At 63.2% G+C, this 55688-nt stretch carries 55 protein-coding genes, 1 tRNA gene and 1 pseudogene (2 of these 57 only partly in view); 35 read left to right on the forward strand and 22 right to left on the reverse strand.

Features of this window, described 5'->3' with window-relative positions; all coding sequences use genetic code 11:
- From AB4037_RS11675 to AB4037_RS11690, 4 genes are all read left to right on the forward strand, one after another.
- Positions 1-77, forward strand: partial view of a sugar ABC transporter substrate-binding protein gene (locus tag AB4037_RS11675; protein WP_434960003.1) — the end only. It extends 952 nt beyond the left edge of the window; the window shows 77 of its 1029 coding nt (coding positions 953-1029); its start codon lies off the left edge, out of view; the stop codon is at positions 75-77.
- A gap of 169 nt (positions 78-246) precedes the next feature.
- A complete protein-coding gene (locus tag AB4037_RS11680; RefSeq protein ID WP_441771700.1) occupies positions 247-1776 on the forward strand; it encodes a sugar ABC transporter ATP-binding protein in 1530 nt (509 codons plus the stop codon).
- Positions 1766-2824, forward strand: coding sequence for an ABC transporter permease (locus AB4037_RS11685; RefSeq protein ID WP_441771624.1), 1059 nt, complete (start codon positions 1766-1768; stop codon positions 2822-2824). Before AB4037_RS11680 ends, AB4037_RS11685 begins: the two co-directional genes overlap by 11 nt.
- Entirely contained in the window at positions 2821-3801 is a 981-nt protein-coding gene (locus tag AB4037_RS11690; protein ID WP_441771625.1) for an ABC transporter permease, read from the forward strand. The genes AB4037_RS11685 and AB4037_RS11690 overlap by 4 nt, the downstream gene beginning before the upstream one ends.
- Before the next feature lie 18 nt (positions 3802-3819).
- On the opposite strand, the gene AB4037_RS11695 is transcribed toward AB4037_RS11690, so the two are convergent.
- Positions 3820-4233 carry an NUDIX hydrolase gene (locus tag AB4037_RS11695; RefSeq protein ID WP_441771626.1) on the reverse strand — a complete coding sequence of 138 codons (414 nt, stop codon included), beginning with the start codon at positions 4231-4233 and terminating at the stop codon, positions 3820-3822.
- Between the two features lie 96 nt (positions 4234-4329).
- On the opposite strand from AB4037_RS11695, the gene AB4037_RS11700 reads away from it, so the two are divergent.
- The 6 genes from AB4037_RS11700 (at position 4330) to AB4037_RS11725 (ending at position 9741) form a co-directional block, all read left to right on the forward strand.
- Positions 4330-5241: a LysR substrate-binding domain-containing protein gene (locus AB4037_RS11700; RefSeq protein WP_322433168.1), complete on the forward strand. Its 912-nt coding sequence runs from the start codon at positions 4330-4332 to the stop codon at positions 5239-5241.
- Positions 5242-5487: 246 nt separating this feature from the next.
- Complete coding sequence (locus AB4037_RS11705; protein ID WP_441771627.1) at positions 5488-6258, forward strand: ABC transporter ATP-binding protein; 771 nt, start codon at positions 5488-5490, stop codon at positions 6256-6258.
- 102 nt (positions 6259-6360) lie between these two features.
- Positions 6361-7140 carry a transporter substrate-binding domain-containing protein gene (locus AB4037_RS11710; protein ID WP_441771628.1) on the forward strand — a complete coding sequence of 260 codons (780 nt, stop codon included), beginning with the start codon at positions 6361-6363 and terminating at the stop codon, positions 7138-7140.
- 6 nt (positions 7141-7146) lie between these two features.
- Positions 7147-7836, forward strand: coding sequence for an ABC transporter permease (locus tag AB4037_RS11715; protein ID WP_441771629.1), 690 nt, complete (start codon positions 7147-7149; stop codon positions 7834-7836).
- Complete coding sequence (locus AB4037_RS11720; protein ID WP_441771630.1) at positions 7833-8525, forward strand: ABC transporter permease; 693 nt, start codon at positions 7833-7835, stop codon at positions 8523-8525. The genes AB4037_RS11715 and AB4037_RS11720 overlap by 4 nt, the downstream gene beginning before the upstream one ends.
- A 256-nt stretch (positions 8526-8781) precedes the next feature.
- A complete protein-coding gene (locus AB4037_RS11725) occupies positions 8782-9741 on the forward strand; it encodes an arginase family protein (RefSeq protein WP_441771631.1) in 960 nt (319 codons plus the stop codon).
- Positions 9742-9760: 19 nt separating this feature from the next.
- Here the strand turns inward: AB4037_RS11725 and AB4037_RS11730 are convergent, their stop codons facing one another.
- Genes AB4037_RS11730 through AB4037_RS11740 form a run of 3 tightly spaced genes read right to left on the reverse strand, consistent with a single transcriptional unit; the run spans position 9761 to position 14942 of the window.
- On the reverse strand, positions 9761-10981 hold the full coding sequence (locus tag AB4037_RS11730; RefSeq protein ID WP_441771632.1) for a phosphorylase family protein: 1221 nt from the start codon (positions 10979-10981) through the stop codon (positions 9761-9763).
- Positions 10982-10992: 11 nt separating this feature from the next.
- Positions 10993-11430 (reverse strand): response regulator, encoded by a 438-nt coding sequence (locus AB4037_RS11735; RefSeq protein ID WP_441771633.1) that lies wholly within the window; start codon positions 11428-11430, stop codon positions 10993-10995.
- An 11-nt stretch (positions 11431-11441) separates the two neighbouring features.
- Positions 11442-14942 (reverse strand): hypothetical protein, encoded by a 3501-nt coding sequence (locus AB4037_RS11740; protein ID WP_441771634.1) that lies wholly within the window; start codon positions 14940-14942, stop codon positions 11442-11444.
- Positions 14943-15298: 356 nt separating this feature from the next.
- On the opposite strand from AB4037_RS11740, the gene AB4037_RS11745 reads away from it, so the two are divergent.
- Positions 15299-15387: transfer RNA gene (locus AB4037_RS11745), tRNA-Ile, on the forward strand.
- Between the two features lie 311 nt (positions 15388-15698).
- Here AB4037_RS11745 and ctlX read toward each other — a convergent pair.
- Positions 15699-16631, reverse strand: coding sequence for a citrulline utilization hydrolase CtlX (gene ctlX / locus AB4037_RS11750; RefSeq protein ID WP_441771635.1), 933 nt, complete (start codon positions 16629-16631; stop codon positions 15699-15701).
- A gap of 202 nt (positions 16632-16833) precedes the next feature.
- Positions 16834-17883, reverse strand: coding sequence for an ornithine cyclodeaminase (locus AB4037_RS11755; protein WP_441771636.1), 1050 nt, complete (start codon positions 17881-17883; stop codon positions 16834-16836).
- Between the two features lie 123 nt (positions 17884-18006).
- On the opposite strand from AB4037_RS11755, the gene AB4037_RS11760 reads away from it, so the two are divergent.
- The 3 genes from AB4037_RS11760 to AB4037_RS11770 all read left to right on the forward strand — a co-directional run bounded on the left by AB4037_RS11760 (position 18007) and on the right by AB4037_RS11770 (position 21475).
- Positions 18007-18465, forward strand: coding sequence for an Lrp/AsnC family transcriptional regulator (locus AB4037_RS11760; protein WP_068289037.1), 459 nt, complete (start codon positions 18007-18009; stop codon positions 18463-18465).
- A gap of 365 nt (positions 18466-18830) precedes the next feature.
- On the forward strand, positions 18831-19283 hold the full coding sequence (locus AB4037_RS11765) for a (2Fe-2S)-binding protein (RefSeq protein ID WP_441771637.1): 453 nt from the start codon (positions 18831-18833) through the stop codon (positions 19281-19283).
- A 14-nt stretch (positions 19284-19297) separates the two neighbouring features.
- Entirely contained in the window at positions 19298-21475 is a 2178-nt protein-coding gene (locus AB4037_RS11770) for a molybdopterin cofactor-binding domain-containing protein (RefSeq protein WP_441771638.1), read from the forward strand.
- A 129-nt stretch (positions 21476-21604) separates the two neighbouring features.
- Here the strand turns inward: AB4037_RS11770 and AB4037_RS11775 are convergent, their stop codons facing one another.
- Positions 21605-22801, reverse strand: a complete 1197-nt coding sequence (locus tag AB4037_RS11775) for an NAD(P)-binding domain-containing protein (RefSeq protein ID WP_434960020.1) — start codon at positions 22799-22801, stop codon at positions 21605-21607.
- A 134-nt stretch (positions 22802-22935) separates the two neighbouring features.
- On the opposite strand from AB4037_RS11775, the gene AB4037_RS11780 reads away from it, so the two are divergent.
- On the forward strand, positions 22936-23601 hold the full coding sequence (locus AB4037_RS11780) for a helix-turn-helix transcriptional regulator (RefSeq protein WP_441771639.1): 666 nt from the start codon (positions 22936-22938) through the stop codon (positions 23599-23601).
- A gap of 135 nt (positions 23602-23736) precedes the next feature.
- Positions 23737-25047 carry an MFS transporter gene (locus AB4037_RS11785; RefSeq protein ID WP_434960022.1) on the forward strand — a complete coding sequence of 437 codons (1311 nt, stop codon included), beginning with the start codon at positions 23737-23739 and terminating at the stop codon, positions 25045-25047.
- An 87-nt stretch (positions 25048-25134) separates the two neighbouring features.
- Here the strand turns inward: AB4037_RS11785 and AB4037_RS11790 are convergent, their stop codons facing one another.
- Complete coding sequence (locus AB4037_RS11790; RefSeq protein ID WP_434960023.1) at positions 25135-25521, reverse strand: c-type cytochrome; 387 nt, start codon at positions 25519-25521, stop codon at positions 25135-25137.
- 301 nt (positions 25522-25822) lie between these two features.
- Here AB4037_RS11790 and AB4037_RS11795 point away from each other — a divergent pair, with 301 nt between their 5' ends.
- The 10 genes from AB4037_RS11795 (at position 25823) to AB4037_RS11840 (ending at position 35279) form a co-directional block, all read left to right on the forward strand.
- The gene (locus tag AB4037_RS11795) at positions 25823-26809 is read left to right on the forward strand and encodes an ABC transporter substrate-binding protein (RefSeq protein WP_434960024.1); all 987 of its coding nucleotides are present in this window, start codon (positions 25823-25825) and stop codon (positions 26807-26809) included.
- Positions 26810-26898: 89 nt separating this feature from the next.
- Positions 26899-27579, forward strand: coding sequence for an ABC transporter permease (locus AB4037_RS11800; protein ID WP_434961312.1), 681 nt, complete (start codon positions 26899-26901; stop codon positions 27577-27579).
- Positions 27548-28279 carry an ABC transporter ATP-binding protein gene (locus AB4037_RS11805; protein WP_441771640.1) on the forward strand — a complete coding sequence of 244 codons (732 nt, stop codon included), beginning with the start codon at positions 27548-27550 and terminating at the stop codon, positions 28277-28279. Before AB4037_RS11800 ends, AB4037_RS11805 begins: the two co-directional genes overlap by 32 nt.
- A gap of 173 nt (positions 28280-28452) precedes the next feature.
- Positions 28453-29388, forward strand: coding sequence for a quinoprotein relay system zinc metallohydrolase 2 (locus AB4037_RS11810; RefSeq protein ID WP_441771641.1), 936 nt, complete (start codon positions 28453-28455; stop codon positions 29386-29388).
- Between the two features lie 353 nt (positions 29389-29741).
- Entirely contained in the window at positions 29742-31544 is a 1803-nt protein-coding gene (gene xoxF5 / locus AB4037_RS11815) for a lanthanide-dependent methanol dehydrogenase XoxF5 (RefSeq protein ID WP_441771642.1), read from the forward strand.
- Positions 31545-31880: 336 nt separating this feature from the next.
- Positions 31881-32369, forward strand: a complete 489-nt coding sequence (locus AB4037_RS11820) for a c-type cytochrome, methanol metabolism-related (RefSeq protein ID WP_434961313.1) — start codon at positions 31881-31883, stop codon at positions 32367-32369.
- 52 nt (positions 32370-32421) lie between these two features.
- The gene (locus tag AB4037_RS11825) at positions 32422-33228 is read left to right on the forward strand and encodes a substrate-binding domain-containing protein (RefSeq protein WP_441771643.1); all 807 of its coding nucleotides are present in this window, start codon (positions 32422-32424) and stop codon (positions 33226-33228) included.
- 4 nt (positions 33229-33232) lie between these two features.
- Positions 33233-33781 (forward strand): PQQ-dependent catabolism-associated CXXCW motif protein, encoded by a 549-nt coding sequence (locus AB4037_RS11830; RefSeq protein WP_441771644.1) that lies wholly within the window; start codon positions 33233-33235, stop codon positions 33779-33781.
- Positions 33782-33853: 72 nt separating this feature from the next.
- On the forward strand, positions 33854-34693 hold the full coding sequence (locus tag AB4037_RS11835; protein WP_441771645.1) for a quinoprotein dehydrogenase-associated SoxYZ-like carrier: 840 nt from the start codon (positions 33854-33856) through the stop codon (positions 34691-34693).
- 301 nt (positions 34694-34994) lie between these two features.
- Complete coding sequence (locus AB4037_RS11840; RefSeq protein WP_434960031.1) at positions 34995-35279, forward strand: hypothetical protein; 285 nt, start codon at positions 34995-34997, stop codon at positions 35277-35279.
- Between the two features lie 14 nt (positions 35280-35293).
- On the opposite strand, the gene AB4037_RS11845 is transcribed toward AB4037_RS11840, so the two are convergent.
- The 6 genes and pseudogenes from AB4037_RS11845 to pqqA all read right to left on the reverse strand — a co-directional run bounded on the left by AB4037_RS11845 (position 35294) and on the right by pqqA (position 39498).
- Positions 35294-35653, reverse strand: a complete 360-nt coding sequence (locus AB4037_RS11845; protein ID WP_434960032.1) for a hypothetical protein — start codon at positions 35651-35653, stop codon at positions 35294-35296.
- Positions 35634-36323 carry a hypothetical protein gene (locus tag AB4037_RS11850; protein WP_434960033.1) on the reverse strand — a complete coding sequence of 230 codons (690 nt, stop codon included), beginning with the start codon at positions 36321-36323 and terminating at the stop codon, positions 35634-35636. Before AB4037_RS11850 ends, AB4037_RS11845 begins: the two co-directional genes overlap by 20 nt.
- A complete protein-coding gene (pqqE, locus tag AB4037_RS11855) occupies positions 36320-37450 on the reverse strand; it encodes a pyrroloquinoline quinone biosynthesis protein PqqE (RefSeq protein ID WP_434960034.1) in 1131 nt (376 codons plus the stop codon). Before pqqE ends, AB4037_RS11850 begins: the two co-directional genes overlap by 4 nt.
- Positions 37447-38465, reverse strand: a pseudogene (pqqC, locus tag AB4037_RS11860) (pyrroloquinoline-quinone synthase PqqC). The gene pqqE and the pseudogene pqqC overlap by 4 nt, the downstream one beginning before the upstream one ends.
- Complete coding sequence (gene pqqB, locus AB4037_RS11865) at positions 38462-39361, reverse strand: pyrroloquinoline quinone biosynthesis protein PqqB (protein WP_441771701.1); 900 nt, start codon at positions 39359-39361, stop codon at positions 38462-38464. The pseudogene pqqC and the gene pqqB overlap by 4 nt, the downstream one beginning before the upstream one ends.
- A 44-nt stretch (positions 39362-39405) precedes the next feature.
- On the reverse strand, positions 39406-39498 hold the full coding sequence (pqqA, locus tag AB4037_RS11870; RefSeq protein WP_068288997.1) for a pyrroloquinoline quinone precursor peptide PqqA: 93 nt from the start codon (positions 39496-39498) through the stop codon (positions 39406-39408).
- A gap of 348 nt (positions 39499-39846) precedes the next feature.
- Between pqqA and AB4037_RS11875 the strand changes: the two genes are divergently transcribed.
- Positions 39847-40398, forward strand: coding sequence for a hypothetical protein (locus tag AB4037_RS11875; protein WP_441771646.1), 552 nt, complete (start codon positions 39847-39849; stop codon positions 40396-40398).
- Positions 40399-40493: 95 nt separating this feature from the next.
- Here the strand turns inward: AB4037_RS11875 and AB4037_RS11880 are convergent, their stop codons facing one another.
- From AB4037_RS11880 to AB4037_RS11910, 7 genes are all read right to left on the reverse strand, one after another.
- Positions 40494-41195, reverse strand: coding sequence for a response regulator transcription factor (locus AB4037_RS11880; RefSeq protein WP_434960036.1), 702 nt, complete (start codon positions 41193-41195; stop codon positions 40494-40496).
- Complete coding sequence (locus AB4037_RS11885) at positions 41192-42772, reverse strand: ATP-binding protein (protein ID WP_441771647.1); 1581 nt, start codon at positions 42770-42772, stop codon at positions 41192-41194. Before AB4037_RS11885 ends, AB4037_RS11880 begins: the two co-directional genes overlap by 4 nt.
- Positions 42773-42898: 126 nt before the next feature.
- On the reverse strand, positions 42899-43105 hold the full coding sequence (locus AB4037_RS11890; RefSeq protein ID WP_434960038.1) for a hypothetical protein: 207 nt from the start codon (positions 43103-43105) through the stop codon (positions 42899-42901).
- A gap of 133 nt (positions 43106-43238) precedes the next feature.
- On the reverse strand, positions 43239-44045 hold the full coding sequence (locus AB4037_RS11895) for a formylmethanofuran dehydrogenase subunit C (protein WP_441771648.1): 807 nt from the start codon (positions 44043-44045) through the stop codon (positions 43239-43241).
- A complete protein-coding gene (fhcD, locus tag AB4037_RS11900; RefSeq protein WP_441771649.1) occupies positions 44042-44986 on the reverse strand; it encodes a formylmethanofuran--tetrahydromethanopterin N-formyltransferase in 945 nt (314 codons plus the stop codon). The genes AB4037_RS11895 and fhcD overlap by 4 nt, the downstream gene beginning before the upstream one ends.
- The gene (locus AB4037_RS11905) at positions 44974-46608 is read right to left on the reverse strand and encodes a formylmethanofuran dehydrogenase subunit A (RefSeq protein WP_441771650.1); all 1635 of its coding nucleotides are present in this window, start codon (positions 46606-46608) and stop codon (positions 44974-44976) included. Before AB4037_RS11905 ends, fhcD begins: the two co-directional genes overlap by 13 nt.
- Positions 46602-47630 carry a formyltransferase gene (locus tag AB4037_RS11910; RefSeq protein ID WP_441771651.1) on the reverse strand — a complete coding sequence of 343 codons (1029 nt, stop codon included), beginning with the start codon at positions 47628-47630 and terminating at the stop codon, positions 46602-46604. Before AB4037_RS11910 ends, AB4037_RS11905 begins: the two co-directional genes overlap by 7 nt.
- A gap of 180 nt (positions 47631-47810) precedes the next feature.
- On the opposite strand from AB4037_RS11910, the gene AB4037_RS11915 reads away from it, so the two are divergent.
- From AB4037_RS11915 to fae, 7 genes are all read left to right on the forward strand, one after another.
- Positions 47811-48863, forward strand: a complete 1053-nt coding sequence (locus tag AB4037_RS11915; protein WP_434960043.1) for a beta-ribofuranosylaminobenzene 5'-phosphate synthase family protein — start codon at positions 47811-47813, stop codon at positions 48861-48863.
- On the forward strand, positions 48863-49756 hold the full coding sequence (locus AB4037_RS11920) for an NAD(P)-dependent methylenetetrahydromethanopterin dehydrogenase (RefSeq protein ID WP_441771652.1): 894 nt from the start codon (positions 48863-48865) through the stop codon (positions 49754-49756). Before AB4037_RS11915 ends, AB4037_RS11920 begins: the two co-directional genes overlap by 1 nt.
- Entirely contained in the window at positions 49722-50876 is a 1155-nt protein-coding gene (locus tag AB4037_RS11925) for an ATP-grasp domain-containing protein (protein ID WP_441771653.1), read from the forward strand. Before AB4037_RS11920 ends, AB4037_RS11925 begins: the two co-directional genes overlap by 35 nt.
- Complete coding sequence (mch, locus tag AB4037_RS11930; protein WP_434960046.1) at positions 50873-51847, forward strand: methenyltetrahydromethanopterin cyclohydrolase; 975 nt, start codon at positions 50873-50875, stop codon at positions 51845-51847. The genes AB4037_RS11925 and mch overlap by 4 nt, the downstream gene beginning before the upstream one ends.
- A gap of 93 nt (positions 51848-51940) precedes the next feature.
- Positions 51941-52852 (forward strand): ATP-grasp domain-containing protein, encoded by a 912-nt coding sequence (locus AB4037_RS11935; protein WP_434961315.1) that lies wholly within the window; start codon positions 51941-51943, stop codon positions 52850-52852.
- Complete coding sequence (locus AB4037_RS11940) at positions 52849-53697, forward strand: triphosphoribosyl-dephospho-CoA synthase (RefSeq protein ID WP_441771654.1); 849 nt, start codon at positions 52849-52851, stop codon at positions 53695-53697. The genes AB4037_RS11935 and AB4037_RS11940 overlap by 4 nt, the downstream gene beginning before the upstream one ends.
- A 156-nt stretch (positions 53698-53853) precedes the next feature.
- Entirely contained in the window at positions 53854-54360 is a 507-nt protein-coding gene (gene fae, locus AB4037_RS11945) for a formaldehyde-activating enzyme (protein WP_441771655.1), read from the forward strand.
- Positions 54361-54497: 137 nt separating this feature from the next.
- Here the strand turns inward: fae and AB4037_RS11950 are convergent, their stop codons facing one another.
- On the reverse strand, positions 54498-55220 hold the full coding sequence (locus AB4037_RS11950) for a HisA/HisF-related TIM barrel protein (protein WP_441771656.1): 723 nt from the start codon (positions 55218-55220) through the stop codon (positions 54498-54500).
- A 67-nt stretch (positions 55221-55287) separates the two neighbouring features.
- Between AB4037_RS11950 and AB4037_RS11955 the strand changes: the two genes are divergently transcribed.
- A protein-coding gene (locus AB4037_RS11955) for a hydantoinase/oxoprolinase family protein (protein WP_441771657.1) crosses the window boundary here: on the forward strand, positions 55288-55688 show its 5' portion. 712 nt of this gene lie beyond the right edge of the window; only the first 401 of its 1113 coding nucleotides appear in the window; its start codon is at positions 55288-55290; its stop codon lies beyond the right edge, outside the window.

Below are 55688 nucleotides of genomic sequence, written 5' to 3' on the forward strand. Positions count from 1 at the left end.
CGCAGACTTTCCTGCCGGCCGTCATCGCCAACAAGAAGAACGCCGCCGAGGTGCAAAAGCAGCTCGGCCAGGCTTGATCGCCATTACCTGATCGACCCGCATCCGACCAACCCCGCAGGGTGCCCTCGTTGACACCATCCTGCCCAGCCACCCCATCCGCAAGCCCGGATGGGGTGGCTCTTCCTCGTGGCCGGTCCCGTGCCGCATTCCTCTGAGCAAGGGCTGAGCTGGCCGGTGATCGACGCCATGACATCCATATCTCCCGTTCTGGCCATGCGCGGCCTCGTCAAGACCTTCGGACCGACCCGGGCCCTCGATGACGCTTCACTCGTGGTCGCGCCCGGCACCGTCCACGGCCTGGTCGGGCAGAACGGCGCCGGCAAGTCGACCCTGATCAAGGCTTTGGCCGGTCTCGTCAGCCCGGAAGCCGGCAGCATCGAATTCGAGGGCCGGCCGCTCGATCATCTCTCGCCCCAGAAGGCCGAGCAACTCGGCATCGCCTTCATCCACCAGGACCGGCTGCTGGTGCCGACCGCGACGGTCGGCGAAGCGCTGTTCCTGGGGCGCGAAACCGTGGGGTCGCGCCTCGGCGTTTGGCAGCCGAGCCTGCAGCGCCGCGCGGACGAGGCCCTGCGGCATTTCTTCGGCATCACGTTGCCTCGCGGCGCACTCATCCGCGACCTGTCGACGGCGCAGCAGCAGATCGTTCAGATCACGCGTGCGCTGCTGGCCAAGCCCCGCCTGATCATCTTCGACGAGCCCACGGCGGCGCTGGCCAAGCGCGAGGTCGAGAGCCTGTTCGCCGCCATCGCGCAACTGAAGGCGCGCGGCCTGACCAGCATCTACATCTCGCATTACCTGGCCGAGATCGAACGCATCTGCGATGTCGTGACCATCATGCGCAACGGCCGGGATGTCGCCCATCTCGAGCCCTCGCGCACGACCATCAGTGAGATTACCCGCCTGATGGTCGATCGCGACGTCAAGGACCTGTTCCCCAAGCATCGCGCCGAACGCGGCAAGCCCGTGCTGTCCCTTGCCGGCCTCGGTGCGCCGCCGGCCTTTGCCAATGTGTCCCTGACGGTGCATCGCGGCGAGGTGATCGGGCTGACCGGGCTGCTCGGCTCGGGAGCCAAGGAACTCGTCCAGGCCTTGTTCGGACTGCGGCCGGCGCGGGCGGGCACCATCGAGGTCGATGGACGTGTGCGGCGCCTCTCCAGCCCCGTGGCGGCGGCGCAGGCGGGTCTCGCTCTGGTGCCGGAGGACCGCAGGGCCCAGGGCGTGGCGCTCGGCCTCTCCATCCGCGAGAACGCCACACTTGCCAGCCTCGGCCAGATCACGCGCCTGGGCTGGCTCGACCGCTCCGGCGAGCGTTCGAAAGTGTCGAAGCTGATCGAGGCGCTCAAGATCAAGGCCAGCGGCCAGGACGCAGCCGTGCGCACCCTCAGCGGCGGCAACCAGCAGAAGGTGGTGATCGCCAAATGGCTGGCCCGTCGTTCCGACATCTATGTGCTTGACGAGCCGACGGTCGGGGTCGACGTCGCGGCCAAGGCCGAGATCTATCGCCTTATCGCCGAGCTGGCGGAGGAGGGGGCGGGCATCCTGCTGCTCTCTGCCGATCTCGACGAGCTCCTGGGCGTGTGCGACCGCGTCCTGGTGATGCATCGCGGCGCCGTGGTCGGCACCTACGAGACCGCGGCCACCTCGTCCGACCAGCTGCTGGCCGCGGCCCTGACGGGCGCCGATCCCGGGGAAGGAGCCAGCCATGCCGCATGAAACCCTGGAAGCGGTTGCATCCGCGACATCGGCCTCGATCCACCCCAAGCCTCATGAATCCAGGGCCGGTGCGAGCTGGCGTGATCTGGCGGGAGGCGCCGGCGCGCGCCTGGTCCGGGCCGGCGGGCTGCTGTTCTTCCTGGCTGTGATGGCCTTCTTCGCTGTCAACGTGCCCTCCTTCGTCTCGCCCGCCAATATCGGCCTCATCCTGTCGCAATCGGCGGTGCTGGGCATCTTGGGCTTTGGCCTGACGCTGGTGCTGATCACCGGCGGTTCGGATGTGATCGCCGGCGGCATCGACCTCTCCCTTGCCGGCACGCTCGGGCTTTCGGCCGCCGTCTTTGCCCTGCTCAACCAGGCCGGCTTCTCTGACACGACCTGCGTGGCGGCCGCGCTCGGCGTCGGCCTCCTCGTCGGCCTGGTCAACGCGCTTGCCGTGGTCTGGCTGCGGATCCTGCCTCTGCTGGCGACCCTGGCCGCCATGAATGTCTGCGCCGGGCTCGAACTGGTGGTGACCGAGAACACCACCATTCCCGCCACCTCGCCGCTGATCGACTGGCTCGGCCTGGCCGGCCCGCTCGACATTCCCGTGCTCGGCTGGTTGCTCCTTGCCCTGTGCGCGCTGCTGGCCGTGCTGCTGCATCTCACGCCCTTCGGCCTGCGCGCCTATGCGGTGGGCGGGCATCGCGAGGCGGCCAAGGCCGCCGGCATCGCCATCCATCGCTATGTCGCGCTGTCCTATATCGCCAGCGGGCTGCTGGGCGGGCTGGCCGGCGTGGTTTCGGTCGCCTTCCTCAATGGCGCGACCGGGGGCTCGGGCGACATGCTGCTGCCGGTGGTGGCAACCGCCTTTCTCGGCTTCATGTTTTCGCGCCGGCTGCTGCCGACCGTAGCGGGCACGCTGCTCGCCGCCGTCTTCCTGGGCGCGCTCACCAACGGGTTCCAGCTCCTCCATGTCTCGACCTATTGGGTCAATGGCATCGAGGGCGTGCTGATCCTGGCCGTCGTCGCCGCCACCGCCAATCTCGCACGCAGGAGGGCGTCATGAGCGCCGTTGGAGCCGAAGGGCCGCGCCTCCGGCCGGCATCCGAACTGCTGCGCTTCGGCATTCCGCTGGCGCTCGTGCTGGTCGTAGCCGTCTTCTCCGTGCTGGCGCCGGGCTTCCTGACGCTTGGCAACATCACCGGCGTGCTGGTCAACAATGTCGCCCTGACGGCCATCGTCGCCATCGCCATGACCTTGACGGTGGCCTCGGGCGGCACGGATCTGTCGGTGGGCACGGCGGTTGATCTCGGCAGCCTCGCCTTCGTCTCGGCGGTCTCCTCGGGCCAGCCTGTGGCGCTCGCCTGCCTCTATGGCGTCGGCGCGGGCATCGGCACCGGGCTCTTCAACGCCTTCCTGATCGCGCGGCTGTCGATCACGCCCTTCCTGGCGACGCTGGGCACGCTGTTCATCGGCCACAGCCTCCAGCAGCTCACTACCGACGGCGGCAATCCCGTCTATGTGCCGGCCGGCAGCATACCGCCCGCGCTCGCCTTCATCGGCCATGGCACCCTCCTCGGGGTGCCGGTCTCGCTGCTTCTCGTCGCGGTGCTGGCGCTCGGCGCCTGGCTCCTCCTGGAGAAATCGAGTTTCGGCCGCACTGTCCTGGCCGTAGGCACGCAGGAGGAGGTCGCGCGCTATTCCGGCCTGTCGGTGCGGCGGATCCTGGCGATCGTCTATATCCTCTCCGGCGCCGTCGCCGCCGTGACCGGCATCCTGCTGTCGTCCAACGTCAACGCCTATGTGCCCTATTCGGGCAATGCCTATCTGCTCAACGCCATCGGCGCGGCCTTCATCGGCACTTCGCTCAGCCGCAACCGGCGCGCCAGCATTCCCGGCACGATCCTCGGCGTTCTGCTGTTCGGCTTCGTCTCCAACGGCCTCCTGCTGATCGGCTGGAATTTCTATTGGCAGCAGGTCGGTGCCGGGGTCCTGATCTTCCTTGCCTTGCTGCTGGCCTTTGCCGGCCGGCGTGAGAGCTGAGACGGATTCGGCAGAAGGCTAGCCCGCAACGGGCGCCGTCGCGAGGGCCAGCACATGGTCGCGCGTCAGGGCGGCGAGGGGCAGCGGGCCAGGTGCGCTGGGGTCGACCCAGGCGATTTCCTCGATCTCGGCGGTGGCGGCGACCGGCTCGGCGATGTCGAGGCGGAAGATCTCGGCCTCGACCATCCGGTTGTCCTCATGCGCAGCCGGGGCTTCGAACCGGCCGAGATAGACAGGGCGCGCCGGATCGACCGCAAGGCCGATCTCCTCGGCGAGCTCGCGGCACAGGGCCTGCCGGGGCTGCTCGTCGGGCTCGATCTTGCCGCCCGGCTGCATGAAGGCCGATGTCCCTCGTTTTCTGACCAGGAGTGTCATACCGTCGGGACGGACGATGACGGCGGCTGCAATACGAATCGCATCGGGGGAGGACATGGCGCCATCCTAGGTGATATCCCGGCCGCCATCCATATTTTGGGAGATCCGAGGTGGAGGATGAAGGCCAGGCTGGCGTCATGACGGGGCGCGGCGATGCGTAACCTGCCGCTCGGCGTGCTGCGCACCTTCGAGGCGGCTGCGCGGCATGAAAGCCTGACCAAAGCCGCCGGGGAGCTTGCCCTGACCGACAGCGCCGTCAGCCACCAGCTGCGCCGGCTGGAGGAGGTGCTGGGCTATCCGCTCTTCCACAAGGCCGGGCGCGGGGTGGTGCTCACCGATGCCGGCCGTGTCTTCGCCAAGACGGTCTCGGCCGCGCTGCAGGACATCACCAACACCGCGCTGCGCCTGTCCGAGGCGGACCAGGATGGCGGGCGCATCGGCATCGCCTGCCCGCCGATGTTCGCCAGCGGCTGGCTCGCCAAGAACCTCGCCGATTTTTGCCAGGACCATCTCGCCGTCGAATGCCATATCAAGCTCACCGAGAACCACCGCATCCACGAGCTGGTGGATGCCGATATCGGCATTGTCTTCGGCGCCGGCGGCTGGGACGACAAATGGTCGGCACAGCTTGCCCATGTCAGCATCATGCCCGTCTGCAGCCCGACCTTGTTCCAGCGCATCGGCCGGCGCATCACCAGCCCGGTGGAGCTGCGCAGCGCCATCCTGCTGCACTGGGACGATGGCTCGGAATGGCGGCGCTGGCTCTCCGAGGCCGGCGAGCGCGACTTCGGGCCCTATAGCCGCCATCTCTATTGCAGCGATCTCGGCATGGCGATCGACCTCGCCATCAACGGTACCGGCGTCGCTTTGGCGAGCGACACGCTCTCGGGCGCGGACGTCAGGAACGGCACGCTGCTGCGACCCTTTTCCACCGCCATCGACGCCTTCGGCGGCTGGTATGTGGTCTCCACCCATGCCGGCCTGCAGCGCTCGGGCGTGCGGCTCTTCCTGCGCTGGCTGCTGGCGCGCTTCGGCAAGGATGCCGCCGCCTGGCAGATCGGTTGACTGGATGGTGTACAGTTGAGACTAGTTCAGGAATTGACCGAATACGCCGCCAGGCGATGCCTCCTTCGCAGGCAATATGCATTGGAAATGCACAATAGATGAAATGGCGTCATCTATTTGATGATCAAATATCAATTGCCCCAAACCGGCCTTCTGATTTTATGAGCATCGTCGCGATGGGCGGACAAGCCCGGCGCAGGAGAGGGGTCTTGGCGGCGGACGAACGCGGCCGGATTGGGAAGAAGCATGCACAAGCTGGCCGTGGACGGTATCCGCAAATCCTATGGCAAGGTCGAGGTCCTCAAGGGCGTGTCGCTCCAGGCCGCGGCCGGTGACGTCATCAGCATCATCGGAGCCAGCGGCTCGGGCAAGAGCACCTTCCTGCGCTGCATCAATTTCCTCGAGCGCCCCACCGCCGGCAGCATCGTCATCGACGGCGAGGCGCTGAAGACGGCCAGGGATGGCGACGGCTTCCTCAGGGCGACCGACAAGAGACAGCTTCAGCGCATGCGCAGCCGCCTCGCCATGGTGTTCCAGAATTTCTGCCTGTGGTCGCATATGAGCGTGATCGACAATGTCATCGAGGCGCCGATCAGCGTGCTGGGCGTCTCGAAGGCGGAAGCGACCGAGCGGGCCAGGGCCAATCTCGCCAAGGTCGGCCTCGGCCAGGAGGTGCTGCAGCGCTATCCCGCCCATCTCTCCGGCGGACAGCAGCAGCGCGTGGCGATCGCCCGGGCGCTCAGCATGAATCCCGACGTGATGCTGTTCGACGAGCCGACCTCGGCGCTCGATCCGGAGCTGGTGAGCGAGGTGCTCAAGGTCATGCAGGCCCTCGCCGAGGAGGGCCGCACCATGATCGTGGTGACGCATGAGATGGGCTTTGCCCGCCATGCCTCCAGCCGCGTCGTCTTCCTGCACAACGGCGCCATCGAGGAAGAGGGCCCGCCCGAAGCCGTTTTCACCGATGCCCGCAGCGACAGGCTGCGGCAATTCCTTGCCGGGCGTTTGCAGCACTAGCCATCGCTTCACCCTCCACCTTCAGGGGAGGGTAAATCGACCCCACCAAGGCCGGTGGAAACCGGCTTCTACAACGACAAATCCCATCCCGAGAGACCCATCATGAGCATTCGCTTCAGAAACGCCGTCGCCGCTCTCCTGCTCGGCCTTGCCGCCTCCGGCGCCCAGGCCCTCAGCGCCCAGGCCGCCGACAAGATCAAGATCGCCACCGACGCCACCTTCCCGCCCTTCGAATCGATCGATGCCAACGGCAAGCTGGTCGGCTACGACGTCGAGCTGATGCAGGCGATCTGCGAGGCCGCCAAGCTCGATTGCGACATCTTCAACGCCGCCTGGGACGGCATGATCCCCGGACTGATCGACGGCAAATATGATGCGTTGATCTCCCAGCTCACCGTCACCGAGAAGCGCCGCAAGGTGATCGCCTTCTCCGACATCTACAACCACCCGATCTTCCGCTTCGTGGCCAAGAAGGGCTCGTCCTACGAGTTCACGCCCGAGGGCATGGCGGGCAAGACCATCGCGGTGCAGACGGGCACGCCGATGGACGCCTATGTCACCAGCCATTTCCCCAAGGCCACCATCAAGCGCTACGACACCGGCAGCGCGCCCTATCTGGAGCTGACCGCCGGCCGCGCCGAGCTCCATATCAGCTACCAGGCCCAGATCAGCGCCAGCTTCCTGAAGTCGGATGCCGGCAAGGAGTACGAGCTGGTCGGCCCGCAGCTCACTGGCAAGGATGCCAAGGAGTTCGGCGAGGGCGTCGCCATCGCCATCGGCAAGAAGAACACCGCTTTGGTGGCCGAGATCAACAAGGGCCTCGCCATCCTCAGGGACAACGGCACGCTCAAGGCGCTGGACGCCAAATATTTCGGCGAATGACCGGAGATGATCCTCGATTTCGTCCGCACGATCCTGGCGGCAGGGGCGATCACCCTGCTGCTGGCCTTCGCTTCGCTGGTGGTGGCCGTCCTCCTCGGCCTCGGTGCGGCCCTGTGCAAGGTCTCGCGCCATAGGACGCTGGCGGCCGTTGCGGGGATCTACACCTTCGTGGTGCGCGGCATCCCGGATCTGGTGATGATGCTGCTGGTCTTCTACAGCCTGCCCTCCTTCATCGACCAGATCGGCGAATGGCTCGGCTTCGACATCCATGTCGAGTTCTCCCCGCTGGGCGCCGGCATCGCCACGCTCGGGCTGATCTTCGGCGCCTACATGACCGAGACCTTCAAGAGCGCGCTCCTCAACATCCCGCGTGGCCAGATCGAGGCGGCTGAGGCCTATGGCCTCGGCCGCACCCGCATCTTCACCCGCATCGTGCTGCCGCAGATGATCCGCCTGGCGCTGCCCGGCTTCACCAACAACTGGCTGGTGCTGGTCAAGGCGACGGCGCTGGTCTCGCTCATCGGCCTGCAGGACGTGATGTTCCGCGCCAAGGGGGCAGCGGAGGCCACCGGCAAGCCCTTCACCTTCTACCTGGTCGCCGGCGGCTTCTATCTCGCCATCACCATCCTCTCCATGCTGGTGCTGGCCTGGCTGGCGCGGCGCTACGAGCTCGGCACAAGGAAGCTGGCGCCATGAACTGGGACGTCATTGCCGAAAATCTCGGCCTCTATGCCGAGGGCGCCCAGCTGACGCTGGTCCTCACCGTCGCCTCCCTGGCGATCTCCTTCTGTCTCGCCATCCCGCTTTCCTTCGCGCGCAACAGCGCCAACCGGCTGATCCGCAGCCTCGTCTTCGCCTATACGCTGGTGTTCCGCGGCACGCCGCTTCTGGTGCAGCTCTTCCTGATCTATTTCGGCCTCGCCCAGTTCGAGCTGGTGCGCGCCAGCCTGCTCTGGCCCTGGCTCTCCAGCCCGCTCGTCTGCGTGCTGATCGCCTTCGTGCTCAACACCACAGCCTACACCACCGAGATCTTCGCAGGCGCCCTGCGCCACATCCCGCCCGGCGAGGTGGAGGCCGCCACCGCCTATGGCATGTCCGGCTGGACGCGGGCGCGGCGCATCCTGGTGCCGGCGATGCTGACGCGGGCGCTGCCGCTCTACGGCAACGAGACCATCATGATGCTGCACGCCACCTCGCTCGCCAGCACCGTCACCCTGCTGGAGACCACCGGCGTCGCCCGCATGATCACGCTGAACTACTACATCCAGTTCGAGCCCTATGTCGCGGCCGCGATCGTCTACCTCACTTTGACCTTCGTCCTGGTCGGCGCCTTCCGTCTGGTCGAGCGCCGCTGGGCCGGCTACCTCGACGTCCGCCCGTCCTGAGGCGTTTTCCGGAAGAGCTGATGACCTTTTCGATGAAGAAAGCCTCTCGAAAACAAAGGACTATACCGGCACTCGCGAACTCTGGCCCGCCCAGACAAGCCCCTCTGTCATCCCTTCCCGCCGCCTGCGGCAGCGCCGGGAATGACAGCTCGACCTTCAACGCCGTCAGCATTGGCGCCGCGCGCTGCTCGCCCGCCATCCCCCGCTTTTCCAACCCGATGCCGCCCGAGGGCGGCCCGCATAGAGGATCCCCATCATGAACCAGAAAGCCGATCTCGGCGCGCTGTTCGGCGCGGCGGCTGATACCCTCACCTTCCTTGGCCTGGAGGAATGCCGCGACCTTGCCACGCTCACCGCCCCGATCGCCCTGATCGGCGCGCCCTGCGCCACGCCCTACCGCTCCGTCGGCGCCTATTGCCGCAACGCGCCCGACGCCCTGCGCCGCGCCACCGCCGCCTTCACCGCCAATGTCGACCGCCATGATTTCGACAATGGCGGCAAGGTCTTCCCGGAGCCGCGCCTGCGCGCCGTCGATTGCGGCAACCTGCCCTATGACGAGAATGACGGCGCCGCCAACCGCGCCGCCATCGCCGCCGCCGTCAAGACGATCCGCGCCTGCGGCGCGGTGCCGATCGTGCTGGGGGGCGATGATTCCATCCCCATCCCTATGCTCGAAGCCCTGGGGGCGGAGGCGGGCGCCCGCTACACCATCCTGCAGATCGATGCCCATATCGACTGGCGCGAGGTGCATATGGACGAGCGCCTCGGCCTCTCCTCCACCATGCGCCGGGCATCGGAAATGCCCCATATCGAGCGCATCATCCAGGTGGGCGCCCGCGGCATCGGCTCGGCCGCGACCAGCGACTATGAGGATGCGTTGGCCTGGGGCGTGACATTCGTGCCGGCCTACGACCTGCACCGCCAGGGCGTCGAGGCCGCCCTCGACCTCATCCCCGAAGGCAGCCGCATCGTCATCTGCATCGACGCCGACGCCCTCGACCCGGCCCTGGTGCCCGGCGTCATCGGCCGCGCCCCGGGGGGCCTCACCTACTACCAGCTCGTCGACCTCATCAAGGGCGCCGCCCGCCGCGGCCGCATCGAGGCGATGGACTTCGTGGAATTCATGCCCGAGCGCGACGTGGACGGGATTGGGGCGCTGACGTTTGCGCGGGCGATCACCACGGCGCTGGGGGTGATTGCGCGGCAGAGGGGGTGAGGGGAAGAGTATTAGAAATCTATAAAAGCTTCCTTGCGACTTCCTGGAAAAACAATGCACTTGTATGTGCAGCGTATTCTTGGAAGTCGTCGTCTTTGCCATGATCTGCAAAATCGCAGACCGATTTAATCACAATAGGGATGGGCCTCGGCTTTCCGGATCCTCTGCATGCGACCATGACGCCGTATGCCTCCATTTCTAAGCCGAGCAAGTCGCGCTGTCGGTCAAGCAAACTCGCGAACGTAGCGCTATCAGCAACAACTGCTGCTCCGGATGCAATAGGACCTAAATGAACTCGAAGCTCTGAGGGGGGCTTATTGCCCCTAGCTTGCCGCTTGATGCTCGCCATAAGCGTCACATCCTCGCCAAGTTCTTTAATGGTTGCTCTAACATCTGTATCGAGTTCTAGTTGGTGAGGTGCAGGCAGAAATTTAGGGATATTGTCCACCACAGTAATTTTCCCGCTCCCCCAATCCCAACACGGATCTCCCACTATGATATCACCTAGCCCTACCTTCGTTGACCGGCCTGCGCAGATGCCAACCATAACTACGTATCTAGGTCGGAATAATGCGATCATCTTTGCAGCCAGAACGGCGGTAGCAGGCATACCCATGCGAGACGCCGATGCGGCTACGATAGAAAGACCCCGCGTCGCTCCCTCAATCGTACCTGAAATATAGCGCGTTTCATCGAACTCGAACTTCATGGGTTGCCAAGCACAGCTTAAATTTTTAACAGCCTCAAATTCGGTTCCTTCCAACGCGCAGATGACAGCAACGTCTAAGCCATACGTGATGCCGTCTCTAAAGTTTGACGATCTATTAATCGCTAGTATATACTCAACTTTGGATTTTATCTGCGTTGCCCAATGATCGGAATTCTCTGCATATAAAATTAACGCCCATAAAGACTCAGTAAATTCGGATCCAAATTCGGAAATTACATCTTCGAATGCAGTGATGCCAACAATATATGTGGGTTGCTTAAGCGTGTCATTGACCCGTATTTCCTTCAAGATGTTAACACCGCCTCCGCGTCGTGGGCCTTCACCGAGCCGGAGGGGAACGTTGACATCAAGTAGCAGCAAATCGAATAGCTGTTTGCTCATTATAGATACGGATTCAGCAGCCGTTGAGGCATGCTTAATCTCGTCTTCCTTAACACCAGATACCTTCAGCGCCGAAAATATCCGACCATATTTAATCGGATCATCTTCCACAACCAAAATAGAAATCAACGTATAGCTCCCTACTTAAGGCCGAGATTAGCGACAAAATTCGCCAACATATCCTTCCAGCTTTCGACATTATTACGATAGTGAACGGTACCGATGTAGTTTGGGAACTTTTCGCTCAGCTCTATATTCAATTGCGTAAGTGTCGTGTAGTCAGATTCCTCACCAAATCTATCAAAATGCGTAAAAATAATAGTAGGTGTAGCAATATGTTGCCGCTTCATTTGGCGCAAAATTTCCCGTCCAGCGAAATGGTGAGGACGCCCACCTTCCTCGACAACGGTTCTATCAAAATTTCGCATCGTCATATCCAAAATAATTAAATCGTTTGTCCCATCCAGGGCATACCGACGGCCTGATTGAAGCGATTTTGCCTCGGTAATCACACAGCTGGTGTATTTATCCATTAAAAAAGCTCTCAGATGAAAAAGCTTCTCCTCGTCGTCTTCCACTATTAAGATATTCATAACACTACTCCGGCGGAGTTCATAAGCATATCAACGCAAAAAAACTCGTCATTTTCCAAATAAATGTGAAGAATACACATTCTCCCAAGGTCGTGACGAAGTAATTTTTGAATCTTCGGATACCCCGAACCTCCCTCTTGCCGAACCGCTTCGGACTTGAACTCACCGTCGAACTCCGAATTAATCCTGTCAATTTTCTTTTGAAGTGTCACCCTATCTATATGTGCCGCTAAACGGTTCTTGATTGCGATGCTGAGCATATGATCCTGAACCCCCGCGCTTGCTATCACATCTAGCCGACCTTTGTTTATACCCGAATGAAATGCGGCATTCTCCAGGAGCAATGAAAATAATCTAACAAAATGAGGTAGTGTTCTCCCTGCCATTTGAAGGCTATTTTCGCAATTCAAATTGGATTGCATGTCAAGATTGGAATAATAAGATTCAACTGTCGCCAATGCAGCCGCGTAAGATGTTGTGAATGCATAGTCAGGATATTCTTGGCTATCGGAAAGCTTGAACCAACTAGCTACTCTCTCTACCGCAGATTGCAGCTCAGGTTTGGCGAGATTGAGAGCACTTTGTATATCGACGGCCGTACGATATTGTTGTATTGTTTGAAGCGTGTTTTCCAAATCCAACATATATGAAGATAATTTCGCGAGTGTTACGTCTCTTAACGCATTGCGAACCAGCTCCAACGAAGCGTCGGTACGCTGCCACAAGAAATTCAAAACTACGTCAATGAACTCCTGATAATCCTCAAGATTTGCGCATTGCTTTTGAATTACAACAGCCTCTATGTCGGAAATGATAAAATTAAACAAACCTTCCGGAACTTGATCACTTTGAATACGTAACAAACGGCGATTAAGAAATTCAATTTCTTCATCTACACGGCCTGAAAAATGCCCCAATGCGCCCAATAGGGTATCATGATCGGCGCTTTCCATTTCATCGGAACGGCTGAGCCAATATTCATTTGGGAGATAGCCTCCATATTCGGTAGCCTTATTTGTAACGAGATTCTGCGTAATAAACGGCTTTCGCAATTCTCTCATCACGTAACCGTGACGAATATTTGTGCTTAGATTTGCATCCAGGCCGAACTCTTTGCTGGTCGTAAACAAATCCCTCAGCTCCAAAACCATCCGAGAGAAGAGCTTATTTCGTTCCGTGGCAGGCATGTTCATCGGCAATATGGTAATGCCGCTGAGATTCAAGACTTCCTGAATCGCCTCGAGCTTTTCCTCAAAGGCAGACCTATCTCGTTGAGCGCTAATAAGTCTATAGCGAAGCCAGCTCTCCTTCATGGAGACCGCGATAGATCTCTTAATGCCCTCAACATTGACGTAAATTTTGCTTTGATCAAGCTGCAGCGTGGTATCACGAACAGCCTGCCTAGTCCGAATTTCGCGGAGTTCCTCCATGAGCTGAGGCGGTGGGGAGACGCCTTGTGACTGCATCAACTCAGTAGTTAAGACCAGAATCTTTGCTCGCTCGTCCTCAACGGCTCGCGTGGAGGTAAGGGCAAGTGACTGATCTAGTACCTCCGGCACACAGACAAATTGCCAAAAGTGCATCAGTTGAAGCGGTGGGAAGCGGATATCCACCGCATTAATGTCAGAGGCAAAGCGCAGTCTATTGGCGCGTAAAAAGTCGTTAAAAGAGTCCGCGCGTTCCGGATCACGATTAGGAGAAATTACTCTGGAATAAGCATCTAAAACAATAACAATTGCTAAGTCACCGAGTAATGAATTCGCTGTATCTGACGAGACGGAATCTGTCTCAATAACATCATTTGTTAATTTTTCGATCGGTAGAATCTTACCAAGATAGCTGGCGCCTACGTACATATCCGCACAAACTCTTGCACATTCGAGAAGTTCTCCTTCCCGATGAAGCGCCTCCGCCAGCAAGAGGCCTGCCTCATATTTTACGATTGGAACATCGGAGGAGAGAAACACCTCGGAAAGAATTCGCACAGCCTCACGAAATTTTTTTGTTCGCATGCAAGCCATCGCCTGCATTTTACGGTTCCGGTTTTTCGGAAATTTTGCAAATACACCATCTGCAGTTTCAGATGAATCCAATAATGTATTTACAAAGAGAACAGATAACCTATCATTTTCCCCCGGAAAATATGTTTCCAGGTAACGTCTACCAATAGACAAACGCTCAAAGGAGAATGCCAGAATAGGGTCCTCCTCGTCTACCCTCAAAGCGTTGAACACTTGAAGCGAATTTGCGAGAAAAACTCTTTCATCATGGTATTGTCGTTGTACGATTAGTGCAAGACTCGCTGCCCAAAACGTTCCAAAATGAACAAGAGAAATTTTTGATAAACGAGCCGCAGCCTCGGAGGCATCGTTGGAGAAAGAAGTTAATTTCTTCAGATCTTGCTCGATTCTAGCAAACACACTACCTGGAGAAACTGCAAGTGGAGGCGCGTCATTTTGATTTTGTGCCTGTGATCGTAGATACATATAGAGAGTATCAATCGAGAATGCAGATTGTATCTTTAGTTTTGTGATATTTTCTAATTTTTCGTATTCGCCGCTTGCATAAGCGTCAAGTATAGTAAGTCTATCATTGGTGTTTATCTTGGTTCTCGGGTGGCCACCATACGCAAAAAATAATCTATGTAGCGCCACATCGTCGATACAATTAACCAGTGGTTTTATTGTGTCCCTTATAAAGGCATAAATTTCCTGATCCTTGTCGTTGGATAAGAATGCCTGCAATAGTCGAATCAGATAAAGATATCTATCGATAATCGGAAATATGTCGGTATATGCGATAGCCATTGCTAATTGAGGAATATCGGCGGCAGGACAGTTACCCAGGATCGCATGTATTAGGAAGTCTTGCCCTACCCTTACCGGAATGTATCTATCCAGAAATTTATGAAACTCCACCGCAGAAACATTTTCTTCTGCCCGGAATGCAAACCAAGAAAATATAAAGTTAATTATTGGGTATTTTTCACTTGCCTGTAATAGACTGTTGCTTAGATCGCGCTGCGCTGTATAGCCGTCTTTAATTTGTGATAAATTAATACGAGTTTCTGCCAGCCAGGTAGAAACGCCGAAATCACGCTCTATTTCATTGAGGCTAATTTCGAGGGATTCGTAGCTACCATAGAGTATTTCCTTCTCTGCTCTGGTTTTTAATTTAGAAAATTTATTAATTTCTGAAAAAAACGGTAATAGAACGGAAACAGACCATAACAATTCTCTCTTGAGGTCACCATTTGTCCGCAGACCTTTGGTACCGATAAGGGTATAATCCTTTGGAAATGCGTTCGGGAAAATAATTCGTCTATAAATCGAGTTCTGCGCGAAGAGCGGAGCGGTTACAACGATCTCAGGTAAGGGGGCTGTTAATTTGTATTGCGACAGTCCGATTTGAATATTACCTTGGGAGCCTACTTTGGCTTTTGCCCGGGCGAAAATTGGATTTGTACTAGCTGAACGATTATTCTTGGTGGGTTGCATCTTTTTAAAACGTGCTTCGATTCGATAATTCTTAAACCGAGGATTGCAGATGGGGAGCGTCGATGCAACCAGTTACGTCTAAATGGATGTTGGGGTTGACGGTGTAACCCGGGACGACAAGCGCCACGACGACTTCTTCGGCTTTATGCACCTCACTTCGATCTGCGTTTGGTGTAGAATTATGAGCGAGTCTGCTAGAGCGGCCTGAGCAGGAGGCGATTTTCGGGGCAGGCATATGGTGGTAAACGAGCTTGCTGGGCGCGTGCTTGACTTTGTTTTTGGCTGTACCTATCCTTTAGTAGCAGGCGAGGTATTGCCTGTATTATGCCGCCATAGCTACGGCAACGTGGTGCTTTGGCTGGGTGCGTAAGTGGTTGAAACGAGCCGCCTGATAAGCGGCAGCGCGCATTTTGGCGTACCGAGGGTTCGAATCTCTCCCCAATTCTAGAAGCTCGCTCTGAGCATAAACTCATTGAGCGGGCTTCGTTGTTTTTACTGTAGATTTACGCCGAGTATAATTTTTTGTGTTTACGATCTCAACAGGAGCTCGATTTGGGAAGCATTCTGCTGTGGGCTAAACTGCTTAACTGGGTGCAGATTTATTCCTAGGATATGATTCACGGGTGTTTGGATTAGAACCAATTCCGGGCGAAAGTTAGTGCTTCCGAGTATACAGTCTAAATGGACTGACCGGACTCTTATCAATCCGGTCTAGAGCAATACGAAGCAGGCGCTATCGTGCCCCGGTTCAATCGCTCACCCCCTCGGCGTCAGATGCACCCCCGCCAGCGTACAGCGCACCGATCCCCCCGCGCGTTCGATGGTGGGGATGTCGAGGGCGACGCAAGTCGCGCTTTGCTCGATGAGGGCGCGCTGCTCGGGCGTCAGGGCCGCGAGGGCCGTGGTCGAGAGGGCGAGGAGGCGGCCATCCCTGCCCTGCAATTCGATGGCGTTGCCGGCAAAGTTCTCGATCTGGCGGTTGCTGAGCGCCAGCACGTCGCGGCCGGAGCGTTCGAGGCGGGCGACGATCTCGGCCTTGCGGGCGGCGTCGGTGATCATGTCCAAGCCGATCAGCACGAAATCGGTGGTGATGCACATCAGCACATTGGTGTGGTAGATCGCGGCGCCCTTGTCGTCGCGGGCGTCGAAGGCCATCGGCTCGAAGTTGAAATGGGTGCAGAAGCGTTCGAGGGCGATCGGGTCGGTGCGGTCGGAGCGCACGGCATAGGCGACGCGGTCGATATGGTCGAGCACCATGGCGCCGGTGCCTTCCAGGAACAGGCCGTCGGGCTCCAGGCCGGAATAGTCGATGACCTCCTGCACGCGGTAATCGGTCTTCAGCATCTCGATGACGTCGGCCCGGCGCTCGCGCCGCCGGCTCGGCGCCTTCATCGGATAGAGGGCGACATGGCCGCCGGCATGGGTGGAGAACCAGTTGTTGGGAAACACCGAATCCGGGGTTTCGCGGCTTTCGTCCTCGAAGAGGTGCACGGTGACGCCGTGAACAGCCAGAGTCTCGGCCGCGCGGGTGATCTCGGCATGAGCGAGCGGGGCGAGGTCTTCCCCGCCATTGCCCGCGACCTGGAAATGATTGTCGGCCGCCGTCTCGGTGTTGACGGTGAAGTGGTGCGGGCGAACCATCACCACGGCGGAGGGGGCCTGGACGGAGAAGGCGGGGCGCTTGGACATGGGGGCTCCGGGGCGTCGAGTCTACACCCTCCCCTGGAGGGTGTCGGCCATTCCACTTGGAATGGCCTGAGGTCGGCCTGAAAGGCCGGGGTGGGGTGAAAATGCTCAGGCGGTGGCGACAGCGTCCCTTCATCGCGAAGAAGGCCACCCCACCCCGGACTTCGTCCGACCCTCCCCCTCCAGGGGAGGGTAAAGGCCCCCCTCAGCGGGCGCGCTGCAGCATGCCGAAGAGGTCGCGCGGGTCGTCGGGGTCGGCGATCATGTCGAGCTCCTGGTAGAAATCGGTGCCGACAATCTGGGCGCGCAAATAGCGCAGGGCCGAGAAGTCCTCGATGGCGAAGCCTACGCTGTCGAACAGGGTGATCTGGCGCTCGTCGCGCCGGCCCGGCACCTGGCCGGTGACGACCTGCCAGAGCTCGGTGATCGGGTAGGAGCGGTCCATCTGCTGGATCTCGCCCTCGATCCAGGTCTGCGGCGGATATTCCACGAAGCAGTCGGCGCGCGCGAGGATGTCCTTGTGCAGCTCGGTCTTGCCGGGGCAGTCGCCGCCGATGGCATTGATGTGGATGCCGGGGCCGACCATGTTGTCGGTGAGGATGGTGGCGAACTGCTTGTCGGCGGTGCAGGTGGTGACGATGGCGGCGCCCTCGATCGCCTGCTGCGAGGAGGTGCAGGGGATGACGGTGAGGCCGCTGCCCTGAAGGTTGCGGGCGGTCTTCTGCGTCGCCTTGGGATCGATGTCGTAGAGCCTGACGGTGTCGATGCCGCATACCGCCTTCATGGCGAGGGCCTGGAACTCGGCCTGGGCGCCATTGCCGATCATCGCCATCACCTTGCCGCCTTTGGGGGCGAGGTGGCGGGCGGCCATGGCCGAGGTCGCCGCGGTGCGCAGCGCCGTCAGCAGCGTCATCTCGGTCAGCAGCACGGGATAGCCGGTCGCGACATCGGCGAGCAGGCCGAAGGCCGTGACGGTCTGCAGGCCCTCGGCGGTGTTCTTCGGGTGGCCGTTGACATATTTGAAGCCGTAGATGGTGCCGTCCGAGGTCGGCATCAGCTCGATCACGCCGTCCCGCGAATGGCTGGCGACGCGCGGGGTCTTGTCGAAGCTCTCCCAGCGGCCGAAATCCTCCTCGATCAGGTCGGTCAATTCGGCCAGCACCCGCTCGATACCGAGATGGTGGACGAGGCGCATCATGTTGTCGACGCTGACGAAAGGCACCATCGCCTTCTCGGAGGGCAGGGGAGCGGTCATCGAAGGATCCCGGAACGGTCACTGTTGCTTCCAGTTGTAGGCCGTACGAATGTTCACCGAAATCGCAATCCTGTGTTAAATCCGTCAATGGATTATACAGATTGCTAGGTCGAGTTGAGAAAAATGTCAGTGACGGGCCGGGACGCCGAAACGGTCAAATATATTCCCGATGCGCTCGACCGCGGCATCATCGCGCATCTGCGCACCGATGGCCGGGCCTCGCTCTCCAAGCTCGCCGATGCCCTGGGCGTGGCGCGCGGCACCGTGCAGAACCGGCTCGACCGCCTGATCGAGACTGGCACGCTGCTCGGCTTCACCGCCCGCGTCCGCGAGGATTACGACATGAATGCCGTGCATGCGGTGATGATGATCGAGGTGGTCGGCAAGTCGACCACGCAGGTCATCCGCAAGCTGCGCGGCCTGCCGGAGGTGCACACCTTGCACACCACCAACGGCAATTGGGACCTGGTCGCCAACATCCGCGCCGCGAGCCTGGCCGAATTCGACCGCGTGCTGCGCGAGGTCCGGCTGATCGACGGGGTGTCGAACAGCGAGACGAGCCTGCTGCTGAGCAGCGTGTGAGGGATGGCTGCGGGCTTCGCGCATTCCGCTCAGCAGGAAGAGGCTCGACTATCCCTCCCCGACTTCGGGGAGGGTGGCCCGAAGGGCCGGGTGGGGGGGCGTGGCGCAAATGCCCCTGGAGTTGACAGGTCGGCGCCACTCTCCCCCTTCCGTCGCTGCCATGCAGCGACACCTTCCCCGAAGCCGGGGAAGGATTTCCGCGCTTTATCTGTGACGCGAGAGATCCGTGCATCGGGCAACTTGCAGGCGTTCCAAAGCCCACACCGGCTTGTGATCGATTGAACCCTTGCCCCGACAGGCCTAGGCTGATTGTCTGGAATGGCTCCAAGGAGGGGATATGCCCTTCCGACTCGCGGGAGACTGCCATGGCCTATACCATCAAGATCAACGGAACCGCTCACACCATCGATGCCGATGGCGACACGCCGCTGTTATGGGTGCTGCGTGACATTTTGGGCATGACCGGCACCAAGTTCGGCTGCGGTGCCGCCTTGTGCGGTGCCTGCACCGTGCATGTCGACGGCACGGCGACGCGCTCCTGCGTCACGCCGCTGGAAAGCGTCGGCGAGAGCGCCGTCACCACCATCGAGGCGATCGGGCAGACCGCGCAGGGCAAGGCCTTGCAGAAGGCCTGGCTCGATCTCGAAGTGGTGCAGTGCGGCTATTGCCAGTCCGGCCAGCTGATGTCGGCCGCGGCCCTGCTCGCCGCCACGCCCAAGCCGAGCGACGAGGACATCGATGCCGCCATGTCCGGCAATGTCTGCCGCTGCGGCACCTATCAGCGTATCCGCGCCGCCATCCATCACGCCGCTGCTTGAGGAGGGAAGGGATCATGCCCGACGGTACCGATACACGTTCACACCTCGATCGCCGCGCCTTCCTGAAGGCGGGAGCCGCCATCGGCGGCGGCTTCGTTCTCACGCTCGCTTTGCCGCCGCTGGCCGGATCGCCGGTCGCCGCGGCCGAAGCCAAGGACTTCGCGCCCAATGCCTTCATCCGCATCGACAGGCAGGGCCTGGTCACGCTGGTGATGCCGATGGTCGAGATGGGCCAGGGCGTCTATACCGCCCAGGCCATGCTGCTGGCCGAGGAGCTGGAGGTCGGCCTCCACCAGGTCAAGCTCGAACATTCCCCGCCCGACGACAAGCTCTATGGCAATGCCCTGCTCGGCAGCCAGGCGACGGGTGGCTCCACCACCATACGCGCCTTCTGGCTGCCTTTGCGGCAGGCCGGCGCGGCCGCCCGCACCATGCTGGTCGCCGCCGCCGCCAAGCGCTGGAACGTCGACGCGGCCAAGCTGACGGCCCGCGACGGCGCCGTGCTCAATCCCGCCAGCAATGCGACGCTCGGCTATGGCGAGCTCGCCGACGACGCCGCGACCATGCCGGTGCCCAAGCCCGAGAGCATCACCCTCAAGGACCCCAAGGATTTCAAGCTGCTGGGCACGCCGGCCAAGCGGCTGGATACGCCGGACAAGGTGGTCGGCAAGGCCGAGTTCGGCATCGACGTCAAGCTGCCGGGCATGAAGGTCGCCGCCATCGCCATTTCGCCGGTGTTCGGCGGCAAGCCCAAATCCGTGGACGACAAGGCGGTGCTGGCCGTCAAGGGCGTGCGCCAGGTGGTCAAGACCGACGATGCCGTCGCCGTGGTCGCCGACCATATGGGTGCGGCCAAGAAGGGCCTCGCCGCCGCCAACATCACCTGGGACGACGGGCCGAACGCCAAGGTCAACAGCGCCGGGATCGTCAGCCAGCTCACCGAGGCCTCCAAGCAGCCGGGCGCGGTGGCCCGCAACGAGGGCGACACCGCCAAGGCGCTCGCCGGCGCCGCCAAAAAGCTCGAAGCCATCTACCAGGTGCCCTTCCTCGCCCATGCCGCCATGGAGCCGATGAACTGCACCGTGCATGTCCGCAAGGATGGCTGCGATGTCTGGGTCGGCACGCAGGTGCCCACCATGGCGCAGGCGGTCGCGGCCGAGATCACCGGCCTGCCCAAGGACAAGGTCAAGGTCTACAACCACCTCATCGGCGGCGGCTTCGGGCGCCGGCTGGAGGCCGATGGCGTGGCGCGCGCCGTCAAGGTGGCGCAGCAGGTCGACGGGCCTGTGAAGGTGATCTGGAGCCGCGAGGAAGACATCCAGCACGACATGTACAGGCCCTATTATTTCGACCGGATGTCGGCGGGGCTCGATGCTTCCGGTAAGCCGGTGGCCTGGACCCATCGCATCGCCGGCTCCTCGATCCTGGCGCGCTACTTCCCGCCGGCCTTCAAGGACGGCATCGATTCCGATGCGGTGGAGGCGGCGGCCGAACCGCCCTATGCCCTGCCCAACATCCATGTCGACTATGTCCGGGTCGAGCCGCCGGGCATCCCGACCTCCTGGTGGCGCGGCGTCGGGCCGACGCACAACGTCTTCGTGGTCGAGAGCTTCATGGACGAGCTGGCCGCCGCGGCCAAGGCGGACCCGGTCGCCTATCGCAAGGAATTGCTCGCCAACAACCCGCGGGCGCTCGGCGTGCTCACGCTGGCGGCCGAGAAGGCGGGCTGGGGCAAGCCGCTGCCCAAGGGGCGCGGGCGTGGCGTCTCCGTGCAGTTCGCCTTCGGCAGCTTCATGTCGATGGTGGCCGAAGTCGAGACGGCTGCCGACGGCACGCTCAAGGTGCATCGCCTCACCTGCGCCGTCGATTGCGGCCTGCAGGTCAACCCGGACACCATCGCCGCGCAGGTCGAGGGTGGCGCGATCTTCGGCCTCACGGCGGCGCTGCACGGCGCCATCACCTTGAAGGACGGCCGGGTGGAGCAGGGCAATTTCGACACCTATCTGCCCATGCGCATCGACGAGGTGCCGGTGGTGGAAACCCATCTGGTCAAGAGCGCCGAGGCCCCTGGCGGCATCGGGGAGACGGCGACCGTCGCCGTCGGCCCGGCCGTCGCCAACGCCGTCTTCGCCGCGACCGGCAAGCGCATACGCACCCTGCCGATCGACACGGATGCGCTGAAGACCGGGTGAGACTGCGACCTGCCTTACCCTCCCCTGTAGGGGGAGGGTCGAGGCGAAGCCTSGGGGTGGGGTGACTTCTTCGGAAAAAGACCTGTTTCTATGGTCACGATCCGTGTTTCTGCACCCCACCCCGGCCTTTCAGGCCGACCCTCCCCCTCCAGGGGAGGGTAAGGGATTGGGGCTTATACCGCCGATCCCCAATGTCGCCGTCAGCTCCTGGGCCGCCGCGGCGCCGGCGCGATTGGCGCCGATGGTCGAGGCCGAGGGACCGTAGCCAACGAGATGGATGCGTGGGTCCCGGGCGACCTGCGTCGCCAGGCGGCCGGTCATCACGATGCCGCCATCGTCCTCGCGGATCTGCAGCGGCGCCAGATGGTCGAGCGACGAGCGAAAGCCGGTGCACCACAGGATGACGTCGACCTTTTCCTCGCTGCCATCGGCCCAGCGCACGCCGTCCTGCGTGATCGCGCTGAACATCGGCCGGCGCGCCAGCACGCCCCGCTCGCGCGCGGCCCTCAGGGCCGGGGTGAGAGGCAGGCCGGTGACCGAGACGATGGAGCCGGGGATGAGGCCGCGCCGCACCCGGTCCTCGACGATGGCGACGGCCGCCCGTCCGTCCTCGGGCGTGAAGGGGCGCTCGCGGAATTGCGGCTCGCGTCGGGTCACCCAGATCGTCTCGGTCACGCGCGAGATCTCGTCGAGGATCTGCACGGCCGAGATGCCGCCGCCGACCACCAGGACGCGCTGGCCGGCGAAGGCTTCGGCGGTCTGGTAGTCGCGGGTGTGGAGTTGCCGCCCGCTGAAGCGATCCCGGCCGGGAGTGTCGGGAATATAGGGCGTCTCCCAGGTGCCGGTCGCGTTGATGAGGCCGCGGGCCGAAAAGGTCTCCCGGTCCGTCTCGACCCGGAAGCGGCCGCCGCGCTCGCAGACGACCTTGACCGTCACCGGACGATAGACGGGCAGCTCGAATTTGCGCTCATAGGCTTCGTAATAGCGCGGCACCGCTTGCGCCGCCGGCACCTCGGTGAGGCCGGGATCGATGATTTCGGCAAAGGCCATGCCGGGCAGGTCGTGCACGCGGTTGACGGTGCTCAGCGTCAAGGACGGCCAGCGATATTGCCAGGCCCCGCCCGGTGCGGGCGCCTTGTCGAGCACCAGAAAACCGCGCCCCGCCGGCAGGCCTAGCTCGTGCAGATGATAGGCGCTCGACAGCCCGGCCTGGCCGGCGCCGATCACGACGATGTCCACCTTGTAGGCGAGGTGGACGTCCCGCGCGGTTGCCGGATCGGCGGGGGGCGAAGCGGCATTCGCTCCCTCTTCATCATGCTCAGCCATGCTGCGAGAGTGGAGGCCGGGTTCCCGGAATTCAAGAGGGTGGAAACGGGCCCTGAACCATCGGCGAGATTGCATCCCGTTGCCCGAGTTCATATAAAGCAAGCTGACGCTTTGAATATAACCCGCAGAGGACCATGTCGACGCCTGAGCTGGAAAATTCGAGCCTGCAAGCGCGCTCGGGACCCGATCGCCTGTTGCTTCTCCTGAAGACAAGGGGACAGCAGACGGCGGCCGAGCTCGGCCAGGCGATCGGCACGACCGGCGAGAACGCCCGCCAGCAATTGATGAAGCTCGCCGCCGAAGGCCTGGTCGAGACCGAATCTGTCGCCAGGGGCGTCGGCCGGCCCTCCCAGTTCTGGCGCCTGACGGCGCAGGGACATGGCCGCTTCCCCGACACCCATGCCGAGCTGACGGTGAATTTGCTGCGCAATGTCCGCGACTTGCTCGGACCCGAGGCGCTCGAACGCCTGATCGCTGCGCGCGAGGACGAGATGCGCGCGGCCTACCGGGCCGAGCTTGGCCCGGTCGAGGGCCCCGAGGCCCGTATTGCCGCGCTCGCCGAGATTCGCACGCGCGAGGGCTACATGGCCGAGCAGCGCCCCGCCGAGGATGGCGCGGGCTGGATCCTCATCGAAAACCATTGTCCCATCTGCGCGGCTGCCACGGCCTGCCAGGGCTTCTGCCGCTCGGAACTTGCAATTTTCCGCGAAATGCTGGGGCCGCAATGCTCGGTGGAGCGAACCGAGCACATCGTCCATGGTGCCCGGCGCTGCGCCTATCGTATCCGACAGGAAGGATAGTGAGGCGTTGCGCCCACATTGTCTCGCGATGTCGCGAGACGGGTGGTAGGTCTGCGATGGAAAGAGCGGCACGTCGCCATCCGCTGTTCAGGAGGGCCGAAAAGACCGCTCGGCAGTAATGGGAAGGAAAGGCCGATGAGCGTCATGTCGGAACAAGAGGGGAGTGCGCTGGAAGCGTCGACCGTGCGGGCCGTGTCCTGGCGGCTGCTGCCGTTCCTGATGCTGGCCTATCTCCTGGCCTATCTCGACCGCGTCAATCTCGGCTTTGCCGCCTTGACCATGAATGACGAGCTGAAATTCTCGCCTTTGGTGTTCAGCTGGGGCGCCGGCATCTTCTTCATCGGCTATTTCCTCTTCGAAGTGCCCAGCAACGTCATCCTGCACAAGGTCGGCGCAAGCCGGTGGATCGCCCGCATCATGATCAGCTGGGGCATCATCTCCGCGCTGATGGCGCTGGTCGCGGGACCGGTGAGTTTTTACGTGTTGCGTTTCCTGCTCGGCGTGGCGGAGGCCGGCTTCTTTCCGGGCATCATCCTCTATCTGACCTATTGGTACCCGGCCAAATATCGCGCCCGCATTCTCGCGGCCTTCGCCGTCGCCGTGCCGGTATCGACCATGATCGGCGCACCGATTTCCGGCTATCTGCTCGGCATGGACGGCATCGGCGGCCTGAAAGGCTGGCAATGGCTCTTCATCCTCGAAGGTATTCCGGCGGCCCTTCTGGGCATCGTGACCTGGTTTTATCTCACCGATCGGCCAGCGGCCGCCGGTTGGCTCAGCCCCGAGCAGAAAAGGTGGCTCTCCGACCGCCTGGAACGGGAAGAGGCCGCCAAGCAGGCCGCCCATCATCTGGGCCTGCGCCAGGCCTTGGCCTCGCCCAAGGTTCTCGTGTTGAGCCTGGTCTATTTCGGCTTCGTCGGGGCGCTCTATGGCATGCAGTTCTGGCTGCCGCAGATCGTGAAGGCCTTCGGCCTCAGCAATATCCAGACCGGCTTCGTGACGGCGATCCCCTATGTGTTCGGCTCGGTTGCCATGATCCTGTGGGCGCAGCACTCGGACCGCGTCCGCGAACGGGTCTGGCATGTCGCTCTGCCACTCTTCCTGATCGCCTTGTCCCTGGCCGCGGCCAGCACGCTCACCGATCCCGTCCTGACCATGATCGCGCTGACGGTGGCGGCCATCGGCGTGTTCTGCACCTTCTCCCTGTTCTGGACCTTGCCGACAGCCTTTCTGAGCGGGGCATCGGCCGCGGCCGGCATCGCATTGATCAATTCGATCGGCAATCTCGCCGGCTTTGGCGGACCCTATCTGATCGGCTGGTTCAAGGACCAGACCGGGGGCACCGCCATGGGGCTGCTGGCGCTATCGCTCCTGCCGCTCGTCTCGGCCCTGCTGGTGCTGGGACTGGGCCATGATTCGAAAACGGAATTCGTGGCCGCCGAATGACGGGTACTGCGCGGCCGACGGGAGGGTCATGGCCCGATCCCGCGTGTGGCCGATTTCAGTATCGGTGCGGAACGGGCATCGGGGCCTTCAGGGTGCCTTCTTGCCGCTGGCATCGAACTGCTTGAGAAAGGCGATGACATTGGCGATGTCGTCCGGCTTCGACAGGCCGACAAAGGCCATCTTGTTGCCGGGCACCTTCTGTTTTGGGTTCTTAAGATATTCTGAGAGAGTGTCCTCGGCCCAGGTCAGGCCGGCGCTCTTCATTGCCGGAGAATAGGTATAACTGTCAATGGATCCCGATTTGCGGCCGATTACTCCGTTCAACTCGGGGCCGACGGCGTTCTTGGCAGTTTCTCCAACCTGATGGCAGACTTTACACTTGATGAAGACTTTTTCACCGAGCGCCGCATCTTGCGCGAAGGCGGCACTCGATATCAGGATAGAGGCAAGAATTCCAACGGCGACCTGTCGCATTTTCTCTCCCTTTCGACCGTTCATCCAAGGTCATTGAAGATTAAGCTTAATTTCTGCTTATTTTATTCTTCATGTGTCATGCTGCGTTGTGAATCAGTCTAGGCGCAACGTAAAGTGACTGGACAGCATGAAGAATGATGACCACACTGCTTGTCAAGAATAGATATTATCTGCACAGGGAGGATACGTGCTTGCGGGCGTGTGCAATCGGGTCGCTCCCGGTTCGGCAGCAGCGGTCTTTTCAGAAGCAATATGATGGGGATGGGCCCATGATGACCCGCTCCGGTTCCGGGTTATGGTAATGATGAAGCGGCGACAATTTTTCGCGCTTGCGGGTGCAGGGCTGGGCGCGGGGTTTCTGGGCGGCATCGGCACGGCCCAGGCGCAATTGCCGCCGCTGCGCCTCGGTGTCCTGTCCTTCGGCACCGTCGAATGGGAACTCGCCGCCATCCGGGCGCTCGGCCTGGACAAGGCTGCGGGTCTGGCGATCGATCCGCTCAAGCTTGCCTCAAACGATGCGTCGCGGATCGCTTTTCTGGGCGATGCCGTCGACAGCATCGTGTCGGATCTGCTCTGGGCGGCGCGCATGCGCGGCGAGGGGCGCGATATCGTCTTCCTGCCTTTCTCGGCATCGGAGGGCGCGGTGATGCGGGCGCCGAACTCGACGATTGCCACCGTGGCCGATCTTGCCGGCAAGCGCATCGGTGTGGCCGGCGGAGCGCTCGACAAGAGCTGGATCATGCTGCAGGCCTACGCGCAGCATCAGGCCGGTCTCGATCTTGCCAAGGCGGCCATGCCGGTGTTCGGGGCGCCCCCCTTGCTGAGCATGAAGCTGGAACAAGGGGAACTCGATGCGGCCCTGCTCTACTGGAACTTCTGCGCGCGGCTCGAGGCCAAGGGCTACAAGCGCCTGGTCGGTGCCGACGAGGTCGCAAGGTCCTTCGGCGTCGAGGGGCCGCTTTCCTTCGTCGGCTATGTCTTCAAGCGTGGCGATGCGCAGGCCGATGAGAAGATCTCGGCCTTTGCCCGCATATCGCGGCAGGCCAAGCAGGCGCTGGCCAGCCAGGAGGCGCTATGGACACAGCTTCGACCCTTGATGCAGGCCGATGACGAGGCAACCTACGGTGTCCTGAAGCGGACTTTCATCGCCGGCATTCCCAGCCGTTCCGTCGAGGAGGAGCGCGCCGATGCCGCCAAGCTCTATGCCATGCTGGCCAAGCTCGGTGGCGAGAAACTGGTCGGCAAGACCGCCGCTCTTCCGGAGGGGCTCTATTGGACGGGGCGCTGACGGCATCGGGTCTGGGGCGTCTGGCGGGCGTTGCGGCCCGGCTGGTCTCGCTGCTCGCCTTGCTCGTGATCTGGGAGGTCGCTGCCAGGATGGCGAACGGGCCGCTGCTGCCCTCGCCGGGCGCGGTGTTCGCCTTCATCGTCGCTGAGACGCAGCGCGGAGACCTCATCGCCAATGTCGGCATCACGCTGTGGCGGGTAGCCGCCGCCTTTGGCGTGGCCATGCTGATCGGCAGTATCATCGGCGTCGCTCTCGGCCGTTGGCGCCGGGCCAATGCGGCTTTCGACGTCTGGCTGCTGGTGCTGCTCAACATGCCGGCCCTGGTGATCGCGGTGCTGTGCTACATCTGGCTCGGCTTGACGGAGGCCGCTGCGGTGACGGCGGTGGCCCTCAACAAGATCCCCAATGTCATCGTGGTGCTGCGCGAGGGGACACGGGCGCTCGATCGTGATCTGGAGGAGATGAGCCGGGTCTATCGGTTTTCGGCCGTAACTTGGCTGCGCCATGTCCTGCTGCCGCAACTGGCGCCCTATGTCGCGGCCGCGGCGCGCTCCGGCCTGTCGCTGGTCTGGAAGATCGTGCTGTTGGTCGAATTGCTCGGCCGTTCCTCCGGCGTGGGCTACGCCATTTCGCTCTATTTCCAGCTTTCTGATGTCACGGCAGTGCTGGGCTATGCTCTTGCCTTCACCTGCGTCATGCTTGCCATCGAGTTCCTCCTGCTGCAGCCCCTGGAAAAGCATGCCCAACGCTGGCGCCCCGCCCTTGCTTGACGTGCATATCGCCAGCAAGGTCTACCGCGATGATCGCGGCAGGGCGGTGGAGGCTGTCAGGGATTTCGGCCTGTCGCTGTCTCTCGGCGAGTTCGCCTGCCTGATCGGCCCCTCCGGCTGCGGCAAGACCACGGCCTTGAAGATCCTGCTCGGCCTTGACCGTGGCTTCGAGGGCAGGGTGGAGCCGGAAATCGAGACACTGACTGTTGGCGTGACCTTTCAGGAACCGCGCCTGCTGCCCTGGCGGACGGTGGAGCAGAACATCCGGATTGCCCTGCCGCCCGTGCAGCGCAGGCGAAGTCTCGACGACCTGTTCGGGCGGCTCGGCCTTTTGGAGTGGCGCAGCCATTATCCGCATGCGCTGTCGCTCGGCCTGCAGCGCCGTGTTTCGCTGGCCCGGGCTCTGGCGCTGGAACCGCAATTGCTGGTGCTGGACGAGCCTTTCGTATCGCTCGACGACAAGGCCGCTGCCGACCTGCGCACCGGCCTGCTGGCGGCAGTCGCTCATCATCGCATCACGGTCCTGATGGTCACCCATAATGTGCGCGAGGCGATCGGGCTCGCTGACCGGCTGCTGTTTCTGAGCCACCGTCCCACCCGCATCCTACATGAGGTGGTGATCGGCGAGGCGCGCGAGGACCGCCATTCGGCCTGGATCGAGGAGCGGCATCGCGAATTTGCCCGCCGCTTCGGCCTGTGATGCCCTTCATGGCAAGGCGCGTCGCCTGGGACGGCGGACGACAGCCACATGGAGCGACGCTCGATGTGGCGGCGACGTCCGCATCTTGGAAACGCCGCGCTTGCAGGAAAGCAAGAGCGGACGAGACGTCCGCGGTCCCAGCCGCGGCGCCTGATATGGGAGGGTCCGAGGTGATGCGCCGGCTCGTCGTCCTGGCTTTCTTGTGGGGTAACTTTGTCTTCGCAATGAGCGCGGCCCTCGCGCAAACGCAGCCGCCCTTGCCGGTGACCGAGGTGGCGCAGGGTGTCTTCGTCTTTGCCGCGCCGCATGAACTTGCCGCGCCGGGCAATAGCGATGCCATCGGCAATGCCGGCTTCGTCATTGGCGGCGAAGCGGTCGCGGTCATCGATACCGGCGGTTCGCGGCAGGCGGGTCTTGCCCTGCTGGCAGCTATCCGTGCTCGCACCGACAAGCCCATCCGCTATGTCATCGATACCCACGTTCACCCTGACCATCTGCTCGGCAATGCCGCATTCCGTCTGCCCGGCGCGGTGATCGTCGGTCATGCCAATCTGCCGGAGGCTCTGGCAGCGCGCGCCGACACCTATCTTTCGGCGACCCGCAGGCTGATCGGTGAGAGCGCCTTTGCCGGGACCGAGGCGATCGCTCCCACTTTGCTGGTGAAGGATCGTCTCGCACTGGATCTCGGCGGGCGGCGCCTCCTGCTCGAGGCATGGCCGACCGCGCATACCAACACCGATCTCACCGTGATGGACGAGAAGACCGGCACTTGGTTTCTCGGGGACCTGCTTTTTTCGGGCCATGTACCGGCCCTCGACGGCAGTCTCAATGGCTGGCTTGCCGTGATCGGTACACTGCGATCGCGGCAGGCCGCGCGCGTCGTGCCGGGGCACGGGCCGGCGGCGATGGCCTGGCCGGGCGCGGCCGACGCCATGGTTCGCTACCTCGAGCGCTTGCGGGACGATTTGCGCACCATGATTGCTCAGGGCAAGCCCTTGCAGCAGGCCGTGAAGGAGGCGGCGCAGTCGGAACGCGGCAACTGGAAGTTGTTCGACGACTTCAATGTTCGGAATGCGACAAGCGCCTATCGCGAACTGGAATGGGAATAGGCGGCAACCTGCTGGGGCACCGTATAGTACCATCGTTATTTTGCGCTGCACGCAGAAGATGATGCGGTGCATCATAATAAGGTAAAAATAAATCTAGTGGTATGTCAGTCAAATCTTGCACGAACTGAACCCGTTGCATAAGGTAACGCATCTTCGACTTCCAACGGCACCGTGATGGGGATCGCAGTGTCGATTCGAAAGCCAGCGGCTTATGCCTATGGCTCCGAGGCGAAACCGCCGGCTGTGACACGCTGTCGAAGAGACGAGGTATCCCCAAGGCTAGAAGAACGACAATCAAGTTCGGCATGTGGTCCGGCGGGACGGCATGCGTGTGGCCACTCGGAGGAAGCCCAATGAAAATACTGATAGCGTGGCTGGGCGTGGTCTGCTCGCTGTTTTTTGGCGCGCAGGCCTACGCCAATGATGAAGTCCAGAAACTGACGCAGGACCCCAACCAGTGGGTACTGCAGACCGGCGATTATGCGAACACGCGATATTCGAAGCTCGACCAGATAACCTCGGAAAACGTCAAAAAGCTCCAGGTCTCCTGGACCTTCTCGACGGGCGTCCTGCGCGGCCATGAAGGGGCCCCGCTCGTGGTCGGCGACATCATGTATGTCCATACGCCTTTTCCCAACACGGTCTTCGCCCTCGATCTCAACAATGAAGGCAAGATCATCTGGCGTTACGATCCCAAACAGGATCCCAACGTCATTCCCGTGATGTGCTGTGACACCGTCAATCGCGGTCTGGCTTATGCCGACGGCAAGGTGTTCCTGCATCAGGCCGACACCACGGTGGTGGCGCTCGACGCCAAGACCGGCAAGGTGGTCTGGTCCGTCGTCAATGGCGACCCCAAGAAGGGCGAAACCAATACGGCGACCGTCATGCCCGTCAAGGACAAGCTCCTCGTCGGCATTTCCGGTGGTGAATTCGGCGTGCGTTGCCATCTCACCGCCTATGACCTGAAAACCGGCAAGCAAGCCTGGCGCGCCTATTCCATGGGCCCGGACGATGAAATGCTGGTCGACCCGGAAAAGACCACCGAGCTCGGCAAGCCGATCGGCAAGGATTCCAGCATCAAGACCTGGCAAGGCGACCAATGGAAAACCGGCGGTGGCTGCACCTGGGGCTGGTATTCCTATGATCCCAAGCTGAACCTGGTGTATTATGGTTCGGGCAATCCCTCGACCTGGAACCCCAAGCAGCGCCCCGGCGACAACAAGTGGTCGATGACCATCTTCGCCCGTGACGCCGACACCGGTATGGCCAAGTGGGTCTATCAGATGACGCCCCATGACGAATGGGACTATGACGGCGTCAACGAAGTTCCGCTGGTTGATCTCAAGATCGACGGCAAGGAGCGCAAGGCCCTGGTCCATCTGGACCGCAACGGCTTCGGCTACACCCTCGACCGCGAGACGGGCGAGCTGCTGGTCGCCGAAAAGTATGACCCGGTGGTGAACTGGGCCACCAAGGTCGACATGGACAAGAACAGCAAGACCTATGGTCGTCCGCTGGTCGTGGCCAAATATTCGACCGAACAGAATGGCGAAGACGTCAACACCAAGGGCGTATGCCCTGCCGCTCTCGGCTCCAAGGACCAGCAGCCGATGGCCTATTCCCCCAAGACCGGTCTCTTCTACGTGCCGACCAACCATGTCTGCATGGATTATGAGCCGTTCAAGGTGAGCTACACCCCGGGCCAGCCTTATGTCGGCGCCACTCTGTCGATGTATCCGGCCCCCAACAGCCATGGCGGCATGGGCAACTTCATCGCCTGGGACGCTGCCAAGGGCAAGATCGTGTGGTCGCTGCCCGAGCAGTTCTCGGTGTGGTCCGGACCGCTCGCAACCGCCGGTGGCGTCGTGTTCTACGGCACGCTGGAAGGCTATCTGAAGGCCATCGATGCCAAGACGGGCAAGGAACTCTACAAGTTCAAGACCCCCTCCGGCATCATCGGCAACGTGATGACCTACACCCACAAGGGCAAGCAATATGTCGCAGTGCTCTCGGGTGTCGGTGGCTGGGCCGGTATCGGCCTGGCGGCAGGCCTGACCGATCCGAATGCGGGTCTGGGCGCCGTTGGCGGCTATGCAGCCCTCAACAGCTACACGGCGCTCGGCGGACAGCTGACGGTGTTCGCACTGCCATGAGTGGATGAGGCTACCCAGAGCAAAGCGCGTTCAAGCGTGAACGCGTGTTTGCTCTGGCTCGCTGCTTCGAGGCGTCTTTGCGATTCTCGTCGATGTCGACAAATCGCAAAACACTCTAGTCGATCATCCAGTTGAGGCTGGAGGAAGCTTCGTCTTTCCTCCAGCCTCCTCGCCAGACAAAAGCAGAGCCTGCCTGTTTTCGGTGCCGTTCGGCCCGCGAAATGGTGGCCTGCGCCCTGAGTGGGAGACAGACGATTGCTTGTCCAAGCCAATCCAATCAAATTACAAACCGGGAACCGCCCCGCCGCCCCCCTTCAACGTAGCGCGCTCTTCGGCTTGACGGCGCTGGCGTTGAGCCTTTTTGCAGCGACGTCGGCCTTCGCCGATCCTGCCAAGCCGGCAAGCAGCGAGGATGGCAAATATAGCGATGCCGAGGGTGCACCAACCTATAACGTTACTGCAGATGGCAATGTGGATTGGTATACTTTCTCCGGTTACCGGCGCTATCATTCCGAATGCACGGTGTGCCACGGCCCGGACGGAGCGGGTTCGACCTATGCGCCGGCTCTCACCGATTCCCTGAAAAAAATGAACTATGAGCAGTTCACCACCGTCGTGGTGCAGGGCCGCAAGGATGTCAGCACGTCAAGCCAGAAGGTGATGCCCACTTTCGGCACGAACCGGAACGTGATGTGCTATCTTGATGACATCTATGTCTATCTGCGAGCGCGCAGCGACGGTGCACTCGCGCGCGTCCGTCCCGAAAAACACGACCCCAAGCCGCAGAGTGCCAAGGATGCCGAAACGGCCTGCATGGCGAATTGAGTTCAGCCAGCTTCTCGTGCCAGGACTTGCCCTGGCCGGGTTGGCGTTCGGCTTGAATCCTGCCAGCGCCCAGCAGGTGCCCGAACTCGTCGACAAAGCCAATCTGCGCGTATGCTCGGATCCGGCCAACATGCCGTTCTCGAACCGCCGCCAGGAAGGGTTCGAGAACCGCATCGCCGAGATCGTGGCCAGGGAGTTGCAGCGGCCGGTGCGGTATTACTGGCTGCAGCAGGGCATGGGCTTCGTGCGCAACACGTTAGGCACGGGCCTGTGCGACGTCGTCATCGGGGCAGCATCGGGCTCCGATCTGACGCAGCATACCAACCCCTATTACGCATCGACCTATGTCCTCGTGGTCAAGGCGGCCGGACCCCTTGCCGGTGTCACCAAGTTGGAGGATGCCGCCCTCAAAGGACGCAGATTTGGCATCATCGCCGGGACGCCGCCCGTCGATCACCTCCAGCGGCTTGGCCTGGTCGACAAGGCCAAGAGCTACGGGCTGACCCTGGATCAGCAGGATAATGCGGCGGGCAAGGAAGCGATCGACGATCTCGTCGCGGGGACGACTGATGGCGCCCTGCTGTGGGGGCCGATCGCCGGTTATTACGCCGGCAAGGCCAGCGTGCCGCTCAAGGTCATTCCCCTCGTGCAGGAGAGCGAGCGGCCCCTGCTGGCCTATCGCATCACCTTCGGCATCCGGGCGAACGAGACGCAGTGGAAGCACACGCTCAACGCCGCTATCCGCAAACGCCAAAAGGACATCGAACAGGTGCTTGACGACTATGGTGTGCCCAGGGTTTCCATCGAAAGCCTGCCGGCGGAGCGGCCCAATCTCGCCGCCGGGCAGATGCAGGAGTGATGTGATGACCCGGATGACAGTGCGCAGTGCCGTCATTCTGGTCCTCGCGCTTTTGGCGCAACCCGTGCATGCAGGCTCCCCTCCCGAGCCAAATGGCTACCGTCTCGATGACTACAAGGCGCCGACGCCGGCAACTCTTGCCGGCGCAACCGTGCTGGACACCGGGCGAGCCGAGGCGCTCTGGAAAACGCGAGAGGCCATCTTCGTCGATGTCCTGCCGCACCCACCCAAGCCGGCGGAGCTCCCAGCCGGCACGGTTTGGCGGGACTCGCCGCATGAAACCATAGCGGGCGCGGTCTGGTTGCCGGAAGTTGGTCGCGGAGCCCTGGCGGCACCGACGGAAGAGTATTTCAAGCGCAGCCTCGCGGAGCTGAGCCAGGGGCGCCACGAGCAGGCGCTGGTATTCTTCTGCAAGAAGGATTGCTGGATGTCGTGGAACGCCGCCAAGCGGGCGCTGAGCTACGGCTATGGCCGCATCTATTGGTATGGCGATGGCGTTGACGGCTGGAAGGCCGCAGGCCTGGCCATGGAGGTGGCCAAGCCGAGGCCCTGATCGGTGATGCTGCAGGCCGGGACGGAACCAGAAGATGTCCTTGGTCGTCTTGTCCATCAGGAAGGGAGAAGCATGATGTCTTCTATCCAGACTCTTGCCGGACCGGTGCCTTCGCGCCGGCGCGTCCTCGGCGGTGCATGCTTGGCCGCTATTCTTCTTCTTGCCGGTCCGGGCGTGGCTGAGGCGGGCGATACGCCGAGCGAAGCGACCTGGGATTCCATCCATACGGACATTTTCGGACAGCAGGGCATAGATGCCGAGCCGACTGTGACGCTCGGTGCGCCCGCCAGGGCCGAGGATGCGGCGCTCGTGCCGATCGAGGTGCATATCAATCTGCCACCCGGCGATGCCCGTACGGTCAAGGCAATCACGCTGGTGGTTGACGAGAATCCCTCGCCATTGGTGGCAGTCTTCAAGCTCGCAGAAGGCAGGCGGCAATTCGGCCTGTCGACGCGCATCCGCGTCAATTCCTATTCCTATGTCCGGGCGGTCAGCGAGACCAGCGACGGAAAGCTGCACATGACCAAGGTCTTCGTGAAGGCGGCGGGCGGCTGCTCTGCCCCGGCGGGGAAGGACCCGGCCGAGGCCAAGGCTAATCTGGGCAAAATGCGCTTCCGCGACTTTACGAGCACGGGCAGCCAGGAAGCCCAGGTCCAGATCCGCCATCCCAATTATTCCGGCATGCAGATGGACCAGGTGACGCGGCTCTACACACCAGCCTGGTTCGTGCAGACCCTTGCGGTTGCCCAGGGCAACAAGCCGGTCTTTTCCATGGAGGGCGGCATCTCGCTCAGCGAGGATCCCACTTTTCGCTTCAGCTATGAGAAGAATGGTCAGGCCGTCACCGTCGACGTCAAGGACACCGAAGGCAACGAGTTCAAGCGGGCCTTTCCGGCTGACGGGGGCAGCTGAAACGGGGCACCGGAAGCGACGCTGGCAGGCAGACAGGAAGAACAGGCAGGATGCCCATAGGCGCTGACTTTGCGGCACTCGGTGCTTATCTGGTGGGTCGATCTCCAGATCGACCATCTTGGAAGCGCGGTGCTTGCCGGCAGGAAGATGCCGATCTGGAGATCGGCACACCTCGTTTCAGGCGCCTCCACTCGCAAAGTCAGCGCCTATGGGCAGGATGCCTGCGATCCTACATCGAGTAGCTTTCCCTGCGACCTGGTCTTAGAAGAAGCGTCACCGAAACAGGTGATGTGATCAAACAATGGCCGGCAACGTCGAGACGCAGGATCATCTTGAAATCGGTCTCGATGCGAACGAGGCCGTCGTCTTGTTCGAGCTTCTTTCGCGCTGGTGCGATCCGAAGACCGGCGCCACGCCGGCGGGCTCATGTTTTGAAAGCACCGCCGAATGCGTAGTCCTTCACAGGCTTCTGGGCAGCCTCGAGAAACAGCTCGTCGCTCCGTTCAAGCATGATCATGCCGAGACCCTCGCACGGGCCCGAAGCCATCTTCAGCATGATTGGGATTATCCGACGCTGAACGGCTGAGCCCGCATGCAGCTCTATTTGAAGCAGCGGATCTCGGCCTCGGCCTGGGTGCGCCTGAGATTGGCGACGACATCGTCGAACTGCTTGGTGCTGCGGAATATGGCGGATTGCTGGCCGACGCCCTGCCGCATGGCCAGGATGGTTTCGGCCCTCTCATAGCCGTCATAGGGCAGGATGGAGGCGATCACGTCGATCGAGCAGGTGCAGCGCTCCATGGCCTCCCGGCTCTCGCCATTGGCGGCCATGCAGCCGATCACATAGTCGACCCGTGCGTTGGTCGGATAGTCGTTCTCGACCTCCGCGCCAAAAGCGGGAGCAGCTGCGGCTGCTAGCACAAGGAGTGCCAGAAGTGTGTCAGTCGGGCTTGGCCTCATAGGAAATCCCTTCGTCAAGCAGCGGGCTGTTCTTTCCCGGTGCCGAGACCTCGATACGGGCGATCTCGCCCGGCAGATCCCTCGCCACCAGGAATTCGTAGCGTAGCGTGTCCAATCCGTTGAGCCGGGCCTTGTTCGGATCGTCGCTGAAGGGCTGGATCGTGACGCGCCAGCCGGGGAGGGCGCGGCCCTCGAACGGAATTTCGGCGGGCTTGACCTCGGCCTTGTCGCGCAGGGCAACACGGATTGCCGTCTTGAAATAGCGCGGATTGGCCCGGTAGCTTTCGGCGAGCACGCCGATGTGATGCTCCAGGAAGAGGCTCAGCACCGGGTTGCCGCTCATGTTCTCGAAAGGCCCGGCGGCGCGCCGGTTGGCGCCGCTGAACAGCTGGACTTTCACCGTGCGGGTTTGCGGTGTCTCACCCTTGTCGAGGGTGAGGCGGATCGTGTCCTCGAAAGAGGCCCCATAAAGTTTGTCGTCGGCACTCTTGCGATGATAGGCGTAGGTCAGCACCTGGTTGGCACTGGTCTTGTCGAGCTGAGGTTCCTCGAACAGCAAGGTGGCGGCATCCGGTATCGCGGGGGCGGCATGGGCCATGCCGGCGAGGGCGAGGAAGATCAAGCCCACCAGGCATGGTCGCCTCGGGCTGCGATGGAAATAGCTGTTCATGCCGGTTGTCCCTCCGCGTGGCTCGGCGCAGCCGTCATGACGCGGTAGTCATAGGCCGGTGGCGAGGAAACGGCCGACTCGGATGCGGCCAGGGCCTGCATGCGGTCGTGCCAGGGCGATTTGTGGCAGGCTGGATCGGTTGCGCCGGCATCGCCGGTCAGCGCGAGGGCCTGGCAGCGGCAGCCGCCCCAGTCGCGCTCCCGCCGTTCGCAGCTGCGGCAGGGATCGGGCATCCAATCGGTGCCGCGATAGGCATTGAAGGCCGGCGAGGACTGCCAGGTTTCCGCCAGCGTGTGCTCGCGAACCGACCAGAACTCGAGATGGGGGATGGTTTCGGCGGCATGGCAGGGCAGGATCTTGCCGGAGGGTGTCACATTGAAGGTGCGCCGCGCCCAGCCGCCGCTGCATGGCTTGGGATAGGCAGAATAATAGTCGGGCACGACGAGGTCGATGACGATGCGACCCTTCAGCCGCTCGCGCGCCTCCTCCACCAAAGCGATCGAGGCGTCTGCCTGCGCGCGTGTCGGCATCAGGGCGGCACGATTGCGCTGGGCCCAGCCATAATATTGGGTGTGAGCGATTTCGACGCGCTTGGCCTGCATCTCGACGGCGAGATCAATGATGTCGCCGACCTCGCCAATATTGGCGCGGTGAACGACCGCATTTACCGTCAGCGGCAGATCCAGCGCCACCACGTGCCGGGCGAATTCCCGTTTCCTGGCATGCGCACCGGCAAGGCCGCCAATGCGCTCGGCTGTCTCGGCCGCGGCCGCCTGGATGGAGAGCTGCACATGATCGAGGCCGGCCTCGGCCAGGGCGTCGAGCCGGCTATCCGCTGCCCCGACGCCGGCCGTGATCAGGTTGGTGTAGAGGCCGAGCTCGGCGCAATGGGCCGTCAGTTCCACGATGTCGGGCCGGGTGGTCGGCTCGCCGCCAGACAGGTGCACATGCAGCACGCCCAGCGCGGCTGCTTCGCCGAACACGCGCTTCCATGTCGCCGTGTCCAATTCCTGCGCGCGGTGATCGAGTTCGAGCGGGTTCGAGCAGTAGGGGCAGCGCAGCGGGCAGCGATGCGTGAGTTCGGCCAACAGGCCGATGGGATTGGGAATGCGGGCGCCGCTCGTCATCGCTCGATCACCCGCTTGATGAGAAGGTCGTCGAGCATGGCGATGACGTCACCCTCGATCACCTCGCGCGCCTCGCCATAGCGCTCGGCGAGCAGATCGCAGATTTCGCCGACGTTGCGCTGCCCGTCCACCAGTTCCACTACGCTCGCCGCCACCGCATCGAGGCCGAAGGCGCGTTCGGGTGCCAGCAGCATGTGCTTGTCGCGGACCGTGTCGAAGCGAAGCCTGACGCCGCGCGGCAGGCGCGGCACGTCCTGGGGCGAGAGCGCACTCATGACGCCAGCTCCATGCCCGGAATCCAAGCGCCGGGCGGCGGTAGGCCGGGCGTCACATAGGCATGCTGCAGCGCATCGAGCTGCGCCCACAGCACATCGCATTTGAAGGCGAGGGCAGCCAGGACGGCTTGTTGCAGCTCGATGGTGGTGGCGTGCTGCTTGACGTAGTCGAGCGCGAAATCGGCATCGCGAGGCGCCTGCGACAGGCGCTTGTCGAAATAGGCGAGAGCCTGGGGCGAGATGAARTCGTAACTGGCCAGCATGCCGGCGATGCGCTCGGAGATGATGGTGGGCGCGAACATCTCGGTCAGGGAGGAGGCGATTGCCTCCAGCAGCGAACGGTCGCGCACGAAATCGACATAGGCCTGCACGGCAAAGCGYRTCGCCGGCAGCAGGCCGCGGGTAGAGACCACATAGTCGCGCGGGAAGTCGAGGCTGTCGGTCAGTTTCAACCAGCGCTCCAGCCCGCCATCGCCGTCGGAGGTGCCGTCATGGTCGACGATGCGCTGGCGCCAGATCCGGCGCAGGGCCGCCTCCTGCATGCGGGCGAGGAGGGTGGCGTCCTTCACCGGGATCATGGCCTGGTAGAAGTAGCGGTTGAGGGCCCAGGCGCGCACCTGGTCCCGGCTGAGGCGCCCGCCATGCAGGGCGGCGTGGAAAGGATGGAGATTGTGATAGCGCCGATGGCCGATGTCGCGCAGCTTGGCTTCCAAGGCGGAGGGCGAAAGGAGCTTGGTCATAGGCGAAACACCATGCCGTCATGGGCGACCTGCCAGCCGGCTGTCTCGACCGCTCGCCGTTCGGGCGAGCCTTCCACCAGCACCGGGTTGGTATTGTTGAGATGGATGAAGACCCGCTGTCGCACCTGCAGGCCGGCGAGGGCAGCCATCGAACCATCGGGGCCGGCTATCGGCATATGGCCCATGCGTCGCCCCGTCTTGGTGCCCACGCCATGCCGGATCATCTCATCGTCCTCCCAGAGCGTGCCGTCGAACAACAACAGATCGGCATCGGCGATGGTTTCGCGCAGCCAGGGTGGCACGGCGGCGCAGCCCGGTATGTAGGCGATCCGCCTGGAGCCGCTCGCCAGGATCGCCCCGACCGTCGCTTCGCTTTCCTCGCCCAGACGCATCGGCTCATCCTCGCGCCAGAGCGGCAATTTTCCCGGGACCGGCACCAACGTCACGGTCAGGCCCGGCACGGCTTCGAAGCCCTGGCCGGGTAGCACGGCCTGGCGCCGCACGACATCGCGCGCCAGCACGTCGAACACCCGGTTGTCGGCCAAGCTGTCCAGCGTTTCGGCCGTGCCGTAGAGCGTGAAGGCCTGGCGTTCGCGCAGCCCCAGCAGGCCGGCGACATGGTCGACATCGCCATTGGTCAACAGGACCGCTGCAATCGGCGAATGGCGCGGAAATTCCTTGGGCTGGAGCGCGGGCACCGCCAGGATCTGCTGGCGGATATCGGGCGAGGCATTCAGCAAGAGCCAGTCTGCCCCATTCGCCGAAACGGCGATGCTCGACTGGGTGCGGGGCCGGACCCGATTGTCGCCAGCCCAGGCCAGACGGCAAACCGGACAGCCGCAATTCCATTGCGGAACGCCACCTCCGGCTGCCGCCCCCAGAACGACGGCATGCAAGTCTGCTTGCATGGCTCCGGTTCCGTTACTGTCGCCGGTTCAGTTCAGAACTCCGGCGGCAGATCCTCGTCGGACATATAGCCCGTCACTTCCATTCCGACGCAAAACTCGATGATTTCAGGTTTGGTCCAGCGCATTTCAATTCCTCCGTTGCTTGGGTTGTGAGCTTTTTCATAAGGAATTTATAAGTATTAATCTTGGATGTTGCCAAGATCATTACCAACAACACTATCCACGTCTTCCATCAATACCGCAAGTGAAAATAGGTGCGGGATTGCACGGGCCTCGTTTGAAGAGAGTAGGAGCGGGCAGCATTCCGATCGGCGCTCCCTGGGGGCGCTGGCATCCAGCCGGTTTTTGGCCATGCCGCCTCCCGCACGGGAATGGATTCGATCTGTTGGAGACAGCGACATCATATCCAAATATGTGGTATCGGACTTGAATAATGTCCAAGCTACTTTGGTGTCGAAAACCTTAGGTGAGACATGCGCCATTTTGGGAGTGCTATTGCTGCTGCAATCATCTTGGCGATCTTGCCGAGCTACACGATGGCGGCTCCAATTTGCCAAGTATCGCAGGCCATACAACAACGCATTCTTTTTTCCATTTGTGGGGAATTGGGCTCCCATCCCGCTCGGGAGGGCAAGAGCTGTATTTTGCCGACCACCAGCCTCAATATCCAGGAGGCCGTCATTTTCACGGCATTCATCGAGCGATGCGGGAAGCGGGATTTTGCGGAACAAGCCTATCGCGGCATCGCCCGGGTATACGGCACATTCGCAACCATGGCTCGCTGCACCGGGGTCGATCTTGACATTGACGGTATGATCGCCGCCGCCCGATCGAAGGAAGCAGCCAACAGCGCCGGACGGGCTTGCCCGCCCGCGCAGAGCGATGCGGCAAAAATGGCTCTGGCGGGTGTCGTCAAATTTTGGCAGGCCGAGACGGATTCGAACGCAATGGCTCTAATTGAGCGAGGTATTTATGGCGAGGCCGGCGTCGCCGTCGATGCAAAGGGCAATGTCACCGAAAAATAGATCCATGTCATCGCCCTCCGGGCTCGGCAGTCGCCTCCGGCGGAGCGGCTGCACGTCACGCTCTTAAAATCTCCTCGCCCGCCCGTGCTGCCTCGTCAGCGTCCCGAGCGGTTGCCGGCCATGTCGAGCATGAAGCCGCGGCCGCGTACCGTGCCGATCAAGGGGCCGCCGACGCGGGTGATATCGGCGAATTTGGTCCGGAGATAGCCGACATAGACGTCGACGACATTGAGCGAGACGCCGCCTTGCGTGGCCCAGAGGCGGTCGAAGATCTCGCCACGTGAGACGGGATGGTTGGCGCTTTGCATCAGCAAGGCGAGCAGTTCGGCCTCTCGCTGGGTCAGGCGCACATGCACGGTGCCGTAATGGGCCTGGCGCGTCTCGTGGTCGAGCACGAGACGTCCGACGATCAGGCGCTCATGCTCTTCCGCGGTGCCGGAGCGATGCAGCAGGTGGGTGCGAAGCCGCGCCACCAGTTCGTCGAACTGGAAGGGCTTGACGATGTAATCGTCCGCTCCGGCCGTGAGGCCGTCCACCCTGTCCTGCACCTCGTCCTTGGCGCTGACGAACAGGATCGGCCCGGTATAACCGGTCTCGCGCAAGGCGCGGCAAACGTCGAGCCCCGAACCGTCGGGTAGAATCATGTCGAGCACCACCGCGCAGGGATTGATATCCCGGGCGGTGTCGAGGGCCTGGTCCGCCCGCTCCACCGTGGTGACGTCGAACCCTTCCACCTTCAGGCCGCGGCTGAGCATCGAACCGATGTCAACATCGTCTTCGACGAGCAATACATTCATGATGTAAATCCTGTGTGCGTATTCCCCTCGGCGGCTCGGGGCAGTGTGATCGCCACCCGCGTGCCGCGCTCGATCTTTGGATCCGATGCTATAACGATGCTGCCATGATGTCGCGTGATAACCCACTGGGCCAAAGCGAGGCCGATGCCGAAGCCTGAGGCGGCACCGCTGTCGCGGCTGACGAAACGCTCGAACATCTGCTCGCGTGCCTGGGCCGGGATGCCGCAGCCATCGTCGCTGACGAAGATGCTGGCGGCGTCGGATGCATCCTCCAGGCGCACTTCTATGCGCGTGGCCCCCTTGGCATGGCGGACGGCATTGTCGATCAGGCCTTCGACCACCTGGCGGATCCAGTCGCCATCCGCGACGATGTCGCCTGGTGCCTCGGGGAGGGCGAGCGCAATCTCGAGCTGGTGGCGCCGCGCCACGGGTGCATAGCTCTCGACGGCGTCTGCCAGCAGGCGCGCCAGGTCGATGCGACGGAAATCGAGGGTGATTTCGCCGCTTTCCGAGCGGGCGACGCGCAGCATGTCCTCGACCCGCCGATGCAGGCGGAAGGCGCGCTGGCGGATGATGGCGAAGGTGGTGCGGACTTGTTCAGGGGCAATGGAGGGCGCGCGCAGGGCGATGTCGCATTCGCCCAGGACCACGGTCAATGGCGTGCGCAGCTCATGGCTGACATCGGCAAAGAAACGCCGGCGCGAGCGGTCGATGCCGGCCAGCCTCTCATTGGCGGTGGTGAGATCGGCCGTTCGCTCGGCCACGGTGCGTTCGAGCGCGGCTCTGTCCAGCGACAATCTATCTTCGCGCCGGGCCAGCGAGGCCGCCATGCGGTTGAAACGGGCCACCAGCAGGCCGAGCTCGTCGCGGGCCCCGATGGCGAGCCTGATATCGAGCTTGCCGCGGCCGATGGCGATGGCGGCATCGTCGATGGCGCTGATACGCCGCAGCAGCGGCCGGGTGATCCGCTGGTGCAGCAGGATCGCGATGAGAATAGCCAGGATCGCGGCAGCAATGGCAGCAATGGTGAGGCGCTGCGAAGTACGGGCGATATCCTCGCGTGCCAGCTTGACAGCTTGGCGCTCGGCCTCCACCAGAGCGGACAGCCTCGGGCCGGCGCTCAGGCCGAAGCCGTTGAGGGCTCCGCGAATGGTATCGCTGCGCGCGGCCGCATCCACCTGCTCGAGTCCGCCGGCGATAGCTGCATCCAGGCCGGCAACATCCGCACGCAGCAGAGCCAGCATGCGCTCCGGCGGCTCGGTGCGGCCGGGCACGGCTTCGCCCTGCCAGGGATCGGCACCGGCCGAATTCAGCACGGTGTCGATCTGGCTCTTCAAGGCGGTCAGGCGCAGGCGGCTCGGCGCCGCGGCCTGGGCGCTGTCGATGGCGGCGAAGGCATAGTCGGTGAGGCGTCCAGAGGCCTCGGCAAGCAGGTCGAGCCGGCGCTGCGACACGGTGAGCCGCTCGACGGCGAAATCGGAGGTGCGCACCGCGAACAACAGACCGGCCGCCGCCAGCAAGGTCAGCATGGCGGCACCGGCGATCAGGAAGGAGAGGGAGCCTCGGATCGATCCCATGCCGCCATGAACCAGAATGTTCCGACCATTTGCAGTCGGTTGCGTATGCACACTTGCCCAGCCGAGGCACCGACGCAAGGCTGCGGGGCCCAAAGTCCTGGAGCGTTTTGCGGCAGTACCCTGTTTTCAGATGTCGGTGGACAGGTCGCGCTTGGTGACACAGCGCCAGTTGCGTACTTTCCATTGGCGATGCGTGGATTGCCACTGGGCGATGGTTTCCTGTGCATGCAGCAGGCAGGCCATGCTGTCGCGTGTTTCCATGGACCAGCTGATGCGCTCCTCGCGGCAGTTGTCGGGCGCGCCCATCAGGCAGACTGTCATGAGAATCCACATCGCTTGCCTCTTGGGATGCCTCTCGTGCAGATGGAGACAATAAGCGTGTTCTCGTTCGGGGTTTCAATCAAGCTGCACATGCGGCCTACCTCCGGGGAGGTAGCGGCAAGGTCCTGGGCTTCATCGGGCCGGCTCATGACGCCGGCATCAGGATTTCGCCCTTGCCGAGGGTGGCAAGGTCGCCGGCCAGGCGCTCGGTTTGCTCACAGATGATCTCGGCCGATTGAGGCCTGATTGCCGCCACGGCGCGGCGAAGCAGTTGGGCGACCACGAGACGGTGCCGGCCCGTTGGCACGAAGCTCGGCAGCAGGGCGCCATGCGTGGCGGCGATGATGGTGCCGCGCCGCATGCCATAACCGGGATTGTCGCCAATACCCTGGGCCACGATAGTCCCGGCTATCAGGCCCGAGCCGGCGTAATCGCCCGCTCGTCCACCGACGAGAATCAGTCCTCGCCGCATGCGCTCGCCCAGCCTGTCGCCCGCGTCGCCTTCGATCACGAGGATGGCGCCGTCAAGGCCATGCATCGCACCATGGATGGCACCGCCGGCACGTTCACCGGCGTGGCCGGCGATGCGGACAAGTCCTGCCGTCGCGGCGCTTGCGGCAAAGGGGCCGGCATTGCCGGAGATCTCGATCGTGCCGCCCCGCATCGCCTGGCCGAGCCGCTGGCCGACATCGCCTTCCACCACGAGGCGGCCGGATTCGAGGCCGGCACCCACAAGGTCGAATCGCGTCGATCCGCCCTGGAAGCGAATATCGGTGCGTTCGCCTTCCTCGACGGCGAAGATATCGGCCACGGCGACGCCCCGCCGCGAGGTGCCGATCGGCAGTCTCTCGATCTCCGCGATGGAAAGCGCTCCGATGCGATGCGGCACCAGGCCCGACAGGTCGAGGCGTTCGGGCGGGGCTTCGCGCAGGCGAAAAATGAGGGCACTCATGTCAGCAACTCGCGCAGATGAAAGTGATATTTGCCGAGCTTGCCGCCGTAATTGCCGGCGGTGACACGCACCAGGCCGTTCTGCGGGCCTACTTGGACGGCCGCATGCAGGCCCGCCCGCATCGAGGCCCGCACGGCCTCGGCCGAAAATCCGTCGATGACGATTTCAAGCACCGCCCCGATTTCGGGCGCCAGGGCTGAGCGGCTGCGGCCCTTCAGCGTCGGACAATAGGGATCGTTGGTCGAGGCCATCATGCCCTTGGTGCGCCCGCCGACCTTGGAGCCGGAGCGCACGATACCGCCGGGAAAAGGCAGGATCACGTCCGATACCGCCGATGCTGCCTTGGCCGCGGCCTCGGCCACCGCCAGCGTGCCTGCCTGGTCGCGGCCGAGGAACAAGAGATTGCCGCCACCGACTGCGCCCTCGACGAGGCCGGTATCGTGTTCGCAGACGAATTCGCCGTCCATCACCGGCACCCGCCAATAGCGATGGCCACCGACACGCTTGGCCGTCTCGTAGCCATCGCCGAAATAGCGGATATTGGCGCCCAGCTTGAGACGCCGCGCGCCCTCGGAGCCGGCATAGCAGGCCGAGCCGGGGCTGGTCAGCACGCATTGGCCGACACGCCGCGCGAGCTGCTTTCCGAGCCCGTCGGCGTCGAAGCCGAACAAAAGAACGCGCAGGCCCGGCCTGCCGTCCGGAGTCTCCTCCGGCGAGAGGCTGCGGTCGATGCCGGCCTCGATGCCGCAGCCGATCACCGAAGTGGCGAAGCCCGTCAGGCTCGCTGCCGCAATCTCGGCCCAGCGCGGCGTATCGGCCGTCAACACGATTGCCGTCGCGGCCATGCCGAAGGCTTCGGCAAAGGTATCGTCGATGGCGATGCCGTTGAGCGTCAGGTCGGAGCTGAGTGTTGGGTCAGAGCTGAGTGTTAGGTCAGACATGGCTCGACCTCGAAAACGTTTCTTTCGCCGAAGGCCTCCAGAGGTACGGCAAAGCTTTCCAGGCCGGCACCGAAGCGCTCCTCGAGATAGCGATCGGCGTGACGCTGCATGGCCGGGTCGAACTGTGGCGCCAGCGTCAGGGTGCGGCCGGCGCGCCATCCCAGCGGCTCGCCTTTGCGCACCACAACCGCGCCGTCCTTGAGCACGAGCTCGGCCGAGGCGAACATGGCAGTGCGGTCGGCATCCTCGCGGTAGACAGCTACGTCCGCCCGTGCGCCGGGCTTGAGATGGCCGCGATCCGCCAGCCCGAGCAGGCGTGCCGGGGCGGCGCGGGTCATGATTGCGACCTCCATCAGGGTGTATTCGCGCTCGATCGCGGCAAGGCCGCTGCGCTCACGCACGATATCCGGCAGGCTCGCCAGGGTCCGGTCCCGCTCCGCCTTGTCCATGAGCAGATGAATGAGGCGGGGATAGGCGGTGAACGGGCCACCATTGGGATGGTCGGTGGTGAGCAGCACACGCCAGGGATCCGGCGAAAGCAGGAAAAGTTCGAGGCCGATGGTGAACTGCAGGGCATTGATGTCCGAGTTTCGGCGATAGCGGTAGGGCACGATGCCGCCGCCCTCGGCGTCGCCATCGACCAGGATCCATTTGCGCGGCCGGCCGGCCTTGCGGCTGGAGAATTGCCGGAGAATGTCGAGCGATATCGTACAGGTCTGGCCGAACACCACCTGGCCGACATCGATGGTCGCGTTGGGATTTGCCGCCAGGGCCTCGCAGACCTCGGCGGCGGCGGAGGCGATCCCGCCGCTCTCGTGCCGGGCATAGCTATAGAACTGGGCGTGGGCGAAATGGATGGGCCGGCCTTCCGCGGCCTGCATGGTGGCGACCAGCGTATCGACGGCGCCGGGCAGGCCGAGATTGCTGCAGTGGACATGCAGCGGGTGCGGCACGCCGATGGCCATGGTCGCGTCGAGCAGGGCCAGGAGGATCTGGCGCGAGGTCAGGCCATAGCTCGGCACCTCGTCGTCGAGCCCGAAGGCGCGGACATTCTGCTTGAAGGCGGCCGCCCCGCCGGCATTGATGACCTTCACCCCGAGCCCGCGCGACGTCGCCAGCGTCAACGCCGTCAAGTCGCGCACCGCCTGGGCGCCCTCCTTGCGCCGGAGCAAGGAGAGCAACTGATCATCATTGCCGAGCACGCTGAGGGCGCCACGGTCGATGAGGGGAATGTCGTCGAGCTCGAGATGGGTTGCCAGTGCGGCGCTGGGCGCCAGTGCCGGCTCGATCACCGTCGTATATCCCATGCGCGCGTAGAGGCGTCCGGTCTCGAAGGCCGACCAGCGGGCCGTCGAAAAGGGCAAAGCCGGGTCGCCGGCGGTTTCGCTGACATGGAGTTCGGGCAGCAGCAAGCGTGCCAGGGTCACGTTGCCGCCGGCAATATGCGAATGGACGTCGATGCCCCCAGCCATCACCACGCAGCCGCGCGCGTCGATCACGGTGTCGGCGACGGCCTGTACCGGCTTTTCGACGATGCGCTCGTCCTGGATCCACAGATCCGCCTTGCCGTCTCGGCCGGAAGCGGGATCAACGATACGGCCGCCTGCGATGCGTGTCAGCATGATGCCTGCCCCTTCTCGCCGATCGCGGCCTGGATGGCGTCGAGGATCTCGGCCGCGCCGGCGTTTCGCGAGGCGGTGCCGGTTCCGATGGCGGTGAGGGTGGCACGGCGCTCGTCGAAATAGACGGCTGCGCCGGCCTCTCCTGGAACGTCGACCTCGATCACGATGCGGGCCTGCGCTCCATCGGGGCGTCCCGAGAGCGCGATGCATGGAAGGTTTGTCGGTGCCGCTTCGGTATTGGCCAGGGCATTGAGCCATAAGACCGCGTCAGCCTCACCGTCCGCCATCAGGCGTCGCGCGTCGAAGCGCCAGGGATCGTGCTCTGGATAGCCGCGTCCCAACCCGACGCGCGGCGCGTCACCGGTCGTCCAACTGCCCACCGACAGGGCTAGCCGCGCCGTGGCCGACACGCCGAGCGGCAGGTTGGAAAAGCGGGTCTTGTCATTGAGATCCTTGATCAAGCCTTGCAGCATGCCGACGGCTGGTTCGCCCAGTTCCTGGGGATCATAGACGGCGACCCCGAAACGGGCAGCTTTCGCCCTGTCGGCGACGGCCTCCAGCGCCGTCGTCTCGGGACCGGATGGCAGGTGGCCGGCCGCCAGCGCGCGCAGCAAGGCGAGCTGCCCCGGCAGGTTGGCTTGCTCGACGTCCAGGCCGACGACGTCGCGCTTGACGACACCGGCCAGGGGCGCGGGAGCCACCACGAGTTCGGCGAGCAGGGGATGGGCGCCGACCTTGCGCCCCACTATCAGGAGCAGGTCGGCGCGGTTGCGCGCTTCGGCCCAGGTCGTGGTCATGGCGCCGTGAGCGGCGAGCGCGCCGAGATCGGCATACAGCGCGTCCGAGCCCGCGCAATCGAGGGAAGCACCGATATGGAAGGCGAGCCGATAGGCGGCGCGTACCGCGTCGACATCTCCGGCCAGTCCGCCGATGATGGGAGTGCGAGCCTCGCGCAGAATCCTCGCCGCCGCGGCGACGGCCTCGTGCTGATCAACTGGCTGGCCTTCGATCCAGGCTCGCATCCGAATGCCGTCTCCTGCCTTTCATTTTCGCTATAGCTAACAACCACCTCAGCGTTCGGCCAAGTACCTCAGCGCTCTCTGGCAAATTTATAAGAATAATATGGACTATTTCTAAGAAATCGCTGCGTTGCCAACGATGTTTATTTGTTATGATATTTTCCTATTGGGGAGGCCGAGCCGATGTATCAGCACAAGGGAACGACCTTACCCGGATTTGAAACCGCCTCACCGGCAAATCCCGCATCGATCCGCGTGAAGGCCTGTGCCCGGCTTCATCTCGGTTTTCTCGATCTGAACGGGGGCCTCGGCCGCCGCTTCGGCAGTCTCGGCCTCGCGGTGAGCCGGCCTGCGGTGGATCTGATGGTGTCGGACGCCGAGCGCTTGATTGCCGAGGGCGAGGAGGCCGAGAGGGTATTGCGCTATGCCGAGGCGGCCGCACTCCATCTCAATGTGGAGCCGCGCGGCCATTTCCGGCTGCGTCACAGTATCATCCCCCATGCCGGCCTCGGCTCGGGTACGCAGATCGCCCTGGCGGTGGCGGCGGGTCTCGCCCGGTTGCGAGGGCGGCCCTTTCGGGCGCGCGATGCCGCAGAGGCACTCGACAGGGGCAATCGTTCTTCAGCCGGCCTGGCCACGTTCGAGCGGGGCGGCCTCATTCTCGACGGCGGACGCGGCGAGGACGATAGAGCGCCTCCGATTCTTACCCGCCTGCCTTTTCCCGATGCCTGGCGGGTGCTGCTGATCTTCGACACGTCCACCCATGGCCTGCATGGCGAAGCAGAGGTCAGCGCCTTCCGGCAATTGCCGCCCTTTCCAGCGGAGGCGGCCGCTCATTTGTGCCGGCTCGCCCTGATGCGCATCCTGCCGGCCGTGGCGGACCGGGATGTCGAGGCCTTTGGGGCCGGCGTGGCCGAATTGCAGCGCGTGGTGGGTGATCATTTCGCGTCGGCGCAAGGCGGCCGCTTCACCAGTCCTTCCGTCACCAAGGTGTTGACGGCTTGCGAGCAGCGCGGCGTAGCCGGCATCGGCCAGAGTTCCTGGGGCCCGACAGGCTTTGCCATCATCGGCTCCGAGGGCGAGGCCCGCAGATTGGTTGCCGCTCTCAAGGCGGACGGACTGCCACCCGGCATCCATCTGGATATCGTGCGCGGCCGTAACCAGGGTGCCCAAGTTAGGATTGAGCACACGGGGGTCAACCGAGACACCACGCTCAAGAGGAGGCTTGCGTCCTGATGGCCCGATCGATCCTGCATATGCTCTCGCCGCTCAAGCATATGAGCCCCTTCGACATCAACATGGCTGTCGATGCGGGGTTCGATGTCGTCATTCCCTACACTGGCGTGACGCTGGAGGAGATCCGGCCGCTGGTGCAGGACGCCATTTTCTCACGGGCGCCGGGCGATGGCAGCCGCACGTCGATCTTCATCGGCGGCAAGAATGGCGCCCTTGCCCTCGACATGCTCGATGCCGCGAAAAAGGCTTTCGTGCCGCCCTTTGCCCTCAACCTGTTCACAGACCCCGCAGGGTCCTTCACCACCGGTGCCGCCATGGTCGCCAAGGTCAAGGCCGTGCTCAGGGACAAGCATGGTGGCGAATTGGCCGGGCGCAAGGTCGTAATCTTCGGCGGGACCGGTGTCGTTGCCTATTGCGCCGGCGTGCTGGTCGCGCTCGAGGGTGCCCAGGCGGTGCTGGCGGGCCATGACGGTACCAAGCGCGTCGCCGATATTGCCGCCGGCATCAAGCAGCGCTTCGGCGTCGATATCGGCTATGCCGATGGCAGCACGCCCGAGGCTCGTCGGGCGGCGGTCGCAGGTGCCGAAATCGTCCTGTCCAGCGGACCCGCCGGCGTCAACATCCTTTCCGCCGCCGATCTCGATTCCGTGCCGGGGCTGCTGGTCGCGGCCGACGTCAATGCCGTCCCGCCGGCGGGGGTGGAGGGTGTTGGTGTCATGGCCAATGGCGAACCCTTCGGAAATGCAAAGGCGCTGGCGGTCGGCGCACTTGCCATCGGAAACGTCAAATACAAGACCGAACTCGGCCTTTTCAGCCGCCTCCTGGCGACTGACAAGCCGATCAGCCTGGATTTTCGCGATGCTTACAAGCTTGCCCTCGAGATCGCAGGGTGAGGGCGCCTGCGTCCTGATCGCCGCACAATCGGGCCGCGGCCTTGCCGCCGCCGCCCGTCGCGCGGGCTACAGGCCGCTGGTCGTCGACCTCTTCGGTGACAGTGACACGAGAACCTTGGCTGCCGGCTATCGCCAGGTCCGAGGCCGGTTCGGTGTGGGGGTTGCCGGAGCCGCCGTTCTCGATGCGCTGGAGGAATTGGCTCTTGCCAGCGCCGATTCGCCTTTCGGTGTCGTGCTGGGCAGTGGTTTCGAGGCGAGCCCCGCCTTGATCCAGGCCATCGACGAGCGTTTCGGCCTGATCGGTGCCAGCGCTCAAACGGTGGCACAGTTGAAGAATCCCGCGGGCTTTGCGCGCATGCTGGCAGAGCTCGGCATCGGCCATCCCCAGATCCGGCTGGAGCCCGTGGCGTCATCCGTGGGATGGCTGTCCAAGCGTCGTGGCGGCTCGGGCGGGGGGCACATCCGCAAGGCTCGCGTGAACAGGCTGGCGCCTGGGAATTATCTGCAGCGGGCGGTGGAGGGGGAGCCGGTTTCCATCGCTTTCCTCGCCGATGGCCGCCAGGCACGGACGGTCGCCCTCACGCGCCAATGGCCTTCGCCGGGCCGGGGCGCTGGCTGGCGTTATGGCGGCGCGATCGAACCGGGCGGACCGGCTGCGGTCGATCGGGAGATCGAGGTCGCGATAGGCCGGATCGTGGCCGCCACCGGGTTGCGGGGTCTCGCCAGCGCCGACCTGCTGGTGGCGCCGGACCGCTGGTGGCTCCTGGAGATCAATCCGCGGCCGGGCGCCACCCTTGACTGTCTCGATCGGCGCCCGACGCCGCTATTCGAACGTCATTGCCGCGCGAGCATGGGCGAACTGGGCGAGGCCGAGGCGCCTCCCGAGGAGGCCGCCGGCACCATGATCGTCTATGCCGACAGCACCATCGCCGAGGTGCCTGACGTTGCCTGGCCCGCTTTCGTGATGGACCGGCCGGAGCGCGGCAGTGCGATCAGGGCTGGCGCGCCGATCTGCACGGTAGCCGCCACGGGACTGGATATCGCCACCGTCCGCAACCTGCTCGACGCGCGGGCATCTGAAATTGCACGTCTCGTTCAACAAGAGAGAGTTCCCGCGTGACGATTTTCCCGCAGCTCCCGAGCGTCAATGCGCTGGCTAGACCGCTGGTCGACAATCTCGTCGCCGATGCCGCGGGCCTGCGGCTGACGGTTGGCGTGGGGCCAGGCGGGTGTCGCTTCATCGATGCCGGTGCCGATGTCCCCGGTTCCATCGAAGCCGGCCGCCGGATTGCCGAGATCTGCCTGGCGGGCCTCGGCCGGGTGACGATCGCGCCCACCGGACCGGTCGAGCGCTGGCCCTTTTCCGTCAATGTGCAGACGACCAATCCGGTATTGGCCTGCCTCGGCTGTCAATATGCCGGCTGGAGTCTGCGCGCCGGAGCCGGCAAGGAAGCCTATTTTGCCCTGGGATCGGGGCCGGGGCGTGCCGCGGCGCGGGTGGAGCCACTCTTCGTGGAACTGGGCTACAGCGACGAGGCCGACAGCGCCGTCCTGATCCTGGAAACGGCCTCGCCGCCGCCGGAGGCCGTGGTGCGCAATGTCGCGGAGGCGACGCGGCTGGCGCCCGACGCCCTGACCTTCATCTATGCGCCGACCCAGAGCCTGGCCGGGGCGACCCAGGTCGTCAGCCGGGTGCTCGAGGTCGCCCTGCACAAGGCCCACAGCCTCGGCTTTCCGCTCACCGACATCGTCGATGGGCTGGGCACGGCGCCTTTGGCGCCACCCACGCCGGATTTCGTGCGCGCCATGGGACGCACCAATGATGCCATCATCTATGGCGGGCGCGTGCATCTGTTCGTGTCCGGCCCTGCCCAGGCCGCCAAGTCCCTGGCCGAGGCGTTGCCGAGCCCAGCCTCCCGCGATCACGGCAAGCCCTTCGCCGAGATATTCAGCCGCTTCAAGGGAGATTTCTATGCCATCGACCCGCATCTGTTCAGCCCGGCGGAAGTCATCGTCACTGCGCTCGAGAATGGCGAGACCTTTCGCGGAGGTTATCTGATGCCGGATCTAGTGGACGCCTCCTTCTCGTAAGATCACCAGGCCCCCCTTCGGAACCCAACCTCGCAGGAACTCTTGGCAGGACATGTCGAATTGAACCCGGTCGAATATCCCGTCGGACGCGGATTGCGTATCGGTCTCGCCGCCGACAACGGCGAATGGCACCGCGGGCGCCTGCTTGGCGCCCTGCGCGCCTGCGGCATCGAGCCGGTGCTGTTTTCCCTGGCCGACGTGGCTGTGGTCACTGGCGGGGGCGAGCCGCTGCGCCTGCCCGGCTTCGACGGAGAACTGCCCGACGGGGTCTTGCTGCGCACCATTTCGGGCGGCACCTTCGAGGCGACCACCTTGCGGCTCGGGGTGCTGCATGCCCTGGTTGCCGCAGGGGTGGTGGTGTGGAACGACCCGCGGGCCATCGAGCGCTGCGTCGACAAGTCGATGACCAGCCTGCTGATCGCCAGGGCGGGCTTGCCGACCCCGGATACGTTCGTGGTGTCGAGCCGGGAGGCGGCAGCCGACACCGTGCGGCGCGAGGCCAGGCCGAACGTGCCGCTGGTACTCAAGCCTCTGTTCGGTTCGCAGGGTGAGGGCTTGCGCCTCATCAGTGTGCCGGAAGATCTTCCGCAGCCCGAGGAGGTGGCGCGGGTCTATTATCTGCAGCGCTTCGTACGCCGGAACGTCGAGGGGTGGCGGGATTACCGCGTCTTTGTCTGCGATGGCCGCGTGGTGGCGGCCATGGCGCGCGAGGGTGATGGCTGGATTACCAATGTCCATCAGGGCGGGCGTCCCTCGCGCTGGCAGATGCCGGAAGAAGCAGAGGACCTTGCGCTGAGAGCAGCCCAGGCGGTGGACGTGTCCTTCTGCGGCGTCGACCTCATCGAGGATGATCAGGGTCGCTTCCTGCTGCTCGAGGTCAACAGCATGCCGTCCTGGTCCGGCCTGCAGAGCATTGTCGACGTCGATATCAGCCAGGCCATCGTCCGCGCCTTCTTGAAGGCCGTCTATGCCGCCCGCCGTCCCGCCATGGTGGCGGTGTCATGAATTATCATCAGCATGGCCTCGATCTCGCCAGTGCCTATGAGGACGCCTGCCTGGCCGAACTCCAGGCCTTGAAGCCCGGCAATGTGCATGTCTTTGCCGATACCGGGGAGACCAAGGTCGCCGATTTCGAGGCGAGCGCGCGAACCTCCGCGCCGTCGATCGGGCGATCCGGCGCCGGCGTCGGGGCGCGTATCCTCGGTGCGATCCGAGCGACGCATGAGGCCATCGGCTGGAACACCAATCTCGGTATCGTGCTGCTCTGCGCGCCGCTTGCCGCAGCGGCCGAGCTGCAGGGGCCGCTGCGCACCAGCCTGGCCTCGATCCTGCGCGCTCTCGACACAAACGATGCCGCCGATGCCTTCGAGGCGATCCGCCTGGCTTCGCCCGGCGGTCTTGGAAACGCCGACCGCCACGATGTCCGCGAGCCGCCGACCGTGACTTTGCGCGAGGCGATGAATGAGGCCGCCGAACGCGACCGCATTGCCCGCGCCTATGTCACGGATTTCGAGGATGTCTTCGAGACGGGCTTGCCGGCGCTCGAGGTGGCTCATGCTGCTGGCCTCGAACGATCCTGGTGCGCCACGGCCGTTCACATGACCTTTCTGTCGCGTTTCCCCGACACCCATATCGAGCGCCGCGGGGGTCGCGACCAGGCTGAAACCGTCAGGGCGCATGCTGCCCGGATAGTCGAGGCAGGGCTGTCAGGTCCCACCTCTCTCGCAACCTTGCTGGCATTCGATGCCGAATTGAAGAAAGGAGATCTAAACCCCGGAACTTCCGCCGATTTCACCGTGGCGACATTGTTTGCCGCCGCGATCATGCGCCTTCCGGCCGCTGGCAACTGAACGGATGCTTGCTGGTAACGGAATGCGCGGTTACGCTCACAAAGCTATCTGGCCAACCGGTTCGGCGCCGTGCCGAACGCTGCAAACAAGGATAGATGGCCCGGCCGCCGTTCCCAGGGATCGGGGCCTTTGTTCTCGCAGGGAGGACTATCGAATATGGCAAAGATCAACAAGGTTTTGATCGGTGAATCCCTTGTCGGCGACGGCAATGAAGTCGCTCATATCGACCTGATCATGGGTCCTCGCGGCTCGGCCGCGGAGACGGCGTTCTGCAATGCCCTCACCAACAACAAGGATGGCTTCACCTCGCTTCTCGCGGTGATCGCCCCAAACCTGCAATGCAAGCCCAACACCTTGCTGTTCAACAAGGTGACCATCAAGGGCGCCAAGCAGGCCGTGCAGATGTTCGGCCCGGCTCAGCACGCCGTGGCGCGCGCGGTACAGGACAGCGTCGCCGACGGTACCATTCCCGCCGACGAGGCCGACGACATCTTCATCAGCGTGGGTGTCTTCATCCATTGGCTGGCGGACGACGACGCCAAGATCCAGAAATACAATTACGAAGCGACCAAGCAGGCGATCGAGCGGGCGGTTACCGGCTGGCCGAGCGCGGCGGAAGCCACCAGCAAGCGCGAAGAGGTCAAGCACCCCTTCGCCGCTTAGATAGGGGACAGCCCTGGGCAGGAGCCGCCTGCGCCCATGCCTGCAGGCCTGCTTCAGCGGCTGGCCGCCATCTTTCTCGGACGCTGAAATTTCGCCGGAGGGAACCTGTTTCCTCCGGCGAGACCTGAGTTTTTGTTTCAGAGGCGCCCGTCATGCAGGGCCGAGGCGACGAGAATGCCGGACACGCCGATCTTCGAGAGGGCGGCAAGGTCATGCCCGTCCCGAAGACCGCCTGCGGCATAAAGCCTGCAACGGGCGGGAGCTTGCCGGCGAAGCGCGGACAGCCGTTCGAGATCGGGTCCGCTACCCATACCCACGCGCCCCAGCGTCATGACGATCACCCGCTCCGGCCAGATCGACGGCGTGGCGAGGATCGCGGCCGGGCCGACATAGTCCTCGCCGCGAAAATCCAGGGACAGCACGGCATGATCGGCCAAGTCCCGCACGAGCTCGTCGTCAGTCTGGCTCTCCGAGCCGAGTACAGGAAGGCCGAGCCCCTCTGCCAGGAAGGCCTCAGCTTCGGAGCGGGTGGCAATGCCCGAGTCGACCCACAGACGCACCGCCGGAAAGGCGCTGGCGAGGCGTCGGAGACTGGCGACATCGCGCCCGCGTCCCTCGATACCGTCGAGATCGGCGACATAGAGATGGCGGGCCGGTACGGCAGCGAGCAGGCCGGCGGCGACATCGACCGGATCTGCCGTGGGGCTGAGCGGCGTAACGATCGGCTGGTAATGGGCGCGATCGCCTGCCTTGGCCCGCACCACCGATCCGTACCGGAGATCGATCACCGGCACGATCTCGACACCCGAGCTTTCCCGCCGCGCGGCATGGCTTTCGTCCTGTCGATCCGGTGCGGGCATGATGACAACTCTATCGGTGACGTGCCGTCTTTGTGGCACGATGCCGTGAACGGTGGAAGCGACAGCTATGGACTCGACGGAGCATCATGATCCCGAGATCGCCGGGGGTGATCTGGTGCTGGGCTGGGACCTCGGCGGCGTGCACGTCAAGGTCGCTGCCGTGGCACAGGGCCGGCTGCTGGCGGTGACGCAGGCACCCTACCAACTCAGGCAGGGGCTTGCAGTGCTCGACAGAGCCTTTGCTGCCTTGCCGGCCTGGTCACGGCAAGCACGTCGGCATGCCGTGACCATGACCGGCGAGCTCAGCGCATTGTTCGACGACCGCGCTACCGGCGTTGCCGCCCTGACTGACTGGGCGACCCGTCATTGCCAGGGCGAGATCGCCATCTATGGTGGACGGACGGGCTTCCTGCCGCCCCATCGCGCGGTTGCTCATGCGGTGGATGTTGCCTCGGCCAACTGGCACGC

The sequence above is a fragment of the Labrys sp. KB_33_2 genome, assembly GCF_052114505.1.
Lineage (GTDB): Bacteria > Pseudomonadota > Alphaproteobacteria > Rhizobiales > Labraceae > Labrys.

Coding starts and splice junctions, on each gene's coding strand:
- AB4037_RS11680 (WP_441771700.1), top strand. CDS start 247: ATGACATCCATATCTCCCGTTCTGGCCATGCGCGGCCTCGTCAAGACC.
- AB4037_RS11685 (WP_441771624.1), top strand. CDS start 1,766: ATGCCGCATGAAACCCTGGAAGCGGTTGCATCCGCGACATCGGCCTCG.
- AB4037_RS11690 (WP_441771625.1), top strand. CDS start 2,821: ATGAGCGCCGTTGGAGCCGAAGGGCCGCGCCTCCGGCCGGCATCCGAA.
- AB4037_RS11695 (WP_441771626.1), bottom strand. CDS start 4,233: ATGTCCTCCCCCGATGCGATTCGTATTGCAGCCGCCGTCATCGTCCGT.
- AB4037_RS11700 (WP_322433168.1), top strand. CDS start 4,330: ATGCGTAACCTGCCGCTCGGCGTGCTGCGCACCTTCGAGGCGGCTGCG.
- AB4037_RS11705 (WP_441771627.1), top strand. CDS start 5,488: ATGCACAAGCTGGCCGTGGACGGTATCCGCAAATCCTATGGCAAGGTC.
- AB4037_RS11710 (WP_441771628.1), top strand. CDS start 6,361: ATGAGCATTCGCTTCAGAAACGCCGTCGCCGCTCTCCTGCTCGGCCTT.
- AB4037_RS11715 (WP_441771629.1), top strand. CDS start 7,147: ATGATCCTCGATTTCGTCCGCACGATCCTGGCGGCAGGGGCGATCACC.
- AB4037_RS11720 (WP_441771630.1), top strand. CDS start 7,833: ATGAACTGGGACGTCATTGCCGAAAATCTCGGCCTCTATGCCGAGGGC.
- AB4037_RS11725 (WP_441771631.1), top strand. CDS start 8,782: ATGAACCAGAAAGCCGATCTCGGCGCGCTGTTCGGCGCGGCGGCTGAT.
- AB4037_RS11740 (WP_441771634.1), bottom strand. CDS start 14,942: ATGCAACCCACCAAGAATAATCGTTCAGCTAGTACAAATCCAATTTTC.
- ctlX (WP_441771635.1), bottom strand. CDS start 16,631: ATGTCCAAGCGCCCCGCCTTCTCCGTCCAGGCCCCCTCCGCCGTGGTG.
- AB4037_RS11755 (WP_441771636.1), bottom strand. CDS start 17,883: ATGACCGCTCCCCTGCCCTCCGAGAAGGCGATGGTGCCTTTCGTCAGC.
- AB4037_RS11760 (WP_068289037.1), top strand. CDS start 18,007: ATGTCAGTGACGGGCCGGGACGCCGAAACGGTCAAATATATTCCCGAT.
- AB4037_RS11765 (WP_441771637.1), top strand. CDS start 18,831: ATGGCCTATACCATCAAGATCAACGGAACCGCTCACACCATCGATGCC.
- AB4037_RS11770 (WP_441771638.1), top strand. CDS start 19,298: ATGCCCGACGGTACCGATACACGTTCACACCTCGATCGCCGCGCCTTC.
- AB4037_RS11775 (WP_434960020.1), bottom strand. CDS start 22,801: ATGGCTGAGCATGATGAAGAGGGAGCGAATGCCGCTTCGCCCCCCGCC.
- AB4037_RS11780 (WP_441771639.1), top strand. CDS start 22,936: ATGTCGACGCCTGAGCTGGAAAATTCGAGCCTGCAAGCGCGCTCGGGA.
- AB4037_RS11785 (WP_434960022.1), top strand. CDS start 23,737: ATGAGCGTCATGTCGGAACAAGAGGGGAGTGCGCTGGAAGCGTCGACC.
- AB4037_RS11790 (WP_434960023.1), bottom strand. CDS start 25,521: ATGCGACAGGTCGCCGTTGGAATTCTTGCCTCTATCCTGATATCGAGT.
- AB4037_RS11795 (WP_434960024.1), top strand. CDS start 25,823: ATGATGAAGCGGCGACAATTTTTCGCGCTTGCGGGTGCAGGGCTGGGC.
- AB4037_RS11800 (WP_434961312.1), top strand. CDS start 26,899: ATGGCGAACGGGCCGCTGCTGCCCTCGCCGGGCGCGGTGTTCGCCTTC.
- AB4037_RS11805 (WP_441771640.1), top strand. CDS start 27,548: ATGCCCAACGCTGGCGCCCCGCCCTTGCTTGACGTGCATATCGCCAGC.
- AB4037_RS11810 (WP_441771641.1), top strand. CDS start 28,453: ATGCGCCGGCTCGTCGTCCTGGCTTTCTTGTGGGGTAACTTTGTCTTC.
- xoxF5 (WP_441771642.1), top strand. CDS start 29,742: ATGAAAATACTGATAGCGTGGCTGGGCGTGGTCTGCTCGCTGTTTTTT.
- AB4037_RS11830 (WP_441771644.1), top strand. CDS start 33,233: ATGACCCGGATGACAGTGCGCAGTGCCGTCATTCTGGTCCTCGCGCTT.
- AB4037_RS11835 (WP_441771645.1), top strand. CDS start 33,854: ATGATGTCTTCTATCCAGACTCTTGCCGGACCGGTGCCTTCGCGCCGG.
- AB4037_RS11840 (WP_434960031.1), top strand. CDS start 34,995: ATGGCCGGCAACGTCGAGACGCAGGATCATCTTGAAATCGGTCTCGAT.
- AB4037_RS11845 (WP_434960032.1), bottom strand. CDS start 35,653: ATGAGGCCAAGCCCGACTGACACACTTCTGGCACTCCTTGTGCTAGCA.
- AB4037_RS11850 (WP_434960033.1), bottom strand. CDS start 36,323: ATGAACAGCTATTTCCATCGCAGCCCGAGGCGACCATGCCTGGTGGGC.
- pqqE (WP_434960034.1), bottom strand. CDS start 37,450: ATGACGAGCGGCGCCCGCATTCCCAATCCCATCGGCCTGTTGGCCGAA.
- pqqA (WP_068288997.1), bottom strand. CDS start 39,498: ATGCGCTGGACCAAACCTGAAATCATCGAGTTTTGCGTCGGAATGGAA.
- AB4037_RS11875 (WP_441771646.1), top strand. CDS start 39,847: ATGCGCCATTTTGGGAGTGCTATTGCTGCTGCAATCATCTTGGCGATC.
- AB4037_RS11880 (WP_434960036.1), bottom strand. CDS start 41,195: ATGAATGTATTGCTCGTCGAAGACGATGTTGACATCGGTTCGATGCTC.
- AB4037_RS11885 (WP_441771647.1), bottom strand. CDS start 42,772: ATGGGATCGATCCGAGGCTCCCTCTCCTTCCTGATCGCCGGTGCCGCC.
- AB4037_RS11890 (WP_434960038.1), bottom strand. CDS start 43,105: ATGTGGATTCTCATGACAGTCTGCCTGATGGGCGCGCCCGACAACTGC.
- AB4037_RS11895 (WP_441771648.1), bottom strand. CDS start 44,045: ATGAGTGCCCTCATTTTTCGCCTGCGCGAAGCCCCGCCCGAACGCCTC.
- fhcD (WP_441771649.1), bottom strand. CDS start 44,986: ATGTCTGACCTAACACTCAGCTCTGACCCAACACTCAGCTCCGACCTG.
- AB4037_RS11905 (WP_441771650.1), bottom strand. CDS start 46,608: ATGCTGACACGCATCGCAGGCGGCCGTATCGTTGATCCCGCTTCCGGC.
- AB4037_RS11910 (WP_441771651.1), bottom strand. CDS start 47,630: ATGCGAGCCTGGATCGAAGGCCAGCCAGTTGATCAGCACGAGGCCGTC.
- AB4037_RS11915 (WP_434960043.1), top strand. CDS start 47,811: ATGTATCAGCACAAGGGAACGACCTTACCCGGATTTGAAACCGCCTCA.
- AB4037_RS11920 (WP_441771652.1), top strand. CDS start 48,863: ATGGCCCGATCGATCCTGCATATGCTCTCGCCGCTCAAGCATATGAGC.
- AB4037_RS11925 (WP_441771653.1), top strand. CDS start 49,722: ATGCTTACAAGCTTGCCCTCGAGATCGCAGGGTGAGGGCGCCTGCGTC.
- AB4037_RS11940 (WP_441771654.1), top strand. CDS start 52,849: ATGAATTATCATCAGCATGGCCTCGATCTCGCCAGTGCCTATGAGGAC.
- fae (WP_441771655.1), top strand. CDS start 53,854: ATGGCAAAGATCAACAAGGTTTTGATCGGTGAATCCCTTGTCGGCGAC.
- AB4037_RS11950 (WP_441771656.1), bottom strand. CDS start 55,220: ATGCCCGCACCGGATCGACAGGACGAAAGCCATGCCGCGCGGCGGGAA.